35 protein-coding genes (2 of these 35 only partly in view) are annotated in these 47,500 nt (G+C 66.1%); 19 read left to right on the top strand and 16 right to left on the bottom strand.

Annotated elements, in window-relative coordinates:
- The 3 genes from VT03_RS07345 to VT03_RS07355 all read right to left on the bottom strand — a co-directional run.
- On the bottom strand, positions 1-895 hold the 5' portion of the coding sequence (locus VT03_RS07345) for a DUF1501 domain-containing protein (RefSeq protein WP_315850209.1). The gene continues 344 nt to the left of window position 1, outside the view; the window shows 895 of its 1,239 coding nt (coding positions 1-895); its start codon is at positions 893-895; its stop codon lies off the left edge, out of view.
- Between the two features lie 321 nt (positions 896-1,216).
- Positions 1,217-4,540, bottom strand: coding sequence for a UvrD-helicase domain-containing protein (locus VT03_RS07350; protein ID WP_075092396.1), 3,324 nt, complete (start codon positions 4,538-4,540; stop codon positions 1,217-1,219).
- 183 nt (positions 4,541-4,723) lie between these two features.
- On the bottom strand, positions 4,724-5,599 hold the full coding sequence (locus VT03_RS07355; RefSeq protein WP_075092397.1) for an alpha/beta hydrolase: 876 nt from the start codon (positions 5,597-5,599) through the stop codon (positions 4,724-4,726).
- 257 nt (positions 5,600-5,856) lie between these two features.
- Here VT03_RS07355 and VT03_RS07360 point away from each other — a divergent pair, with 257 nt between their 5' ends.
- Positions 5,857-7,407, top strand: a complete 1,551-nt coding sequence (locus VT03_RS07360) for a PQQ-binding-like beta-propeller repeat protein (RefSeq protein ID WP_231870618.1) — start codon at positions 5,857-5,859, stop codon at positions 7,405-7,407.
- Positions 7,408-7,825: 418 nt separating this feature from the next.
- Positions 7,826-9,355 (top strand): methyltransferase, encoded by a 1,530-nt coding sequence (locus tag VT03_RS07365; RefSeq protein WP_197489235.1) that lies wholly within the window; start codon positions 7,826-7,828, stop codon positions 9,353-9,355.
- An 88-nt stretch (positions 9,356-9,443) separates the two neighbouring features.
- Here VT03_RS07365 and VT03_RS07370 read toward each other — a convergent pair whose 3' ends face one another.
- On the bottom strand, positions 9,444-9,884 hold the full coding sequence (locus VT03_RS07370; protein WP_156514342.1) for a hypothetical protein: 441 nt from the start codon (positions 9,882-9,884) through the stop codon (positions 9,444-9,446).
- Positions 9,885-10,191: 307 nt separating this feature from the next.
- Here VT03_RS07370 and VT03_RS07375 point away from each other — a divergent pair, with 307 nt between their 5' ends.
- The 7 genes from VT03_RS07375 to VT03_RS07405 all read left to right on the top strand — a co-directional run bounded on the left by VT03_RS07375 (position 10,192) and on the right by VT03_RS07405 (position 19,780).
- Entirely contained in the window at positions 10,192-11,094 is a 903-nt protein-coding gene (locus VT03_RS07375) for a hypothetical protein (RefSeq protein ID WP_075092399.1), read from the top strand.
- A gap of 608 nt (positions 11,095-11,702) precedes the next feature.
- Complete coding sequence (locus VT03_RS07380) at positions 11,703-12,716, top strand: YgfZ/GcvT domain-containing protein (protein WP_075092400.1); 1,014 nt, start codon at positions 11,703-11,705, stop codon at positions 12,714-12,716.
- Between the two features lie 161 nt (positions 12,717-12,877).
- Positions 12,878-13,309: a 3-hydroxyacyl-ACP dehydratase FabZ family protein gene (locus tag VT03_RS07385; RefSeq protein ID WP_082846746.1), complete on the top strand. Its 432-nt coding sequence runs from the start codon at positions 12,878-12,880 to the stop codon at positions 13,307-13,309.
- A gap of 13 nt (positions 13,310-13,322) precedes the next feature.
- The gene (locus VT03_RS35195; protein WP_075092401.1) at positions 13,323-13,610 is read left to right on the top strand and encodes an Mpo1-like protein; all 288 of its coding nucleotides are present in this window, start codon (positions 13,323-13,325) and stop codon (positions 13,608-13,610) included.
- Positions 13,611-13,727: 117 nt separating this feature from the next.
- Positions 13,728-15,767, top strand: a complete 2,040-nt coding sequence (locus VT03_RS07395) for a TolC family protein (RefSeq protein WP_197489236.1) — start codon at positions 13,728-13,730, stop codon at positions 15,765-15,767.
- A 565-nt stretch (positions 15,768-16,332) separates the two neighbouring features.
- Positions 16,333-17,316, top strand: coding sequence for an SDR family oxidoreductase (locus VT03_RS07400; protein ID WP_075092402.1), 984 nt, complete (start codon positions 16,333-16,335; stop codon positions 17,314-17,316).
- A gap of 73 nt (positions 17,317-17,389) precedes the next feature.
- Positions 17,390-19,780, top strand: coding sequence for a polysaccharide biosynthesis tyrosine autokinase (locus tag VT03_RS07405; protein WP_075092403.1), 2,391 nt, complete (start codon positions 17,390-17,392; stop codon positions 19,778-19,780).
- Between the two features lie 466 nt (positions 19,781-20,246).
- Here VT03_RS07405 and VT03_RS07410 read toward each other — a convergent pair whose 3' ends face one another.
- The gene (locus tag VT03_RS07410) at positions 20,247-21,908 is read right to left on the bottom strand and encodes an SH3 domain-containing protein (protein WP_075092404.1); all 1,662 of its coding nucleotides are present in this window, start codon (positions 21,906-21,908) and stop codon (positions 20,247-20,249) included.
- A 448-nt stretch (positions 21,909-22,356) separates the two neighbouring features.
- On the opposite strand from VT03_RS07410, the gene VT03_RS07415 reads away from it, so the two are divergent.
- The 5 genes from VT03_RS07415 (at position 22,357) to hemA (ending at position 30,709) form a co-directional block, all read left to right on the top strand.
- Positions 22,357-24,258, top strand: coding sequence for a redoxin domain-containing protein (locus VT03_RS07415; protein ID WP_075092405.1), 1,902 nt, complete (start codon positions 22,357-22,359; stop codon positions 24,256-24,258).
- 410 nt (positions 24,259-24,668) lie between these two features.
- On the top strand, positions 24,669-27,431 hold the full coding sequence (locus tag VT03_RS07420; RefSeq protein WP_075092406.1) for a PD-(D/E)XK nuclease family protein: 2,763 nt from the start codon (positions 24,669-24,671) through the stop codon (positions 27,429-27,431).
- A gap of 61 nt (positions 27,432-27,492) precedes the next feature.
- Entirely contained in the window at positions 27,493-28,302 is an 810-nt protein-coding gene (locus VT03_RS07425; protein ID WP_075092407.1) for an SDR family NAD(P)-dependent oxidoreductase, read from the top strand.
- Positions 28,303-28,497: 195 nt separating this feature from the next.
- Entirely contained in the window at positions 28,498-29,328 is an 831-nt protein-coding gene (locus VT03_RS07430; protein WP_075092408.1) for a hypothetical protein, read from the top strand.
- Positions 29,329-29,341: 13 nt separating this feature from the next.
- Positions 29,342-30,709, top strand: a complete 1,368-nt coding sequence (hemA, locus tag VT03_RS07435) for a glutamyl-tRNA reductase (protein WP_231870619.1) — start codon at positions 29,342-29,344, stop codon at positions 30,707-30,709.
- 348 nt (positions 30,710-31,057) lie between these two features.
- Here hemA and VT03_RS07440 read toward each other — a convergent pair whose 3' ends face one another.
- Positions 31,058-31,975, bottom strand: a complete 918-nt coding sequence (locus VT03_RS07440; protein ID WP_075092410.1) for a DUF1080 domain-containing protein — start codon at positions 31,973-31,975, stop codon at positions 31,058-31,060.
- Between the two features lie 409 nt (positions 31,976-32,384).
- Between VT03_RS07440 and VT03_RS07445 the strand changes: the two genes are divergently transcribed.
- On the top strand, positions 32,385-32,678 hold the full coding sequence (locus VT03_RS07445) for a hypothetical protein (RefSeq protein ID WP_156514343.1): 294 nt from the start codon (positions 32,385-32,387) through the stop codon (positions 32,676-32,678).
- Between the two features lie 207 nt (positions 32,679-32,885).
- On the opposite strand, the gene hemC is transcribed toward VT03_RS07445, so the two are convergent.
- From hemC to VT03_RS07460, 3 genes are all read right to left on the bottom strand, one after another.
- A complete protein-coding gene (hemC, locus tag VT03_RS07450) occupies positions 32,886-33,857 on the bottom strand; it encodes a hydroxymethylbilane synthase (RefSeq protein WP_075096980.1) in 972 nt (323 codons plus the stop codon).
- Between the two features lie 110 nt (positions 33,858-33,967).
- On the bottom strand, positions 33,968-34,978 hold the full coding sequence (gene nadA / locus VT03_RS07455; protein ID WP_082846747.1) for a quinolinate synthase NadA: 1,011 nt from the start codon (positions 34,976-34,978) through the stop codon (positions 33,968-33,970).
- 148 nt (positions 34,979-35,126) lie between these two features.
- Positions 35,127-35,315: a hypothetical protein gene (locus tag VT03_RS07460; protein ID WP_075092412.1), complete on the bottom strand. Its 189-nt coding sequence runs from the start codon at positions 35,313-35,315 to the stop codon at positions 35,127-35,129.
- 736 nt (positions 35,316-36,051) lie between these two features.
- Between VT03_RS07460 and VT03_RS07465 the strand changes: the two genes are divergently transcribed.
- A complete protein-coding gene (locus tag VT03_RS07465; RefSeq protein ID WP_075092413.1) occupies positions 36,052-37,533 on the top strand; it encodes an aldehyde dehydrogenase family protein in 1,482 nt (493 codons plus the stop codon).
- A 91-nt stretch (positions 37,534-37,624) separates the two neighbouring features.
- Here the strand turns inward: VT03_RS07465 and dapB are convergent, their stop codons facing one another.
- The 7 genes from dapB to VT03_RS07500 form a co-directional block, all read right to left on the bottom strand.
- Positions 37,625-38,428: a 4-hydroxy-tetrahydrodipicolinate reductase gene (gene dapB / locus VT03_RS07470; RefSeq protein ID WP_075092414.1), complete on the bottom strand. Its 804-nt coding sequence runs from the start codon at positions 38,426-38,428 to the stop codon at positions 37,625-37,627.
- A gap of 428 nt (positions 38,429-38,856) precedes the next feature.
- Positions 38,857-40,353 carry a glycerol kinase GlpK gene (gene glpK / locus VT03_RS07475; RefSeq protein WP_075092415.1) on the bottom strand — a complete coding sequence of 499 codons (1,497 nt, stop codon included), beginning with the start codon at positions 40,351-40,353 and terminating at the stop codon, positions 38,857-38,859.
- 95 nt (positions 40,354-40,448) lie between these two features.
- Complete coding sequence (locus VT03_RS07480; protein WP_075092416.1) at positions 40,449-41,279, bottom strand: phytanoyl-CoA dioxygenase family protein; 831 nt, start codon at positions 41,277-41,279, stop codon at positions 40,449-40,451.
- Between the two features lie 450 nt (positions 41,280-41,729).
- Positions 41,730-41,939: a hypothetical protein gene (locus VT03_RS07485; RefSeq protein ID WP_075092417.1), complete on the bottom strand. Its 210-nt coding sequence runs from the start codon at positions 41,937-41,939 to the stop codon at positions 41,730-41,732.
- Between the two features lie 22 nt (positions 41,940-41,961).
- A complete protein-coding gene (locus VT03_RS07490) occupies positions 41,962-42,675 on the bottom strand; it encodes a DUF1080 domain-containing protein (protein WP_410000417.1) in 714 nt (237 codons plus the stop codon).
- Between the two features lie 116 nt (positions 42,676-42,791).
- Entirely contained in the window at positions 42,792-43,952 is a 1,161-nt protein-coding gene (locus VT03_RS07495; RefSeq protein WP_156514344.1) for a PmoA family protein, read from the bottom strand.
- A 103-nt stretch (positions 43,953-44,055) separates the two neighbouring features.
- On the bottom strand, positions 44,056-44,613 hold the full coding sequence (locus tag VT03_RS07500; protein WP_075092420.1) for a thioredoxin family protein: 558 nt from the start codon (positions 44,611-44,613) through the stop codon (positions 44,056-44,058).
- 474 nt (positions 44,614-45,087) lie between these two features.
- Here VT03_RS07500 and VT03_RS34105 point away from each other — a divergent pair, with 474 nt between their 5' ends.
- The 3 genes from VT03_RS34105 to eno all read left to right on the top strand — a co-directional run.
- Positions 45,088-45,369 carry a hypothetical protein gene (locus VT03_RS34105; RefSeq protein ID WP_075096982.1) on the top strand — a complete coding sequence of 94 codons (282 nt, stop codon included), beginning with the start codon at positions 45,088-45,090 and terminating at the stop codon, positions 45,367-45,369.
- Positions 45,370-45,431: 62 nt separating this feature from the next.
- Positions 45,432-46,655 (top strand): FAD-binding oxidoreductase, encoded by a 1,224-nt coding sequence (locus VT03_RS07510; RefSeq protein WP_197489237.1) that lies wholly within the window; start codon positions 45,432-45,434, stop codon positions 46,653-46,655.
- A 271-nt stretch (positions 46,656-46,926) separates the two neighbouring features.
- Positions 46,927-47,500 carry the beginning of a phosphopyruvate hydratase gene (gene eno, locus VT03_RS07515; RefSeq protein WP_075092421.1) on the top strand. The gene runs 698 nt beyond the window's last position, so the window shows 574 of its 1,272 coding nt (coding positions 1-574); the start codon lies at positions 46,927-46,929; its stop codon lies off the right edge, out of view.

A 47,500-nucleotide genomic window follows, 5' to 3' on the forward strand; every position in this document is an offset into this window, starting at 1 on the left:
GGGCGGCCAGTCCCTGGTCGAACGTCGGGAGGTTCTTCCGCATGTGAGTGAAATTGTGGCCGTGCGTGTCCCAGAAGCCGTAAGCCACGGTGACGACGCGGACCCCGGCCTCGACGAGCCGCCGGGCAACCAGCAGCTGCTCATTCCAGAGCGGCGCCCCGTCTCCCTGGTGCTTGGAGGAGCCGACGCCGTACCGGTCGCGCGTCCCCGAGTCTTCCTTCGCCACATCCATCGCGTCGACCAGCCGGGACGACGTCAGGACGCCGAACGCCTTGCGGTAGCTCTCGGACAGCGTCGAGACGCGGTCGGTTTCCCGCCGGAGCTGGTCCAGTTCGCTGAGCAGCGACTGCCGCTTCTGGAACTGCGGCGACTCGATGAACCGCAGCTTCATGCTCGCCAGGTCTTCGCCGTCGGCCCGGACCTGGTCGAACGCGGCCCCCAGGTAACCGGCCCCGTAGCTGTTGTAGGGCTTGTGCTGCATCCGCGGGAACAGGTCGACGAACGGCGGAATGACCGGATCGGTCGGGCCGAGCGCCTTCGAGACGCACGAGCCGAAGTTCGGCCGCCGCTCCCGCTGCGTCTGGTCCATCGTGTAGCCGGTCAGGCTCTGGAAGCTCGAGTGCTCGTCCCGCTGGCCGACGACGGAGCGGATCACGCTGCAGCGGTCCATGACTTCCGCCAGCCGCGGCATCAGCTCGCAGACCTGCATCCCCGGAACGGAGGTCGCGATCGGACTGAACTCGCCGCGAATCTCAGCGGGCGCGTCGGGCTTGAGGTCAAAGCTGTCCTGATGGGCCAGCCCGCCCGACAGGTACACCATGATAACCGCTTTGTGGCTCCGCTTGCCCGAGGCCGTCTCAGCCCGAACCAGGTTCTCCAGCGTCAGTCCGCCCACGGCCAGCGTCCCCGCCTGCAGGAACGATCGCCGGGAAACCCCGTCACAGAAGCGTGACGACGAACGAGCGCGGGAACCGAGGAGATTGAGCATAGGAAGGCGGGGGCGAGCGCAGGCGGGCCAACAAATCAACGTTCACTGAATCATAGAGAGGATCGGAATCCGACTGCAAATCGCTGGAGGCGATCCCGGTGCAACGGGGCGGGTGTCGCCGAGAGGGAGCGGAAGGGAGGGCTGTCGAGGTTGAACGTCCTCGGCTCCTCCTCTCTGCCGCCTCCGTCTCTCCGGCGTTCAAGTTCTTCCGGCGTCCTGGCCCCGGCTCTACAGCCCGACCACCGTTCCCGGCCCCAAGAACAACAGCCGCGCCGCAATCCGCTCGGCCCCCAGCCCGTAGATCCGCCCGACCGCCCGGCGGTACAGCGCCATCTGCCCCCGATACGCCTCCACCTTATCGCGAATCGCGGCCTGACCCGCTTCAACAACATCGGTCTTGAAGTCCAGGATTTCCGCCGCAACCACGCGGCCTCCCCGGCGGAACAGCACCAGCCGGTCGATCGTCCCCGCGATCAACTCCCCCTCATCGATCACTGCCAGCCGCCGCTCCGTCGCGACCTCCAGCTCAAAGGGGCCGCCCCGCAGCTCCTCCAGAACGTCCGCTGCAAAAGAGGTCCCCTCCAGTCGTGAATAGGCCCCCTTCGTCAACGCATCGGCAATCGGACGCGGCCCGACCGCCTCGGCCCGGAGCGTCGCCCGGAAGTCGGCCGGACTCCGTTCCACGAGCGCCGGCACCGCCCCCCGAGCCCGCGAAATCTCGCGGATCTGTTCGTCACCGGGGACCGTCTCGTCGAGCCACGTCACCTTCTCGAACCACGCGTGGTACAGCGTCCCGCGATCGAGCGCCTCGCTGGTCCCGAGCCGCAGTACCCCGCTAAGCCGAACCCGTTCGGTGCGTTCCTCCTTCGCCCGCGAGGGGGTAACGCGATGCAGCCCGCGGCGGCGTCCCCCCTCGGCCGGAGCAAAGCGGACGACGTCGTCTTCCGGAGGAGACACTGGCGACGGCACCTGGGCTGTCTCGACCTTCGGAGCGTGGGCAGCCGCCCACTCGGGATCCCCCGCCTCGTAGATCACCTGCCCCGGCAGTGGCGGCGTGCACTCGGAGAGGGCCGCCCGGACCAGACCGGCAAAGGTCTTGGGAGTCGATTTCTCGTTCGGGTTCGGGCGGACGATCATGTGCAGCGCATGGACCGCCCGCGTCAGCATGACGTACAGGATGCAGAGCGCCTCGGTCACCTCTCGCGCCTCCGCTTCCCGGAAGACCCCTTGCAGCGCCGGCGGCAGCAGGGAGACGTGCAGCTTGTCGCGGTACAGCAGCACGCAGTCGGGGGGTTGTGTGGCGGATGGGACCCGGTAGACGTGAGACGGCGTGACCGGCCGCAGGTCCTTGTCCAGCTCCGGCAGGACCACGATGTCGAATTCCAACCCCTTCGACTGGTGAATGTTCATGACCCGGATTCGGGCCTCGGTCGGATCCTGAACCTTCTGGGTCTCGACGTACTCGACAAAGTCCGTCGGACGGAGCGTCGCCTGGAGCTCGAACGCCGCCGCCTGATCGACCAGCTGCCGCAGCCGCCGCCCGTCCCGCGGCCCGCACGTCGGCATCAGCTCCAGGGCAATCCGGTAGAGCGTGCGGGAGTACCCCTCATCCACGAGCTGCGTCCTGAGCTGCGTCGCCAGCCGCTCCGCCCCCTCGTCATCGTCATGGTCCGTGAACCCGTACAGCGGACCGAGCGGCGAGTGGGCGACATGGAACCGGGCGACCGCATGCCCGGGGTGGTCGGCCAGCCGGAAGAGCGACAGGACGAGCTGCACCGCCGCGGAGTCGGTGAGCGGGCTCCCCCCTTCCTCGCTCGCCTCGACATGCCGCCGCTGGAGCTTGTGGACGATCCGCCCCACCGTGCCGTTCGTCCGGACCAGGACACCAATCGTCGCCTCGGGGGACTTCGCCGCCAGTTCCGCCACGCGGTCCGCCGTGAATTCGAGCAGATCGTCCTCGGACACCTCCGGCTCGTCGCCCGCCTCCTCCCCTTCACCGGTTGGAGCCGGCGGCAACGGCGGACACTCCAGCCGGACGTAACCCGGAAGATGGCCTCGGGCAGTCCGGTGTTCGGGAAAAGCCTTGCTGAACAGCTCGACCGCCCGCGCGAAGGTGTCGAGGTTCGAGTGCCGCGGGATTCCTGCGAAGACCTTATTGACGGTTTCGATCACCAGCGGCGCGGAGCGATAGCTCTCGTCGAGCGGCCGCCGGGCCACCCCCGCCAGCTCCTCCTCAATGGCATCAAAGATCGCCGCCAGTCCCCCCCGCCAGCCGTAGATCGCCTGCTTGGTGTCGCCGACGCAGAAGAACGACGTCCCCTCGCCGCTCACGACCGTCTGGGCGAAGGGGCGAAGGACGTCCCACTGCGCCGGCGAAGTGTCCTGAAACTCATCGAGGAGTAGATGGTCGATCCCGGCGTCGAGGCGATAGGCGAGCGAATCCGCCGAGCGGCCGGAGAGATGCCGGGCGAGCCGGCGGGTGACGTCCTCGAAGCGGTACCCCCGCTGCTCCCGCTTGAGCTCTTCGTAAGCGGCATGGAACCGGTCGAGCAGCTCGCGGGTCGCCTGATTCTGATGGGCCCAGGGGACGATCAGCGCCGCCCGGGCGTGCTCCATCAGCGGCCCGTAGACCTCGACGAGCGGATCGGGAATCGCCTTCCGCATGTAGACGAGGTCATCCTGAACGATCTTCCCGGCGATCCCCTTCTGCAGGAACGATTCCCAGTCCCCGGTCCGGGCCCGCTCCAGGTCTTCGTTGCGGGCCTTGAGATGCGCCGCCCCTTCGACCGGATACGACTGCAGCGCCGCGAGGGCCGCCGCCAGTTCCTCCTCGGGAAGGAACGCCAGGAGCGGGAACGGCGACCAGGCCGCCGCCTCGGTCATGAGGTAGGTCTGGTAGTGGTTCGCGATCGCGTCGGAGATCAGCCCCTGCACGCTGCGGACGACGCGCCCCTTCGCGAGCCGGTTCATGAGCAGGACCACAGAGTCGGTCGTCTCGTCACGGAGCATCGCCTCGGCGGCCTGCATCCGGAACCGGCGGTCTTCGACGTCGTCGATCATCCGCCAGCCGGGCGGAAGCCCCAGCTCCAGCGTGAAGCTGGTGGCGAGCTTCGAGAAGAAGCTGTCGAGCGTGCTGACCCGCATCCGGTGCAGGTGCCGCGTCATCTCCTTCAGCAGCCGGAGGGAGTCCGGCTGCCGGAGCGGAGGATCGCCGACAAAGGCCGCCAGTTCCTTGAGGTCTTTCTCCCGCAGCCCGGCGCGGGCCAGCCGCAGGAGGATCCGCTCCAGGATCTCCCCCGCCGCCTTGCGGGTGAAGGTCGTCGCCAGAATCCGATCCGGCGGAGACTCCCGGAGCCGCGCGATGTACTGGTTCGAGAGCTGGAACGTCTTCCCTGAACCGGCCGAGGCCCGGATGATCCAGTGCCGCGGGGCGGACTGGACCTCGACGGCCTGCTTCGGGACGACGGCGGGCTCGCCGGAAACGGGCCCCTCCGCGCTGGCCGACGCCGTTCCCTGGGATGCCTTGGAGCGAGAGGACGAACGGGGAGTCATCGGATCGGCCGCCTCCTGATCTCACGGACGAATCCGGCCCGTGTCGCACCTGCCCCTCGGCAGTCGCCCTCCTCGGCCGCTGATCTGCGTCCATCTGCGTTCATCTGTGGCGACTCCCTCATGTAGAGACGAAACCGGCCACAGATGGACACGGACAAACACAGATCCAGAAACAGCCGCCGTCTACTTCGTCTCGCGCCACAGCCAGCGCATCGAGTCCGGCAGGATCGCCGCGCCGTGCGTGTCGTTGTGGCCGCCGGTGCCGTACACGAAGTCATAGTCGTACTTGGCGAACTTCAGCGCCGCCGCCATCTCCTGGTTGGCGAGGGGCCAATTGCCGTGCGCGTTGTCGAGGTCCCCCGAGCCATCCTGGAGGAAGACCCGGATTGGCTTCTTGGGGGTCTTGCGGATCAGGGCGTGGTAGACATGTCCGCCGCGGATGTTCGTGAAGCTCCCGACGTGCGAGAGGACCTTGCGGAACTGATCGGGCCGCTCCCAGGCGACCGTCCAGGCACAGATCCCGCCGGAGCTGATCCCGCAGATCGCCCGGCGGTCCGGGTCGTCGGTCAGCTTGCAGGTCTTGCCGACCTCGGGCAGGATCTCCTCCAGGAGAAACCGGGCGTACTGATCGGAGAGGGTGTCGTATTCGAAGCTGCGGTTCTCCGGGGCCGGGTCCCAGCCCCGCTTCTCCGGCAGCGTTTCCTTCTTGTGGCCGGGGTCGATGAAGATCCCGATCGTGACCGGCATCTCCTTCTTGTGGATCAGGTTGTCCATGACGATCGGGGCCCGGAACTTCCCCTTCTCGTTGACGTAGGAGTGGCCGTCCTGGAAGACCATGACGGCGGCGGGCTCCTTGCCCGTGTACTGCGCCGGGACGTAGACCGAATAGCGGCGGACCGTCCCCGGGAAGATCTGGCTCTTCCACTCGTGGTCGGTCACCTTGCCGACCGGGACTCCCTCGTGCCGCTCGGAATCGGGACCGAGCTTGTACTCTTCATCTCCGCCCCAGACGTGGGCGGGTAGGATCAGAAGGAGAGTCCACAGGAGCAGGTGTCGCATCGGAGCGCTTCCGGAGTCAGACAGAAACGGGATCGGGACGAACAGGAACGCTACCGTCTCGTCCGGTCCCCGAAAAGCGGACGAACTCTTCGAACGTTCCTTCGCGTCCTACGGACTGGATCCTCCCTCCGAGCGGTTCGATTCGGTCTTCCGAACTGGCGGCCTGTTGGCGATCTGCACAGAATGGCCCGATGACCGCCGTTCATCGCCTCGCGTCCTCTCCTGCATCCTTTTTCCCATCTCCTGCGTCCCGTCTGATGAAATCGGTTCTCACTCGCCGGGTTGCGTTCCCGGTGCTCGCGCTGCTCGTGGCGGGGATCGTCTGGTCCACGGGCCAGCGGGCGGCTCCTCCCGATGGCCCCGTCCCTGCCGAGGGAACGATCCAAATGGCCGCGGTCGATAAGCCGACCGCGGACTCCGATCCGGCCGTCCCCGCTCCCGACCGTCCGGGAGAGGACTGGCCCTGTTTTCTGGGCCCGCAGCAGACCGGTCATTCCTCCGAGACCGGACTCCTCGAGTCCTGGCCCGCGGACGGCCCGCCCGTGGTCTGGAAGCGGGAGGTCGGAACCGGTTACAGCGCGCCGTCAATCGCCGGCAACCGGCTGGTGATGCATCACCGCCGCGGGAACGAAGAGATCATCGAATGCCTGAGGGCCGATACGGGCGAGCCGCTGTGGACGCACAAGTATCCCAGCCGGTTCCGCGATCCGTACGGCTACAACAACGGTCCCCGCTGCTCGCCGGTCCTCACGGACTCCAGCTGCTACACCCTCGGCGCGGAGGGAGCTCTCGTCTGCACGTCGCTCCGCGACGGCAGCGTCTGCTGGCAGCGTCCGCTGCAGAAGGATTTCGAGATTCCCGAAGGGTTCTTCGGGATGGGGTGCTCGCCGATCATCGACGAAGGCCGGCTGATCGTCCTCGTCGGAGGACAACCCGATTCGGGGGTGGTCGCGTTCGATCTCCACTCGGGGAAGACCGTGTGGCAGGCGGTCGGGAAAGCGACCTGGGACGGCGTCCCGACGAACGGTGGCGATCCCGATCCGTATGCGTGGACCGGCGATGAGATGCTGATCAGCTACTCGTCGCCGCTGGTCGCCACGATCCATGGGCAGAAGCACCTCCTCTGCCTGATGCGGCAGGGGCTGGTGTCGCTCGATCCCGCGTCGGGGCAGGAGCGGTTCCACTACTGGTTCCGGCCGCGGGTCCATGAGTCGGTCAACGCGGCGCGGCCGGTGGTGATGGAGGACCGGGTCTTCCTTTCCGCGGCGTATCGGCTTGGTTCCGCCATGCTGAAAGTCCAGCCGGGGGGCGCGACCTACGAAGTGCTGTGGAAGAATCCCCGCAACATGCTGGCCCACTGGTCGACTCCGCTGGCGGTCGGCGAGGACCTGTACGGGTTCAGCGGGCGGCATGAGGAAGAGGGGGAGCTGCGGTGTATCGATGCGGCGACCGGGGATGTCCGGTGGCAGACATCGGGCTGGGACCGACCGCTCAACGACCTCTCGCAGAATCCGCAGACCGGAGAGATTCAGGATGCGAAGACGAAGCAGGCGATTCCGTATCCATTCGTAGGCCGCGGTTCCAAGATCTTTGCCGATGGCAAGTTCATCATCCTGGCGGAGCGGGGGGGGACGCTGATCCTGGCGAAGCCGTCGGCGGAGAAGTACGTCGAGGTCTCGCGATGCGCGATTGCGGGGATGCATTATCCGAGCTGGACGGGGCCGGTGCTGTCGCGCGGGCGGCTGTATCTCCGTTGTGAAGACGCCTTGGTTTGCCTGGACCTGAGGAAGGTCGACGCGCCCCGCTGAGTTGACGACTCGAACCGCGTCCCCGCCGGCGCGACTCGGATAGCTCAAACCCAACGTGCGACGGCTGCTGGGGTCAAGGGGGCCTCGCCCCCTTGCCGCCGGAGGCGCTTCCATGAGGAACCGCGGTACGCAACGGACGTCCGCTTTGTGGTACCGGCGTTGAGGACTCACCGCTCGCTCTGGAATCCCCGCGTGTTCGTGAGGGGGGCATACGACACGCTGTCCGCGCTTGGACACGCACTCCTTCCGATGGTTCCCGACGAGACAGGCCTCCGGCGGGCAAGAGGGCGTTGCCCCCTTGCATCCCCCACCAGGGTCGCCCCTGGACCCGGCAGGGGTTTCACCTTGAGCTGCACCCTGGGTTGACCGGACCAGCCTGTTTGCGACCATCACCACTGGTCCACAGGAGTTCGGCAACATGCTGCGTTTAACGTTCGACGACAATGGCACCTCGCATGGCGACCTGCGACTCCAGTTCGGCAAGTTCGCCCGGACCGGAGACAGCTACTACCTCGGACTCGACACCGGCATCGAACCCGCCGACGACAGCCGGCCGGCCAAGATCCAGGCCGTCCTCCGACACCTCCTGGAACAGTGGTCCGAACGACTTCGCCACCTCGCGGACGAAGAAACAACCTACCTGCCATTCGAGTTCAGCGACGAATACACCGGCTGGCTGCGCTGCCGCCGCCAGGGCGAGAACGTCCAGGTCGACATCGGATGGTCCATGCTCCCCGGCTACGAGGTCCGCCCCAGCGAGTTCCACGCACACCCGTTCCGCGTCCCCGACTTCGACCCCATCCCCGACGCCGGCGAGCAGGAAGTCCCCCTCGCCGAACTCCTGGCCGACATCGCCGCCAACCGCACCGACGTCGTCGACCTCCATCCCCCAGTCACCGATCCCACATCGATCTTCGAACACTACCGCGGCAGCTACGGCTCGGAACTCCTGACCGCCGCCGTCTGCCACTTCAACGTCCTCGGACTCCTGTCGCGGGAAGCGATGGACTTCGAGACCCTCCGCGGAGCAATCGGACTCCAGAAGCGGTCCGCCGTCGTGCTCATCACGGCGCTGCGTGCGATGGGGCTGATCCGAACAGATGCCGAGGGGAAACTCGCCCTGACGACGCTCGCCCGCCAGCACCTCGTTCCAGGCCACACCTACGACATCGGCGACTACATCGGCCTCTCCGCGACCGCCCCCGGTGTCCTCGAAATGGTCGAGCGACTCCGCTCCGGCAGGCCGCGGCAGAACGACGGCGCGGGGGTCGCCTTCATCTATCGCGACGGCACCGCCTGCGCCATGGAGTCGACCGAGCAGGCCCGGCATTTCACGCTGGCCCTCGCCGGCCGGGCCCGCAACGTGGCCCCGGTCCTGGCGGAGAAGGTCCCGCTCGGGTCGGCGCGGACGCTCCTCGACCTGGGCGGGGGAACCGGGATCTATTCCATCGCGTTCCTGAAGCGGAATCCGCACCTGGCCGCGACGGTCCTCGACCGCCCGGAAGTCCTGCGGATCGCCGAAGAGTTCCGGACGCGCTATCAGGTCGAAAACCGACTCGATCTCGTCGCGGGGGACATGCTCACCGACGATCTCCCCAAGAGCGACGTGATCCTGCTCTCGAACGTCCTCCACGACTGGGACGAGGAGCAGTGCGCGGATCTCGTGGCCCGCTGTGCCGCGGCGCTTAAGCCGGGAGGCCGCATCCTCGTCCACGACGTCTTTCTGAGCGACGCCCTCGACGGCCCTCTCCCGGTGGCGCTGTACTCGGCCGCCCTCTTCACCCTCACGGAAGGCCGGGCCTACAGCGTGGCCGAATACCGAACGTGGCTGGAAGCGGCCGGTCTGACGGTGACCGGGCCGACTCCCACGCTCGTCCACTGCGGCGTGCTCGAAGCCTTTGGCCAACGTACGGATACATGGGGCCGCGGAGGGCTATCGCTCGCCTAGAGCCGCCGTTGCCCGCGCGCAGAACAAAGCACGGAGAGACGAACGCAATCGTTCGCCTCCCCGCGCTCGTGACCTCGACGTTCCACCTCTACCGGTGCATCTCCCACCACCGCGGCGGCTGGGGACGCTCGAACAGCAGAAGTCCGCAGCAGAGCCCAATGGCGAGCCCCGCGCCGAATGCTCCTCCCAGGGAGGCCATCGGCCGTTCGGCCACGGTGTCGCGAGCCTGACGCCATGCCTCGCGGGCCGGTTCAGCCACGCGGCGCGACGCGTCCGCCGCGAAGTCCGAAGCCGAGCTCATGACGCGGCTGAGCAGACCGCCGCTCTGTTGCGCGATCTCATCAATCGCCGCTTCGATTTCGTGGAGCGGCATCTCCGTTTTCTGATTGACCAAGGCAACCAGCTTCCGCGAATCGCCATCGATCGCCCGCAGATCGTCCTCCGTAATCTCAGACCAGCGTTTCCGGATCGCCTGCCGGATCGAGTTCCACCGGTCGGCGACCTGTTCCTGCATTCGGTTCTCAGGCATGACATTGTCTCTCGGGGTTAGGGGCCGCTCTTGCGGATAGGAGTATGCGATTGGTTGCTGGCTCGCCCGACGGCGTGATTGCCGACCGGACAAACTCGAGGGTCATGTTCTCGCGGCACTGGGAACTTGCTTACCAGAACGTCCATAACAACGTGCTGGTACGACTTGCCTCTGGCCGGCGACAGCAACGGCTGATGCAATCGACGTGCCCCAGCGAATCGAGCCGCGTCGCGATTCGGCTGACAAGATTGCCAACCGCATCCGAGGTCGGAACAATCCGGGCAGGGCACCGTACGAGGAGAGAGTCATGCCTTCTTCTGAGACTGCGGATCGCTACTACCGTCCGTCGGGCCGCGTGCCGTTCACCGGGACGCTCCTCATGCTCGTCCTCGGGATCGCTGGGGTCTTTCTGCTGGCCCCGGTGTATGCCGCCGCCGATTACCACGCGCAGTACGACAAGCTTCGCATGCTGGCGATCATGGCTTACGCGGGGCTGACCGGGGGGTGGGTCTACCTCTGTGCCCGGATCGGGAAGATCCGCAGCCGGTTCTTCGCCGGGCTGGTGGGGTTCGTTATCGGCGTGGCGGCCCTGCACTTTGCCTGGGTCTGGTTCTTGTGTGTGCTGTTTGGCTGGGACCTCCAGGTGCTGTGGATGGCCCCGTTCTCGCTGTGGGAGGCGGTGAAGGAACTGGGGAATGCCGGGATCTGGACCCGCGACGGCCGGGTGATCGGCCCGACCGAGCAGTTCCTGTGGTGGGGGGGTGAGGCGCTGGCGATCATTCTGGCTTCGACGATCATTGCCGCGCAGCAGACCCGCCCGTTCTGCGAAGGGTGCAACTCCTGGACGTCCAAAGGTGTCGAGCACTCGTTTACGCCGGTGCTGGCCCCCGAGCTCAAGGCCGAGCTGGAGCAGGAGGAGTATTCCCGGTTGCGGGACCTGATCCGCAAGCCGGGGAGTCCCGCGGCTTCGGCGGTCGCCACGGTCTATTCGTGTCCGCACTGCGATGAGGCGCACTATCTCGACATTGCGGTGGTCTTGAAGGAGGGGGAGAACCAGTCCCGCACGGTCGTGATTGACCAGTTGTGGATCGGTCCGGAGGTCGTTGACTGGCTGAAGAATCCGGGGCAGTTCGATGAATCGGAAGCGGCGACGCAGCCCGTTGCTGTTCCGCCGGTGGAGGTTCCGGGGAACGCCGAATCCCAGGCGTAGGGCCAACCGGGGTCCAGGGGGAACCCCTGGTGGGGGCTGCAGGGGGGCGAAGCCCTCATGCCCGCCGGAGGCCTGGCCGTCGGGAGATGTCTGAAAGAGTACGTGCCCAAACGCGGACACGGTGTCGTATGCCCCCTCGCTAACCCGCGACGTTTCCAGAGCGAGCAGTGAGTCCTCAACGCCGGAACCACAAAGGGGACATCCGTTGTGTACCGCGGTTCCTCACAGGAAGTGCCTCCGGCGGCAAGGGGGCGTGGCCCCCTTGACCTACCCCTTTAAAGGTGATCTTAACTGGCGACCGCAGGGGTGGTTACGACGTTTTGCCTCCATTGACTCCGCAGTTGACAATTCGAGAGGTTCTTGGTCTCGAAGAGACAGGCAGTCGACATCCGCGTTAAGTCCTGGGGAAACTGGCCTGGAAATTACGAAGCTTGTTGATCTAACGCATTGTATCTGCCAGGCACCTTTAAAGGGGTACCCCCTTGACCCCAACCTGCCGTCGCACGTTGGGTTTGAGCTATCAAGCCGCGCCGGCAAGAACGCGGTTCAAGCCGCCGATCGCTCAGCACACCATTGGCGTGACAGACGGAGCGTCCCATAATGCGTAGATGAACGTCCCACTGGAACTCCACGATCGCCTCCAGGCTGAATACAAAGCCCTCAACCGAGGCGCCCTCCTCTTCCCGCCCGCCGACCCGTTCTGGATCGAACTCACGGGCCGCGACCGGGCCTCGTTCCTCCACAACTTCTGCACGAACGACATCAAGAAGCTCGCAGCCGGATCGGGCTGCGAAGCATTCCTGACCAACATCAAGGGCCGGATCCTCGAACACCTGTTTGTCTTCGCCGGCGACTCCGCCCTCTGGATCTCCGGGACACCCGGCCGCGAAGCGACCGTCGCCGAACACCTCAAGCGATACCTCATCACCGAAGACGTCGAGATCCACCGCCGCTCCCACGACTGGACCACTCTCCGTCTCGCCGGAGCCAAAGCGGGCTCGATCGTGGAGCGCCACGCCGGCCAGGGAAGCTCGGAGTGGAAGAACCTCCAGCACGCGCGAGGCGTCGTCGAAGGAGCCGACGTCCTGATCGCCCGGCAGGACATCGGCGCCGTCCCAAGCTGGATCGTCGTCGCTCCCAAAGATCACGCCGAGCAACTCCACGAGGTCTTCCTCCGCGACGGCGCCCAAGCCGGCGATCCCGGGATCTGGGACGCCCTGCGGATCCAGGCCGGTTGGCCCCTCTGCGGTGTCGACATCACCGAGGACAACCTCGCCCAGGAGGCCCGCCGGACCCCCGTCGCCATCAGTTTCACCAAGGGGTGCTATCTCGGCCAGGAGCCGATCGCCCGGCTCGACGCCCTGGGACACGTCAACCGGGAGCTATGCGTCGTGGAGACCCGCGACTCCGGCGCCCCGCACCCCGGCAGCCTGGACGTAACCGATGAAAGCGGCGTCCCGATGGGGCTGATCACATCAACCGCCTGGCATCCCGGCACGCAGTCCTCGTGGGGCCTCGCCGTCCTGAAGACCGCGGTCAGCCGGGAAGGGACCGCGGTCCGGATCGGGAAGGACGGGGTCCCCGGCCTGGTCCACGCCCCGGTGCTGCCCCCCGCTCCGTAAGCCACTTCCCCTGAGCCCCGTCCCCGATTGCCGGGATACGGAAAAGAGGCCTCGGTCGGCCGCGGCTCTTGCCTCGCTCTTCGTTTTCCAGTTCGATCCCCTGCGGTTTTCCCCCGGACTCCCCCTCCGTCCTCCTCAAACTGTTCCGCCTCAGCCCTCCCGTGAATCTCGAAGAAATCCAGCGTCGCATTCCCCATCGCCCCCCCTTCCTGTGGGTCGACGAAGTCCTTTCGCACGACGAAACCAGGCTCCACGCGAAAACGTTCCTCTCGCCGGACCTCGACGTCTTCCGCGGCCACTATCCGCATTTCCCGGTCTTTCCAGGGGTCCTGCTCTGTGAGTCAGCCCTCCAGGCGGCCGCCATCCTGGTCTCGACGCTGCTCCCGCCCGGGGGCGACCAGGTCCCGGTCGCCACGCGGATGAACGAGGTCCAGTTCCGGCAACTCGTCCGCCCGGGGGACACACTCGACATCGAAGTCGAGATCACCGAGCGCCTCGGAAACACCTTCTTCTTCAAGGGGAAGGTCTCAACCAACGGGAAAGTTAGCGTACGACTGATTTTTGCCGTTACGCTTGCGGCTCCTCAGTCTTGAGGGAATCGGGCCGATGCTCTGGAGATTCCTGAGAAACTACGCCGAGCGGCATCAACATCCCGCCAATCGGTTCTTTCACGTCATCGGTCTGCCGGTGACCTTCGTCCTACCGGTGGTTCTCCTCACCCAAAATCGACCCGGGTGGGCATTTGCCAGCTTTGTCGGCGGGTACTGTCTGCAATTTGTCGGTCACGCATGTGAGGGAAACGACGCAGGGGAGGTAATCCTGGTCAAGCGCGCGCTGGGCCTCCCCTACACTGATGTTGTCGACCCGGCGAAACGATCATCGAATCCGAAATAGGCCGTCGATACTTCCCCTGACGGACCTTCCGTGAGTGCCGATTCATCCATGAATCCGGCGCGGAGGGACCGTGGCGACCAGGAGGGTCGTCCTGGAGTCATTCAGGGAGAAGCTGCCATGGTGAGACGGCGTCGTTTCTTCGCCGGAGCAATCTCGTCCGCGGCATTGGGCACGCTGCTGTTCGCCGGCTGCAATCGCAATCCCGCCGCCGTGCGGTTCCTGGGAGAGCCGGACCAGGACTACTACCGCCGTCACGCGACGGAGGTCGATTTCCCCAACGTCTCCAACGTGAATCCGGAGACGGTCACCGGGACCGAGCCGCCGCACACGATCGACGCCAAGGAGAAGTGGGAGCCGCGTGAAATCACTCTCATGGAGGTGATGCACATCGGGCTCCAGAACAACGACATCATCCGCAGCGCCGGGCAGTTCCTCGTCCAGGGGAGTCCGCTCTATACCGCCGGCGAGCGGGTCCCGTCGGTGTACGACCCGGCGATCCAGGAGACGGGGGTCCTGTTCGGCGGACGCGGCGTGGAAGCGGCCCTGGCCGACTTCGACGCCAACTTCACGACGAACATCCTGTTCGGCCAGAACGACGTCTTCCCGAACTCGACCGGTCTTCCCCGGCAGTACCGGCAGGACACCGGGGCCCTCAACGCCTCGCTCTCCAAGAACTTCGCCCACGGGGGCGTGATCGGGGTCACGCACAACGCCAACTACCTGGCGCAGCCGATCCCCGGGCAGACCTACAACTCCTCCTACGCCGGCAACCTGGGGGTCAACTACCAGTTGCCCTTGATGGCCGGAGCGGGCACCGAGTTCACCCGTATCGCCGGTCCGATCGCCCGATCGTTCGGGGGGATCTCCGGGGTGTCGCAAGGGGTCGTGATCGCCCGAATCAATCAGGACATCGCGGTCGCGGACTTCGAGAACAACGTCCGGTTCCTGATCCAGGACATTGAGAACTGCTACTGGGACCTGTACCTCGCCTACCGCGCCTTTGACGCGGGGGTCGTCGCCTACGAGTCGGCTCTCGAAACGTGGCGATACACCCAGAAGCGGGCGGCCGGTGGGGAAGGTCTGCCGGCCGACGCCGCGCAGGCTCTCGACCAGCTCTACCTGACGAAGACCGCTTCGGAGAACGCCCGGTCGGCGATCTACAGCCGCGAGACCGCCCTCCGGCGGCTCATCGGTCTGCCGGTCAACGACGGCTGCATCCTCCGTCCCGCGGACGCCCCGGTCTCGGTGCAGCTCGTTCCGGACTGGTATACCAGCATGAACGAGGCGCTCACCTACCGGGTCGAGCTCCGCCGTCAGAAGTGGAACGTCAAGAGCCTCGAGCTCCAGCTCCGGGCCGCCCGCAGCCTGACCCGGCCGCGGCTTGACGCTCTCGCCGGGTACCAGATCAACGGCTTCGGCGACGATCTGCTGGCGTACAACGGCCAGAACAACATGTACAGCTCGATCCTGACCGGGGAAGGGCAGGCCTGGAGCCTGGGCGCGCAGTTCAACATGCCGCTCGGCTTCCGCTCCGCCCACGCCCAGGTCCGGAACTATGAGATCCGGCTGGCCAAGGCCCAGCAGCTCCTCAAGGTCGAAGAGGAGGAAGTCTCGCACGAGCTGGCGGCCGCCTTCCAGGAGCTGACCCGCTCCTACGCCGCGGCGAAGTCGAACCTGAACCGCTACCTGGCCGCGGAGGACAACCTCCGCCTCACGCTGCCTCTGTACGAGGAAGGTGCGGCGGCGGTCGACATCGTGGTCCGGTCTCAGACCCGCCGGGCCGAGGCGATCGTGGCGTACTACAGCAGCCTTGTGGACTACAACAAGTCTCTTGTGAACCTCCAGTTCCGCAAGGGGACGATCCTGGAATACAACAGTGTCCGGATCACGGAAGGTCCCTGGGCGGCTGACGCGTACATCGATGCGGAACGCCGGCATCTGGAGCGGAGCTACGGGATCGACGTGAGCGATCGGGTTCATGTCGAGCCGGAAGAGTTTGCGACTCCGGCGCCGACGGGGAATGTGCACTTCACGACGCCTTCGGCGACGATGTTGTCCGAGCCGGGTCCGAGTCCGGCGGAGGAGATTGGACCGGTTCCGGCGGCTCCGCCGGTCGATCCGGTTCCGCCGAAGCCGGCACCTCCGGCTGTGCCGTAAACTGCGAGCACTCTGCAGATTCGCGATCAAACGAACCCCGAATGACCTTCGGGGTTCGTTTCGTTTGTGGCGAGCGTCCACCTGAGCCGGGTCCAGGGGCACCCTGGTGGGGGATGCAAGGGGGCAACGCCCTCTTGCCCGCCGGAGGCCCTCTCGTCGAGAGATGTCTGAAACGCGCCGTGTCCAAACGCGGGCAACGTGCCGTATGCCCCCACCTCAAACCCGTGGGGATTCCAAAACGAACGTCCGTTGCTTACCACGGTTCCTCATGGAAGTGCCTCCGGCGGCAAGGGGGCCTGTGTTGTTTCTTGGCCCCTTGACCCCAACCTGCCGTGGCACGTTGGGTTTGAGCTATCGCGTCGTGCCGGCAAGGACATGGTTCGCATATACCGGTTGAACTGTCCGCAACACCTGCCGTTCCCTTTCCGCATCCTCCGGCGTTGACGATTTCGGACTTCTCGACGTTTCTTCCCCGCATCATGGACGCCCCAAGCTAGGGTTGAATGGGGACCGGTCCGCACCGGGCCGCTCCCCGTTCGAATACGCACCGCTGACGGGACACGACATGCGCTATCTGGTGACGGGAGGGGCCGGCTTCATCGGCTCGCACATCGCAACACGACTGGTCGAACAGGGCCACGAAGTCCGAGTCCTCGACAACCTCTGCGCCGGCACACTCGACAACCTGGCCCACCTCGACGGCCGCTACGAGTTCCACCACGGCGACGTCGCCGACCCGGTTGCCGTCGACCGCGCCGTCTCCGGCGTCGACATCGTCTTCCACCAGGCGGCCCTCGCCTCCGTCCCCCTCAGCATCGAGCGGCCCCTCGATACCCACCGGGCCTGCGTCACGGGAACCGTCCACGTCCTCGACGCCGCCCGCCGCCTCGGCGTGAAGCGGGTCGTCTACGCCGGCTCCAGCAGCGCCTACGGCGACGCCCCCGAAATGCCCAAGCGGGAGTCGCACGTCCCCGAAGTCCTCTCCCCCTACGCCGCCGCCAAGCTGGCGGGCGAATACTACTGCCAGTCGTTCGCCGCCGCCTACGACCTGGAAGTCGTCCGCCTGCGGTACTTCAACGTCTTCGGCCCCCGCCAGGATCCCAAGAGCCCCTACTCGGCCGTCATCCCCCTCTTCGCCTCGGCCCTCCTCGAAGGCCGCACGCCGCGAATCTACGGCACCGGCGAACAGTCGCGGGACTTCGTCTTCGTCGAGAACGTCGTCGACGCCAACATCCTCGCCTCCCAGGTCCCCGGGGTCTCGGGGAAGGTCTTCAACGTCGCCAGCGGCACCACCATCAGCGTGGTCGAACTCCTCAAGAAGATCTGCGACCGCCTCGGCTATCCGTTCAATCCCGACTTCCTTCCCCCGCGAGCCGGCGACGTCCTGCACTCGTGGGCCGACATCTCCGCCACCCGCCGCGATCTGGGCTACCAGGTCCGGTTCAGCCTCGATGACGGCCTCGCCCGGACCCTGGAGTTCTATGTCGCGGCGGCCCGGAAGACTGCCGCTCCCGTCGCCTCCGCACCCGCTGCAGTCGTCCTGGCCTGACCAGGACCGGACGCCGCGGCCTTCCGCGGGCGTTCCGTGATCGAACGTTCTCCCCTTCGCCTCCGACCGCGCCATGACTCAGCCGAACCCCGCCTCCGCGAACGGAAACGAACTCGCTTTCGCGCCTCCCGGCCTGCAGGCCAGCAGCCTGCCGGGACGGTCGATCGACCTCGTCCGGTTCGTCCTGTCGATCTGGAAATGGCTCGCCCTGGGTCTGTTCGCCGGACTCACCCTGGGGGTCGTCTCCTATCTCATCATGGGGCCGGTCTACCGCGCCTCGACTCGCGTCCAGGTCTCGAAGAAGGCCTCGCTCCCGATCAACTCGCAGGAAGCCCGCCGCTATTCAGACCGCAGCCAGCACGTCCACTTCCTGACCAGCGACGCCATCGCGGCGATCGCCATCGAGAAGTACGGCCTCAAGGACATCCCCGGCATCGCCAACGCCCGCGACCCGCTGAAAGCGGTCTGGGAAGACGCGACCGCCAAGCTCGTCTCCGGCCAGGACCAGTCGTTCGACGCCATCATCGAAGTCGCCTACGAAAGCGCCGACAAGGCGGTCGCCAAGACCGTCGTCGAGGCGATCGTCAAAGCCTACGAAGACTGGCTCGGCCAGACGAAGGACAAGAACTCCGCCGACCTGTACGCCGCCCTCCAGGGCTCGCGAACCGCGCTGATCGACGACATCTCCAAGATGGAAGCGGCCTGGAAGGCGTGGCGCGACGCGTCCCCCTACTTCTACCCCACGCCGCCGGTCGTCACGGTCAACGGCGTCGCCACGCCGCAGATGAGTCCGCAGGCCCAGGCGCTCGACCGCGTCATCCGCGAACAGGAGTCGATCCAGACCCAGCGGGCCAACGTTCAGGGGAAGATCGCCACCCTCAAGAAGATGATCGCCGCCAACGAATCCCCGGATGAGATCCAGTTCTGGGTCATGCACGCCCTGTCGGCCGGCACCGGCGGCGGAGCGGAAGGGGGTGGAGGGGGCGGAGGCGGAGGTGGCGGCGTCCTCCAGGGACCGAGCGGCAAGGCGGAGCTCGACGGCCGGCTGCTGGCGGCGCGGCTCGTGGAAAGCCGGCTCTCTCAGCTCGTCGGCGACAACCACGCCGACCTCAAGAACGTCCGTTCCGAAATCACCACGATCCTCTCGGCCTACCGTTCGCAGGGGATCGTCGCGCCGACGATCGAGAAAGAAGATCTGGCGGCGGTCGCCCAGGGAGCCGCCGCGAAGTCCGGCAACAAGAAGGCGGGGGTCGACCTCCCGCACGTCTACCTCTACATCCTCGAAAGCCAGCTCGAAGAGTTCAAAATCCGCGAAGACCTCCTCGCCGCGCGGCGGACCGAGGCGGAGGGGACCGCCAAGGAATCGTCGCTGTTCGACGCCGCCGACCAGAAGCGGAAGGACGAGATCGCCGCCAAGCAGAAGGAGCTCGAGTCGGTCCGGATGCAGATCGCCGACTACAACCAGTCGCGGTCCCAGGAAGGGTACAAGGTCAGCCAGTTGTCGCAGGTCCGCATCGAGCGGTCGCTGAAGCAGGTCCTCAAGGTCTTCGGTGCCTGCGGCCTGCTCGGACTCATCTCGGTCTTCGCGCTGGCCTACGTCCGCGAGTGGTACGACACGTCGGTCCGGTCGGTGGATGAGGTCCGTCAGCTGACCGGGGCGCACGTCCTGGGGATCGTCCCGCACTTCCAGAAGCGGAACCAGAACAGCGCGATGGCCCACACGGGGATCAGTCCCCAGGTGGTCTATCTCCACCATCCGGGATCACGCGAGTCCGAGGCGTATCGCTCGCTCCGCACGACCCTGTTCTTCTCGACCCGGGAGACCGGCGAGAAGGTGATCCAGGTCTGCAGCGCCGAGCCGGGCGACGGCAAGTCGACGACGACGGCGAACCTGGCGGTGGCCCTGGCCCAGTCCGGCAAGAGCGTTGTCCTGATCGACGCCGACCTGCGGCGGCCGACGGTCCACGACCTGTTCGCCCTGCCGCGTCAGCTTGGTCTGGCGGAAGTCCTGACGGGGGCGATTCCGCTGGAGAGCGGACTGAAGGCGACCCCGGTCGCCAACCTCTCGGTCCTGACCGCCGGGATTCCGCCGGAGAACCCGGCTGAACTGCTCTCGACCTCGAACCTTGAGGGACTCGTTCAGGAGCTCCGCGGCCGATACGACTTCGTCCTCTTCGACTCGCCGCCGGTCCTGGCCGTGAGCGATCCGTGCATCATCGCTCCGCAGGCGGACGCGATGCTCCTGGTGGTCCGGCTGGAGAAGAACAACCGAACGGTCCTCCGCAGGGCGTGCGAACAGCTCGATGCCCATGGCATCCGGCTGCTGGGCGTGATCGCCAACGACGCGGCGGCCAGTACGCAGACGGAGGGTTCGTACGGGAACTACGAGGAGTATTACTCGACCGCACCCGCGACGTCCGGGGGGGCAGCCCGGTCGAAGGCGGCTGCCGGCAAGCTCTGGTAGTCTGACGTCATCTCAAAATGCAGGAAGCGGGTCGGCATCCGACCCGCTTCTTTTTTTGTAGCTATCTCGTTCCATTGCAGGGCCGGGCCGACGGGTAGCTGACGCTGACCACAACGTCGTCGCCCCACCGGGTCCAGGGGCACCCTGGTGGGGGGTGCAGGGGGGCGAAGCCCTCATGCCCGCCGGAGGCCTGGCCGTCGCGGGATATCTGAAGGAGCACGTGTCCGAGCGCGGACACCGTGTCGTGTGCCCCCCTACCAACCCGCGGGGATGGCAAAGCGAGCGGCGAGTCCTCAACGCGGGTTCCACAAAACGCACGCCCGTTGTGTACCACGGTTCCTCATGGAAGCGCCTCCGGCGGCAAGGGGTTGCCCCCTTGACCCCGGCTGCCGTCGCACGTTGGGTTTGAGCTATCGAGCCGTGCCGGCAAGGACGCGGTTCGGGCCAACGAGAGAATCGACTTCTCTTACTGAAGCTGCACAGGCATCATCTGGCGGACCACGATCATCTCCGCTCGGACCGACGGCTCGAAGTAGCGACGTCCAACAACCCCCATCGGCTGGCCGACCGCGGCGTCCAGATTCACGCCGGGACCGGCGTTCAGGAACGTCAGGAACCGGCCGTCCGGAGCGGTCAGCATGTACGGCGGACTTCCGGGCCGGGCCGGAGCCCGCTGAACGATTCCCGCGCCATTGAGCTGCGGTGAAACTCCGCCAGTCGGACCGGGAGCTGACGGGCTCATCCCGGCTGCCGGCCCCATCCCCGCCGCGGGGCTCATTCCCGCCGCCGGACCGCCGAACGACATCGAAGTCGGTCCCGGAGTGCCAACGCCAGGAGCGGGCGGAACCAGCGACGCAGGGGTCGGGACAAGCTGGCCCGGGGCCCCCCGCGGAGTGACGGGCATCACTTCGGGGGAACTCGTCACAATATTCGGACCGTTCATCGTCGAGGCGGGCGAGACAACACCGGGGACTGGCAAGGCAGGGCCGTTCGCTCCGTCGGTGAACGAGGGCTGCCCATTCGGTGCATTGCCGAGCAGTTCGGGAGAGAACAGAGGATTCCCGGCCGGATCCGTCGCCATGCCGGCGCCCGGGTTGGTCGGAATCGCCCCCGCCTGGGTGGCGATCGGAGACGCTTGGCGGGCCGCCAGTTCGGCGTCCCGCTGCGACGTGGCGCTCGTCAGCTTCACGAACTCCTGGAACTCTTCCTGGATCTTGCGGCGCTCGGCCAGGGCGCCGATCCGGTTCTCAAGCGACTCGACCAGCGGATCCCCGGAGGGAAGGCTGCGGATGACCGCCCGGTAGCCGTCTTCAATCCCGATGATGTCCCATTCCGCCGGAGGCTTGGCGACCATGTCGACATACCGGCCGTCGATCTCCCGCATCCGCAGCCGGGCGGAGGCGACCGACGAACCGTCGGAGGCGCCGGAGGCATCGGAGGACTTCACTTCGCGGCTGGGGGCCGAGAGTGGCTCGGGCGTCGCTTCCGCGACAGCGGGAAGGGCGGGCGGAGCGAGGGGAACCGCCGGCAGTTCGGGCGGAGGGGGAAGCCGCACGCCGGTCTCGACTAGCGGATCGGCGTAAGGATCGGACGCCTTCTGCTCCCGGATCGAGGGATCGGCGGCGATCACGAAGTCCCCTTTGACCCAGCGGTATTCCCGCGAGGGAGGAGCGATCATGAGCATCGTCACCGCGCCCCGGTCGGTCGTCAGCGTTCGCTCGCCGAGAACCTGGACCTGGTCGCCGTTGGTGAGCTGCCGGCCGTAGAACTTGTGGTCGTCGCCAAGCTGGCTGCCGATGCGGACGATCGCCCGGGGGAGCGAGCCGTCCTCATTCGGAACGACCTGCACGACGCCGCGGTCTCCCTGCCTCTGGATGAGACGGGCGTCGATGTAGCTGAAGCTCCCCGCGGGAGGGGAGACCATGAACCATCCCCCCGGATCGTGCCGGTGGACGGTCACGGCGTCGCTCTTCTTGAGGACGCCGGTCGGGTAGTAGTGCGTGCCCGGCCCACTCCGTACCTCGACGTCGTCCGCCTGGACCACGGCGTCGTAGGGGAATTTCGGAGCGGAGGCACGCGTCTCGGACGCATACGCGATGAGCAAGAGGCCAAGAGCGAACGCTCGCATGGACAGGACTCCAACTTCGCGATCCGGACCTGGCCGGCGGAGAACCCGCGGTTCAGGTCGTCAGGGAGGGGAGGGTGGTTCGTTCCCGGTGCCGGCAGGGGGAAGGGAGGGTCAGGCGGGGCGGGGAACCGAACCGAAGGGAAGCGGACGAAGAGGGGGCCGAACGTCCGGGACCAGAGGCAAAGCCGACGAATCGCCGTCGCTCCTGGTCCCCGACTTCCGGCACCCGCACGGGTCAAGCCCGTTCTTCGTGCCGCCGTCTGAAGGGAGCGGAGAGATATCCCCGACCGGCGGAAACCGCCAAGAGGGTTTTGTTCGATTTCGGCAGTCGCTGCCGAGGGATTGTAGGAATGGCAAAAAGTGCCGGTGACGCGTCCGGAGGGACTCTTTAGGATTGGGCCTCCAATGAGTGGAAATCTTCTCCCGCCAAATACAACGGAGTGATGCAATGACGTTCCGGACACGACTGGGGGCCGCCTTGGCGGTGTCCGCCCTGCTGGCTTCCGGCAAAGTCCAGGCCCAGCAGGTTTCCGCCGAACAGCTGATGGACTACACCCCGCGTCAGAAGGACGTGGAGATCGACATGCCGACAAAGGCCGACCTCGCCCAGTGCAAGGTCGAGGTCAAGCAGGCGGGGAAGACGTCGGGCTACATCCTCACCGGACCGCAGGGGCAGATGCTCCGCTGGTTCAAGGATGGCGAGGACGCCGACCGGGCGGTCGACGAGTTCCGTTATTACAAAGATGGTTTCGAGGTCTATCGCGAGATCGATTCCGACGGCGACGCCAAGATCGACCAGTACCGGTGGATGAACACCGCCGGCACCCGCTGGGGGATCGACAGCAACCAGGACGGCGTGATCGACCAGTGGAAGATCCTCTCGGCCGAGGAGCTCTCGCGGGAAGTCGTCCGGGCGCTCGCCAACCGGAATGAGGCGGCCCTGCAGGCGGTCCTGGTGACCGCCGAGGATCTCAAGCGGCTCGGCTTCGATGCCGACCTGTCGAAGGAAATCCTGGGGAACGTCTCCGCTCCCGGCCAGAAGATGCAGCAGATCCTGTCGCAGAGCAAGGTGATCCAGCCGACCACCAAGTGGCTCCGCTTCGATGGCCAGAACCCGAGTCTCGTCCCCTCCGACGCCGGCAAGGCAACGCAGGACCTGACGATCTACGGGAACGTCATGGCGATCGTCGAGACCGGGAGCCAGACCGGCTTCATCCAGGTCGGCGAGATCCTGAAGGTGGGAGATGTCTGGAAGCTGACCCAGATGCCCCGCGCGATCGACGAAAGCGTCAAGGAGCTTGTCGCCGGCTCGATCCTGCGGCCCGGCACCGGATCGAGCGAGACGGTCTCGGCCGACATCACCCCGGAGATGAAGCTGCTGATCGATCAGCTCACGCAGCTCCACGAGAACGCTCCCAAGCCCGGCGACAAGCCGGAAGCGATCGGCCGGTACAACGTCGAGCACGCCCGTCTTCTGGGAGCGCTCGCCGCGACCGGCGGGTCCGAGAGCGACCGGCTCCAGTGGAAGCGGCAGCAGATCGACATCATCGCCGAGGCGACCCAGGTCGACACCTTCCCGAACGGCCTCGACGAGCTGACCAAGCTCGAAACGGCGATCCGCCGCGACAAGGCGTCTCCGCTTCTCTCCCACGTCACGTTCCGCCGGATCCTGGCGCAGTACTTCGTCGACCTCAGCAAGGCGGAGGCGGCCGACCGGCAGAAAGTCCAGGACGGGTTCCTCGCCTCCCTCGAGAAGTTTGTCACCGACTTCCCGACGGCGGAGCAGGTTCCGGACGCGATGTACCAGCTCGCGACCGCCCTCGACCTCAACGGCAAGCCGACCGAAGCGTCCCGATGGTACGGCCAGCTGATGAAGGATTTCCCCAAGACCGAAGTCGGCGAGCGGGCGACCGGCTCGCTGCGGCGGCTCCAGCTGAAGGGGCGTCCGCTCGTCATGGCCGGAACCGGCCTGACCGGCGGCTCGATCGACGTCGCTCAGTACCGGGGGAAGACCGTGATCGTGGTCTACTGGGCCACGTGGTGCAAACCGTGTACGGAAGACCTGCCGGCGCTGAAGGAGCTCTATGCGGCCAACCGCGCGAGTGGTCTGGAGGTGCTGGGGATCAACGTCGACAACGCCGACGGTCCGATCAAGGAGTACATCGCCGAGTACAAGGTCCCCTGGGCTCATATTGCGGAGAAGAAGGGGATGGATTGTCCGCAGGCGATCAACTACGGGATTTTGTCGGTGCCGACGATGTTCGTGGTCGATTCGACCGGGACGGTGCAGCTCGTGACCGCTTCGCTGGACGACATCAAGAAGGTTCTCCCGGACCTTCTGAAGAAGTGAGCCTGTCGGAGCGATCAAACCGCGTCCTTGCCGGCGCGGCTCGATAGCTCAAACCCAACATGCCACGGCAGCCCGGGGTCAAGGGGGTCTCACCCCCTTGCCGCCGGAGGCCTCTTCCCCGCTGAACTGTGGGACGCAACGGGTGCCCCCTTTGTGGCACCAGCGTTGAGGACTCCCTCCCCCACAACGCTGGCTTCGCAATCCTCGGGTCTTAGGTGAGGGGGCATACGGCACGTTGTCCGCGCTTGGACACGTGCTCCTTCAGACATCTCTCGACGGCCAGGCCTCCGGCGGGCAAAGGGGCCTTGCCCCTCTGCACTCCCCACCAGGGTACCCCTGGACCCGGTGAAACAGGCGACTGGCTCCCCGCCTTCCATTACGATCTCCCACCACCAGGGAGATCGTGATCGATGCCGATTCGCCGCGAATTCGTGGACTGGGCCAAGCCCGCCCTTCCAGCCGTCATCGACCGCCTGAAAGCCGATTACTCCATCGCCGGCTTCTGCGACCTCTCCAACGTCATCGCCGTCTTCCCCGGCAGCCGCGCCGGCCGACGATTCCTCGAACTCCTCGCAGAGAAGACGGGCGGGCGCAACATCCCCCCGGAAGTCGTCACCGTCGGTGCACTCCCGGAACGCCTCTACCAGCCCAAACGCCCATTCGCCAACACCCTCACCCAGGAGTTCGCCTGGGTCGAGGCCCTCCAGCAAATCCCCCGCGACCGACTGAGCCTCGTCCTCAGCCAGATCCCCCCCGACGAAGACGTCGACGCCTGGATCGCTCTCGGCCGGATGATCTCCGCCCAGCACACCGAGCTGACCGCCGACCGCATCGACTTCAGCGACGTCGCCAAACGGGGCGCCGAACTGCCCGAGTTCGACGAGTCCGCCCGCTGGGAAGCCCTCCACGACGTCCAGAAGGCCTATCTCGCCCTCCTCGACAGCCTGGATCTCTGGGACATCCACACGGCGCGGCTCGTGGCCATTGACCAGCAGGAATGCCGCACCGACCGCGACATCGTGATCGTCGGCGCGGCCGACCTGAACCAGACTCTGCGGGCCATGCTCGATCAGGTCGCCGACCGGGTCACGGCCTACGTCCACGCGGCGCCGGCGCTCGCGGACCTCTTCGACAGCCACGGCTGCCTGGTCCCCGACGCGTGGGAAGACCGCGACGTCGAGATCGCGGCGGGCCAGATCCTTGTCGTCGACCGCCCCGTCGACCAGGCGGACGCCGTCGTCCGCACGCTCGGCTCCCTCGGCGGCCAGCGCCGCGTCGAGGACATCACGGTCGGCCTCGGAGACGAACGACTCGCCCTGCCGATCCAGCGCCGCCTCGAAGAGAACGAGATCCCCTCCGCCTGGGTCGTCGCCCGCACGCTGCCGGAGACCGGGCCCTATCGACTGCTCGCGGCCATCGCCGACAACCTCGAAAGCGGGAACCTCGCGACGACGTTCGCCGCCCTGATCCGCCATCCCGACATGACGAACTGGCTCGGGCAGCAGGAGCTCGAACCCGGCTGGCTGACGGCGGTCGACGGCTACTTCGCCTCGCACTTCCAGCGCCGCCTCGGGGAATGGCTCGGCGAGTCCGCGGAGACCGAAACCGCGCAACAGGTGACCGAGCAGGTCGACTCCCTTCTGGGACCGCTCAGCTCCGGAATGCGCCCGCTCGCGGACTGGACGCGGCCCCTGATCCAGCTCCTGCTGACGATCTACGGCCACCGCGAGTTCGACCGCAACCTCGACGCCGACCGGATCCTGATCGAGTCCGTCCAGACCATCCAGCAGGCCCTCGAAGAGCACGCCGAGCTCCCCCCGCAACTCGTCCCATCCGTCTCGGCCGCCCAGGCGATCCGGCTGACGCTTGAAGAGGTGCTGCAGAAGACGCTCCCGCAGACGCCTGCGGATGACGCCCTCTCGCTCCTCGGATGGCTCGAACTCCCCCTCGACGACGCCCCGGTCCTGATCCTGACCGGCTGCAACGAGGGGATGATTCCGTCCTCGATCAACTCCCACCTGTTTCTCCCCAACGCCCTCCGGCGGCACCTCGGCGTGACCGACAACGCCCGCCGCTACGCCCGCGATGCCTACGCCCTCTCGGCCTTGCTCCATTCGCGGGAGGAGATCACGGTCATCGCCGGCCGCCGCGACATGGAGAACGAGCCGCTCACCCCCAGCCGCCTACTCTTCGCCGCGGCCCCCGAGGAGATCGCCCGCCGGGTCGAACAGTTCTATGGCCAGCCCGCCCCCTCCCGTCCCACGCGGAGCCCCTTCCGGGCCACGCAACCGCAGTCGGGCTTCACGATTCCCCGGCCCATCCCCCTGAAGACGCCGGTCGCGGAGATTCGCGTCACGGCCTTTCGCGACTACCTCCGGTCCCCGTACCGCTTCTATCTGCGACACGTCCTCGGCCTCAGCGACAGCCAGCAGGCGGCGGGGGAACTCGACGCTTCCGCCTTCGGCAACCTGATTCACGACGTCCTGAGCGAGTTCGGCCAGGGACCGCTCCGGGAGTCGGTCGACGACCGAGAGATCCGGGCCTTCCTCCAAGAGCAGCTCGACAAGCTGGTTCTCGAAACGTTCGGCCGGGAGATCGCGGTCCCGATCCGCGTCCAGATCGAACAGGCCCGTGCCCGGCTGCACGTCTTCGCCGGATGGCAGGCCGAGTGGGCCCGGCAGGGATGGCGGATTGTCTTCGCCGAAGTCCCGCAGAAGTCGACGCCGGTCCCGTTCGAAGTCGACCGCGGCCGGTCGATCCAGCTCAAGGGACGGATCGACCGCATCGACCGGAACATCCGCGACGGCGCCTGGATGATCTTCGACTACAAGACCGGCGACGCCGCCAAGTCCCCCGAGAAGGTCCACCTCGAAAAGAAGGAGTGGGTCGACCTTCAGCTCCCCCTCTACCGCCACCTCGCCCGCCCCCTGGGAGTCGAGGGGAACATCGGCCTGGGCTACATCACGCTCCCCCGCGACATGAGCGCCATCAAGGAACAGATCGCCGGCTGGACCGAAGAGGACCTCGACGCGGCGGACGAAGTCGCCCGCCGCGTCGTCCGTTCCATCTGGGCGGAAGAGTTCTGGAAGGAGCTCCCGGCGGAACCGGGCTGGCTCACCGAGTTCGGCCCGATCTGTCAGGACGGCGTCTTCGACCGGGAAGCGATCGTGTAGGCTGTGGCCCGCTTCCCCCGATGGACTGGATGAACGAACTCGGAATCTCGACGAGGGCAACATGGATCTGGGCCTGAAAGACACGGTCGCCGTCATCACCGGCGGGGCGAGCGGGATCGGTCTCGCGACCGCGCGGCTGTTCCTCCAGGAGGGAGCCCGGGCGATCCTCCTCGACCGCTCCGAGCAGGTCTCCGCCGTCGCCGCGGGTCTTCAGGAGGAAACCGGAAGGGCCGCCGCCGGAGTGGCCTGCGACGTCGCCGACGAAGAAAGCGTCCTCCACGCCGCCGAGCGCGCCCAGGACCGGTTCGGCCAGCTCGACCATGTCGTCCACTGCGCGGCGGTCGGGTCGGGCAAGTTCGGGTTCCCGTTTACGAACCTCAAGCCACGGGACTGGCGAAGCTCACTGGAGATCAACATCCTCGGCATGGTCCACGTAGCCCACGCCTTCGCCCCCCGGCTCACCGAGCGGAAAGAGGGGACGATGACGTTCCTGGCCTCGGTCGCCGGGCAGATCGGCTCGCAAACCGATCCCCCCTACAGCGCATCGAAGGCAGCCAACATCAACTTCGCCCAGTGCCTGGCGAAGGACCTTGCCCCGCACGGCATCCGGATCAACACCGTCTGTCCGGGGATGGTTCGGACGCCCCTCAACGAGTCGGTCTGGCGGGCCTGGAACGACCAGCAGCCGCCCGAGGGTCGGAAATCCTACGAGGAGTGGGCCGGAGCCAAGGTCCGCAGCGTGGTCCCGCTCGGCCGCTGGCAGACGCCGGAAGACATCGCCGCCATGATCGTCTTCCTCGCCTCCCGGCGGGCGGACAACGTCACCGGCCAGACGATCAACGTCGACGGCGGCTTCGTGATGCACTGGTAGCGGGGACACCGGTCCTGCCACCGCGGACGGGGCGAAACTTTCGCATTGCGGAACGAACCGGCCGCGATCTCGCGAGAGTCGGGCCGACTCCGATAGGATAGAATGTCCTCGACCCGGCTCGGCCGGCCCCCTCCCCCCACACTGCCTGCCTCCCACCCCCACACAACGTTCCGACTTTCGGCCTCCCAGGGCGATATGCCGTTTCCCCTCCAGAACGTCACGCTGTTCTGCTTCTTCGCGAGCTACCTCTGCGCACTCGCGGTGGAGATGACGCAGTTTTTCCGGCCCAGCCGGATCACGCGGTGGGTGTCGATCGGCTTCACGCTCGCCGGACTCGCGGCCCATTCGATCTACCTCGTCGTCCGCAGCCGGCAATCGGGGCTCGCCCCCCTCGTCGGCTCGATGCATGACTGGCTCCTCGTCCTCGCCTGGCTCGGCGTCGCCGGGTATCTGCTGATCCAGATCGCGAACAACCGCCTGGGCCTCGGGATCTTCATCCTGCCGATCGTCCTTGTGTTCGTCGGGAGCGCCTATTACGTCGGCTCGGAACATCGGCCCCGCGACCAGCTCTACGCGATGGGAATGTTCCACGCCTCGACCCTCGTGCTGGGGATCGCGGGAGTGTTCTCCAGCCTGATCCTGAGCATGATGTATCTGGTTCAGCACCGCCGGCTGCGGCACAAGGCCCCGGAGTTCGAGGGACAGCACCTGTTCAGCCTGGAGCGGCTCGCCCGGGCCAACTGGTGGTCCGTCGTCGTCGCCGCCCCGCTCCTGACGATCGGCCTCGCCAGCGGGGTCTGGCTGACGCTCCTGTCGCAGTCGACGGAGCGGCCGGTCAACCTCGCCTCCACCCCGTTCGTGATCTGCGGCCTCCTGTGGGCCGCGATGATGGTCCTGTTCGCCTGGCTCCTGTGGTCGCGACGGCCGCAGGGGCGGCACGTCGCGTGGCGCACCATGTGGGCCTGCGGGTTTCTATTGGCCACAATCGTCATGCTGGAGGTCTTCAGTGGCATACACCACCGGTGACCCGACATCACCCTTGCGTTCCGATTCCGCCTGTTCCGATTCCACCTGTTTTCCGCCGCAGCCGCTCTCGCCTCCGCCCGTTGACTCGTCCCCCCTCCCCATGAACCTCCAGGTCGTCTACTGCAATCATCAGACTGCCGACCTGTCGGTCCGGGAGCGGCTGGCGTTCTCCTCGCCGGAGAAGCTCGCGCGGGCGTATGAGCAGCTTCGCGGCCGGTTCCCGGCCTCGGAGTCGGTAATCCTCTCGACCTGCAACCGGGTCGAGGTCTACATGGCCCAGGAGGATGGTGACGGGGCCCCCACGCAGCATCAGCTGGCCCAGTTCTTCTCCGAGTTCCACCAGATCCCGCTCGACGAGTTTCTCGGCGACCTGCTGGAAGACACCGGTCCGCAGGCGGTGCGGCACCTCTTCGATGTCGCCTGCAGTCTCGACAGCATGGTCCTGGGGGAAACCCAGATCGTCAGCCAGGTCAAGGAGGCCTACGACGGCGCGATGCGGAACCAGGCCAACGGTCCGCTGACCAACACGCTGTTTCAGCGGGCGCTGACGGTCTCAGGCCGCGTGCGGACTGAGACGAAGCTCTCCGAGGGAAAGATCTCGATCGCCAGCGTCGCCGTCGGCGCGTTCGCTAAGGGGATCTTCGACCGATTCGACGACAAGACGGTCCTGATCCTCGGCGCCGGCGAGATGGCCACCGAGACGCTGCGATACCTGCAGGGAGAAGGGGTCCGACAGGTCCTGGTCTGCAATCGAAGCCTTGAGCGGGCTGAGCGGCTGGCGGCGGAGTTCGCGGGGATCGCGAGGCCGTGGAGCGAGCTGGACGATTGCCTCGCGCTGGCGGACGTCATCGTCAGCACGACCGGCGCGGATCGGCCGGTGGTCGACGTCCCGCGGTTCCGGGCCGTCCGCCGCCGGACCGGCAGCAAGCCGGTGTTCATCCTTGATCTCGGGGCGCCGCGCGACTTCGATCCGCAGGTCGAGAAGATCGATTCCGACATCTATCTCTTCGACATCGACAACCTGGAAAAGACCTGCGAGACGAATCGGAAGTCCCGGGCCGGAGAGATCGAGCGGGCCCGGCAGATCGTCGATGAGGAGACCGCCCGGTTCCTGCAGGACGTCTATCACAAGGCGACCGGCCCGATCATCAAGCGGTTGCGGGAGCACTGGCACGAGATCAGCCGCCAGGAGCTCGACCAGCTGTTCAAGAAACTCGGCCCGCTGGAGCCGGGGGCCCGGGACGCGATCGAGCGTTCGGTGGAGCGGATCGTCAACAAGCTGCTGCACCCGCCGCTGGAAACGCTGCGTCATGAGGCGAAGGAGGGGACGCCGCACGGTCTCCTGGACGCCATTCGCCGTCTGTTCCGTCTGAACGACTGAGCGACCTTGCCGGCGCAGCTCCGATAGCTCAAACCCAACGTGCCACGGCAGGCTGGGGTCAAGGGGGCCACGCCCCCTTGCCGCCGGAGGCACTCCTGTGAGGAACCGTGGTAAGCAACGGGCGTCCCCTTTGTGGGACCGGCGTTGAGGACTCACCGCTCGCTTGGAATCCCCGCGGGTTGGTGAGGGGGCATCCGGCACGGTGTCCGCGATTGGATACGCGCTCCTTCAGACATCTCTCGACGAGAGGGCCTCCGGCGGGCAAGAGGGCGTTGCCCCCTTGCATCCCCCACCAGGAGTGCCCCCTGGACCCCGGTGAGGGGATGGCGCTGGATCTTTCTGTTCCGATCAGCTCTTCGGAACGATCCAGATGTTGCGGTAACGCACCGGGTTTCCATGGTCCTGGAAGTAAACCGGCCCCGGCCCCGGAATCTCCCCATTGATCGGCCCGCCCGGCGTCCCCTTCGTCAGGTCCCGGTCATGAATCACCACGCCATTGTGCTTCACGACGACATGCGAGTTCTTCGTCTTCTTCCCCGAGTCATCGAACTGCGCAGCGGTGTAATCCACGTCGTAACTCTGCCAGCTCAGCGGCGGGAAACACATATTCACGTCCGGCTTCGAGATCGAATAGATCCCGCCGCACTCGTTATCCAGCCCCTCCAGACCAAACGAGTCGAGCATCTGACACTCGTACCGCCCCTGGATGTAGTACCCGCTGTTCCCGCGAGCCTGTCCACGAGCCTTCGGCATATACGGAAGCCGGAACTCGACATGGAAGGTGTAAGACTGGAACCCTTCCTTGCTCGTGCAGCCCTGCGTCAGCAGGCCATCGTCCGTCATCTTGGCGCCCGGCTTCCAGTTCTTGTCCAGCGACTCCTTCGTCCCGTCGAAAAGGACGATCGCCCCCTCGGGAGGCTTCGCGCCCAGCGACGGACTCCGGCGATCGACCCGATCCAGCCCCTTGACCGTCTCCTTGACCTTCGCCGTGTCCCCCTCGGTCACCTTCCGCGACGCCAGGTTCCCGCCCCCTCCCGGCAGCCCCCCTTCGAACTCGACGATGCTGAACTTCCCGTCCCCGAGAGCGACGATCTGGATGCCGCGGTTCTCACCCCGGTACTCCCCCTGGACGGCAAAGTCCGCATCCTTGGCCGCCTCCTCCGGGGTCGCGTAAGTGTCGGCCCCCGGACACCGGGCCGGCGCGGCGATCAGAAAGCCGCACAGGCAGGCGGCGGTCAGCAGTCGTGCAAAAGCATTTCGAGGCATACGGGCGACCCTCTTTCATTCCGAGCGGTGAAGTGAACGAAGCCGAGCTCACGGTGGAGCGGCAACGAATCAACGGTTGCGATTCTGCCGTATCCTCCACGACTTGCAAACTCTGCCGAAACCCGATGAGTGGGCTGCGCGAATCGAAGGCACGCGTGCTAAGCACCGACTCAGCTTCCTGCGGCCACTCTCGGGTTCTTCGTTTTTTCAGAATGCGCAAGCCACTGAAAAGAAACACGTTACAAGCCACACCCCCGCGACACCCGCTCGCCTTCTCGCGGTTTGGTCCGCAAGTTTCTTAGGCAGTCTTTCGGTGATTGCTCGCCGTCGAGGTGATGACCCCGGTCGTCGCCATCTTGCTGAGTTAGCCCGCCGCGGATTTCGGACGGGCTTGGGTAAACGTGTCCAAATGAGATTGCCTTTCTGGGAAATCGGTGTTGTTTGCGTCCTGGTGCTGGGAGCCAAGGCGGGCGGCGAGGGATTCGCCCAGTCGCTCCAGTGCTATGAAGCGGCCCTCCTGGGCGAACGGGCTTCCGATCGCCCGCTGCATTGCCCGTTCACGGAATCGCGAGACATGCGAGCCGTCGAAGACCTGATCAACTCGTGGGACGAGCAGCTCAAAGTCGAGCAGCGGTTCCTCTCGACCTACAAGCCGAAGCCCGCTCCAACGGTTCTGGCAACGCTGGCCTCCAAAGTTCTCTAGAGCTGCGTCACAGTCAGGCCCAGGCAGGCAACCAGCGGTTCATCTGAGGCCCGTGTCCTGGCGCTGATGAAACAGTGAAGCACCAAGGCACAAAGACCGTACCAGGTCACAAAGACTCTTCCCCGCGAAGGGGCAAACCTTTGTGCCCCCTTGGTGCCTTGGTGTTTCACACTCAGTCCGCGTTCCTGACCCCGCGGAGTCTTTGCATCAGGCTGGCTGCTCTGCCGCGGCGATGAGCTGCGCCGCTCCGGCCCCTTGAAGGCTGTGGGCGATCCGGACACCGAGTGCCGTCGCCTCCGTAGCGTTCCCTTCCAGCCGCGCGTGGATCCGCTTCTGCCCGTACGGGTCAAGCACCACGGCGTCGAGAACAAGGTGCCGCCGGGCCCCGGTGACGGTTGCCTCTTCGCAGGGCGGCGTCCGGACCCACATCCCGACCGGCGCGTGACACCCCGCCTTAAGCTCCGCCAGACAGGCTCGCTCGGCCGTCACTTCCGCAAGCGTCTGCGGACAGGTGATCGAAGCCAGAACGCTGCTGACGTCCGCATCCTCCGCCCGGCACTCAATCCCGATCGCCGCCTGTCCGACGGCGGGATAGAGAAGGGGCGGCTCAAGGATCAGGCTGATCCGTTCCCCCCAGCCCAGGCGTTCCAGCCCGGCCGCCGCCAGGAGGAGAGCGTCGAACTGCCCTTCATCGAGCTTCCGCAGCCGCGTATCGAGATTGCCGCGGGCCTCTTCAAATCGGAAGTCCGGCCGATGGAACAGAAGCTGCGCCCGGCGGCGGAGGCTTCCGGTCCCGATCCGGGCGTTCTTCGGCAGGACGTCCAGCGACTCCGCTTTCTTTGAACCGGGAAGAATCAGGACATCGAACCGGTTGGCCCGCGGCGGCACTCCGGCGAGCGCGAGTCCGGCGACCGTCGTCGACGGCAGGTCTTTGAGGCTGTGGACCGCGATGTCGGCCCGGCCGTCGAGAACAACCTGCTGGACCTCGCGGGTAAAAACCCCCTGGCCCCCCATCTGCGAGAGCGGCTGCTGCCGGTCTCGATCGCCGATGGTGCTGACCTCCACGATCTCAGTCGTGCGGCCTGGATGAGCCGACTGAATGAGGCTCGACACGTAGTGCGCCTGCCACAACGCGAGTTTGCTGGCCCGTGTGGCGATCCGGATGGAAGACGCGGTCATGTCGTCGAGGGGGGACCGAAGGACGTGTCGGAGGGTGGGGTTCGCGGCCGGAAGACGAGGCCCGACACCAGCCCGAAGCGCCAGCGAGGGAGCCGTCCGGCCGGGCATGGCTACTCCAGCAGGCTCTTTTCGAGAACCGCCTTCGCGGCATCGAAGTAGGGCTGCCAGAGGATCTCCGGCTGGCCGGCCTTGAGGCAATCGCGGACTTTCTGGAGCGTGTTGCGGGCCATGTGCGGGCAGCGATTGCAGGCACACGTCTGCCCCGAGTCCGCCATGATCCCCGGGACCGGGATGTACTCGTGCCAGGGGGCGGTCTTCTGAAGGGCGTGGATCATCCCGACTTCGGTCGCCACGAGGAACTTGGTCGGCTCCTTCACGGCGGCGACGTGCTTCCGCATCTTCTCCGTCCCGCCGATAACGTCGGAGACCTCGAGAATGTTCCGCGGGCATTCCGGGTGAGACATGATGACGCTGCCGGGCGTGTTCCGCTTGGCCCGCAGCAGGTCCTGGAGGCTGAAGATCTCGTGCACCATGCAGGCCCCCGGCCAGAGGATCATCGGCCGGCCGGTCACTTCCGACAGATACCGCCCGAGGTGCTGGTCCGGGACGAACAGGATCTCTTTGTCCGGCGGGATGCGGTCGATGATCTCGCGAGCGTTGCCGCTCGTCACGATCCAGTCGCAATGGGCCTTCGTGGCGGCCGTCGTGTTGATGTAGGCGACGGTGACGAAGTCCTTCCCTTCAGCCCGGAGCTGTTTCTGATAGGCGGCCAGTTTGTCGGCGGGGCAGCTGTCGGCCAGGGAGCAGCCGGCGAGCATGTCCGGGAGGAGAACCCGCTTTTCGGGGTTCATGATCTTGGCCGACTCGGCCATGAAGTGGACGCCGCAGAAGACGATCGTGGAGGTCGTCACCTTGGTGGCGTCGCGGGCGAGCTTGAGGCTGTCGCCGGTGAAGTCCGCGATGTCTTGGATCTCGCCGTCCACGTAGAAGTGGGCGAGGATCGTGGCATCCTTCTCGACCTTGAGGCGGTCGATCTCCTCCATCAGATCGAGCGGATCTTCGTAGGGGACCGAGGGATCGGAGGTGGGGAGGATCGGGAGCGGAAACGAAGCAGTGGACATTGTCGGAAGTTCGGCTCGGCTGAGCGTCTGGGCATCCCGGAACGACGGGAGGCCCAGACGTCTGGCTTCCAGCAATGTTACGGGATCACGCCCGGGATTTCATGAACAATCGCCCGGAAGCGAGCTCCCGGGCGTCCGGGCGAGGCATTCATCGGCTGGGGGCGGCCAGTTCTTCAATGGTCCAGCCGAGGGACGCTCCGACTTCCAGGATCTCGTCCAGTTCGGACTTCCGCGAGATCGCGAAGGCGACGCGGCTCTGGTCGGGGCGGAGGAGGCGGATGTAGTAGCGGGTGGCGACCCAATCGTGAGCGGGGTCGAGCCGGTGAAGACGTTCCATCAGGGCACCTCGGGAGAGCGGGAGGGGGACGGACGCAGTGGACGGACACTCCACCGTAGGCCCGGGGGGCTGTCGGGGCGGGGTGTTGCGATTCGGCATCACGATTCCTGGGGAAAATCGCCTGATGCGCGATCGAGACTGTCGACTTTGCCGGGGGTGCCGGTTGCGGGGGCGGTGCGGGGGGTTAAACACCAAGGCACAAAGGAGGGCACGAAGGGCACCAAGAGGAGGGAACGGCGTCCTGGCCGGCGCGGCTCTGATAGCTCAAACCCAACGTGCGACGGCAACCGGGGTCAAGGGGGTCTCACCCCCTTGACCCCGGAGGCACTTCCCTGAGGAACCATGGGACACAACGGGCGTCCGCTTTTGGGAACCAGCGTTGAGGACTCCCTCACCCCACACCGCTCGCTTTGCAATTCCCGCGGGTTGGTAAGCGGGCATACGGCACCTCGTCCGCGCTTGGACACTCGCTCCTTCAGACATCTCTCGACGGCCAGGCCTCCGGCGGGCAACGGGGCGTTGCCCCTCTGCACTCCCCACCAGGGGTACCCCCTGGACCCCGGTCGGGCTTCCAACCAGCGTTGCCCCCTCTCCACCACACCACCTGCTCCGTACCATTCTGTTACAGTGAAATAACCAGGGTTCTCCCCTCATTCCCGTTCGTCGGCGCGTCGTCGATCGCACAAACGGTGACGACGGCGCACGCCGAGACACTGAGCTCTCAGGAGGTCGCGCCATGTCCGTATCGACTGCTCCCAAAGCCGCCAAAATTGCCCGCCCCAAAGTCCGCCAGACCAAAATGCTCATCGGCGGCGAATGGGTCGATGCCCTCAACGGCGAAACCTTCACCACCTACCACCCCGCCACCGAAGAGAAAATCGCAGACGTCCCCCGCGCCACCGCCCAGGACGTCGACCGTGCCGTAAAAGCCGCCCGCAAAGCCTTCGAAGAAGGCCCCTGGCCGAAAATGGACGCCCGCGACCGCGGCCGCCTCCTGACCAAACTGGCCGACCTCGTCGAAGCCCACCTCCCGGAACTCGCCGCCCTCGAATCTCTCGACAACGGCAAACCGATCACCGACGCCACCAACGCCGACCTCCCCCTCGTCGTCGACTGCCTGCGTTACTACGGCGGCTGGGCCGACAAGGTCCACGGCCAGACCATCCCCATCCGCGGTGAATACTTCTGCTACACCTCCCGCGAACCGGTCGGCGTCTGCGGCCAGATCATCCCCTGGAATTTTCCACTGCTGATGGTCGCGTGGAAGTGGGGGCCGGCCCTGGCGACGGGCAACACGATCGTCATGAAGCCGGCCGAGCAGACGCCGCTTTCCTGCCTGCGGATGGCAGAACTGGCGCTCGAAGCCGGGTTCCCGCCTGGAGTCATCAACGTCATCACCGGCTTTGGCGAAGCGGGCGCAGCGCTCGTCAAGCACCCGGATGTCGACAAGATCGCCTTCACCGGCTCGACCGAGACCGCCCAGCACATCATGCGGGACGCCTCGCAGACGCTGAAGCGGCTCACCTTCGAACTCGGCGGCAAGAGCCCCAACATCGTCTTTGCCGACGCCGACCTCGACGCCGCGATCGCCGGGGCGGAGTTCGGCCTGTTCTTCAACCAGGGACAGTGCTGCTGCGCCGGAAGCCGGCTCTTCGTCGAGGAGAAGATCCACGAGAAGTTCGTCGGCCGCCTCGTCGAGCGGGCCAAGCAGCGGCGGCTCGGCGACCCATTCGATCCCGCCACGACCCAGGGACCGCAGGTCGACAAGGACCAGTTCGACAAGATCATGGACTACATCGGCCGCGGCAAGAAGGCCGGGGCGCAGTGCGTGACCGGCGGCGACCGCGAAGGGACGACCGGCTTCTTCATCCAGCCGACCGTCTTTGACAACGTGACCGACGACATGGACATCGCAACCGACGAAATCTTCGGCCCGGTCCTGAGCGTCCTGCCGTTCAAGGACATCGACGAAGTCGTCGAGCGGGCGAACAAGACGCTTTACGGTCTCGCCGCCGCCGTCTGGACCCGAGACGTCGCGAAGGCGCACCGCGTGGCGAAGTCGGTCCGGGCCGGAACGGTCTGGATCAACTGCTACGACGTTTTCGACGCCGCCGCCCCGTTCGGCGGCTTCAAGATGTCCGGGATCGGCCGCGAGCTCGGCGAGTACGCCCTCGCAAATTACACGGAAGTGAAGACCGTGACGATGAGCCTGAAGTAGGTCGAGGGACGAGGGTCTAGGGACAGGAGGATGTGAGCTCACTCCTCCTGTCTTTCCTTTCCCTAGTCTCTCGACCCTAGTCCCTAGTCGTTCACTTCAGCCCCAGCACGTCCGCCATGCCGTACAGCCCGGCCGGCTTGTCGGCGAGCCACTTGGCCGCGGTGAGGGCGCCGTAGGCGTAGCTGTCGCGGGTATGGCCGCGGACGTAGACCTCGAGCGTTTCGCCCATCATCCCGAAGATGATCGTGTGCTCGCCGACGTTGTCGCCGGTTCGGACCGCGTGGTAACCGATCTCGCCGCGGGGACGCTTGCCGGTCTGGCCTTCGCGGCCGTGAACGTGTTCCGTCTGGCCCATCTCGGTCTGGACGATCTGGCCGAACTTGAGGGCGGTGCCGCTCGGGGCGTCCTCCTTGAAGCGGTGGTGCCTTTCGACGATTTCGACGTCGACGCCGCTCGGGAGGGACTTCACCGCCCGGGCCGCTTCCTGGACGAGCTTCATGGCGATGTTGACCGCCGTGCTCATGCTGGGCGACTGGCAGACGGCGGCCTGGCGGGCGGTGGCCTGGATCTGAGACTTCTGGGCGTCGCTCAAGCCGGTCGTCGCCGCGACGAGTTTGACCTTTCGCTTCTCGCATTCCTTCGCCAGCTCGTCCGCCGCTTCAGGGACTGAGAAGTCGATGACGACGTCGACGTTCTCGGGGAGTTCGCTGGTGATCTTGACGCCGATCGGGCCGATTCCGGCGACTTCGCCCGCGTCGCGGCCCAGGAGGGCGGACTTGGGGGAGTCGACGGCGGCGACGATCTGGAGTCCGGGGTCCTGTTGACCAAGGGCGACCAGTCGCTGGCCCATCCGGCCGGCGGCTCCGTGAATGGCGAGTCGGACGGGCGTGGTCATGGGAATTCCTTCAGGCGCGGCGGGGACGTGACAGGCGGGGATGATGAGTCGTTGTTCTTCGCCGGTCAACGACGCCAGCTGTCAGTCTACCGGGGTCCAGGGGGTACCCCTGGTGGGGGATGCAAGGGGGCAACGCCCCTTTGCCCGCCGGAGGCCCTCTCGTCTCGATCGCTCTGAAGGAGCGAATGTCCAAACGCGGACAAGGTGCCGTATGCCCCCTCACCAAACCACGGGGATTACAAAGCGAGCGGTGATTCCTCAACGCCGGTACCACAAAGCGGTCGTCCGTTGTTTACCACGGTTCCTCACAGGAGTGCCTCCGGCGGCAAGGGGGTGAGCCCCCCTGACCCCGACTGCCGTCGCACGTTGGGTTTGAGCTATGGACGCCGTCTCCGGCAGGAACGTCTTTCACACGGGCCCCCGCCGACCTACAGGTCGCGCGACCAGCCCCGCGTCCGCTCAACAGCCCGGTCCCAACGCTGAAGCCGCCGCCGACGCTCAGCCGCGGCCAGATCCGGCTTGAACTCACAATCGAGAACCCAGTTCCGCCGGATCTCCTCCCGATCCGACCACACCCCCGTCGCCAGTCCCGCCAGATACGCAGCCCCCAGCGCCGTCGTCTCCTGAACAACCGGCCGCCGGACCGTGACATCGAGAAGGTCAGCCTGATACTGCATCAGCCCATCGTTGCGGCTCGCTCCCCCGTCGACCTTGAGCGACGCCAGCTTCACATGCGCATCCTGCTCCATCGCAGCCACAACATCGCAGGTCTGAAGAGCCATCGACTCGACCGCGGCCCGCGCAATGTGCCCCTGCTCAGTCCCGCGCGTCAGGCCAAAGATCGCGCCGCGGGCATCGGGATCCCAGTGCGGCGCCCCCAGTCCTACGAAGGCCGGCACGAACGTCACTCCGCCGGAATCGGGAACGGTCTGTGACAGCCGCTCCACGTCGGCCGACGTCGGAATCATCTTGAGCCCGTCCCGCAGCCACTGAACCACCGCACCGGCAATGAACACCGCCCCTTCCAGGCAGTAGGTCGTCTCCTGCCCGATCCGCCACCCGATCGTCGTCAGCAGCCCATGGCTCGACGCCGACGCCTTCTTGCCGATGTTCATCAGCAGGAAGCACCCGGTCCCGTACGTGTTCTTCACATCCCCAACGTCAAAGCACGCCTGCCCGAACGTCGCCGCCTGCTGATCCCCCGCCGCGCCGGCGATCGGAATCGCGCGGCCGAACAGCTTCGGATCGGTCTCCCCGTAGACCTCACTGCAGGAACGGACCTCCGGCAGCATCGCCCGCGGGACGTTGAGGATCTTCAGCAGTTCGTCATCCCACTGCTGCGTGTGAATGTCCAGCAGCAGCGTCCGGCTGGCGTTGCTGACATCGGTGACGTGGACCTTCCCCCCCGTCAGCCGCCAGATCAGGAACGAGTCGACCGTCCCGAACAGGATCTCCCCCCGCTCAGCCCGGCTCCGCAGCCCCGGGATCGTGTCGAGCAGATGGGCAATCTTGGTCCCGGAAAAGTAGGCATCGACAACCAGCCCGGTCTTGCGGGCAAACAGGTCCGAATAGCCCTCGGTCTTCAGCCGGTCGCACACCGGCGAGGTAATCCGGCTCTGCCAGACGATCGCGTTCGCGACCGGTTTGCCGGTATCCCGTTCCCACAGGACCGTCGTCTCCCGCTGGTTCGTGACGCCGATCCCCGCCACATCCTCGATCTTCACCTTCGCGTCGCCCAGCGCCCCCCTGGCAGTGGCAAGCTGCGATTGCCAGATCGCCTCCGGGTCGTGCTCCACGTGGCCCGGCGAGGGATAGATCTGCGGGAACTCTTCCTGGGCCGTCGAGACAGCCTTTCCGTCGTGCCCGAACACAATCGCCCGACTGGAAGTTGTCCCCTGATCGAGCGCAAGGATCTGGCGCGACATGACGGCTCCACGAAGAAGAATCGACCCGGGAATGGTCCGTGGCGGCGAGCGTCCCCGTCAGCGGGTTCACGCCCGCCGCTCGCCGGCAGGCGAAGTCAGTCGTCAGCGGGACGGGGGCGATTGGCCCACTTCCCGTCGCGGTCGGCGCCGCTGACAAGGACCCCCTTCTGGTTCCAGCCCATGTGGGCCGTCACGTCGGCGGCGGCGTAGCGGATCGTCAGGCCGCAGCGGCGGCGGCTCGACTCGTTCGCCTCAGAGCCGTGGAGCAGGAGGTCCGAGTGCAGGGAGCACTCACCCGCCTGGAGGCAGTCGTCGACCGCATGGCCGTACTGCTCGGGGTTGTCGATCGTCTGGTTGAGGACGTTGTGCTCGTCCGGGTTGCTGGGACGGAACGTCATGTGGCCGTGGTGGTGCGAGCCGGCGATGAATCGCATACAGGCGTTCTCGACGTCGGCGTCATCAATGGCCAGCCAGACCGTGACCGCCTTGCTCGGCGAAAGGGGCCAGTAGCTGGCATCCTGATGCCAGGCGACCGCCTTGCCGTCGCCTGGCATCTTGCAGAAGAAGTGCGAGCCCCAGCCGACGACGTCTTCACCAAGGATGTCCTTGACCGCGGCGACGATCTTCGGATGGGTGAGGATGTCCCAGACCTTGCCGTACTTGAGGTGGGCGCTGCTGATGGAGTAGCTGTCCCCCCCGGCGGCGACGACCTTGGCCAGGAGGTCATTGAAGTAGGTGCGGATCTCGGCGATCTCGTCCGCGGAGTAGATCCGGATCGGGCGGACAAAGCCGAACTGGTTGTAGTGTTCGACCTGTTCGCGGGTGAGCGTTTTAGCTGCCTCGGCCGGACTCGGGTGGAACCGCAGGTCGCGTGGAATGGAGTCGAGAGCGGACTGATCGGGGGTGATCTGGAAAGTCGTCTGCATTGAGCACCGTGCGAAACGAAGGAGATGCGGTTAGCTTGCGGCCCACGTGCATAAACGTCAACGGATGGCTGGCGCAAGCTGGTCCGCGTCGAGGCCCCCCTCCCACCAATCCGCTGGCTTCGCAATCCCGGCGGATCAGGTGAGGGGGCATACGACACGGTGTCCGCGTTCGGACACGTCCTTCTTCAGACAGTTCTCGACGGCCAGGCCTCCGGCGGGCAAGGGGGGCGTGGCCCCCTTGCATCCCCCACCAGGGTAACCCCTGGCCCCGGTTCTTGGGCCGGCAATTTCGAAGCCCCTGAAGACGGTGACGGCCTACCAAAGCCAGCTGCGCACCACGCCCCACACGGGCAACAACAGCGCGACAACCCCAACCACCATAGGAATCACGATCGTCGGGTGGATCGAAACCAATAACCCCGGACGAGAACGCCACATCGTGATCTCCCGTTACTCCGGACGAGGCACAAGCGGAACGCTCACGAACGGAGCATCCTCCAGCTCCGAATAGAACATCGCCCCAGGATTCACCCGCCCCGCCTGCATCTCTCGAATGTGCGCCGCCGCGGGCGCCGTCCGGGCCAGGAGCGGAAACACCCCCAGCCACAGAACGGCCAGAACCGCCACCGCGGCCAGCAGGCTTACCCAGCGTCGGACCACTCCGCTTCCCTTCCTCAACACACTACGGCAACTCACGGATCCGCAGGTTCCGGAACTCGACCGGCGACCCCTCGGACTCCAGACAGAGGAACCCGCTCTTGGGATCGCAGCCGGTCCCGCCGGAGACCTCTTCGCCGTTGACCCACAGACGAACTTCGCCATTGATGGCGCGAACGTAATAGTGGTTCCACTCCGGCGTCCCCTTGCTCAGCTTCTTGCGGGGGAAGCTCCGCTCGCCATTCGGAGAGAGCGGAGGAAACGGCGTCATCTTCACGCCCACGGGGAACACATCGCCGTTCGTCGAGAACCAGTCCGCCTTCTTGCCCGACGCCGTCTCGTACTTCTCCGTGTAACCGTGATCGAGAACCTGGACCTCGATCCCCTTCGGAAGCTTGTTCGGAACAAGGGCGTCGATCGACTCCTTCGTCGCCCACAGGAAGACCCCCGAGTTGCCCGCGGGCTTGAGATGCCGCCACTCGACGACGAGTTCGAGGTTCGCGTACTCCTTCTTCGACCGGATGACGCCCACCGGCGTCCCCGTGCTGTGGATCACGCCGTCCTTCGTCGACCAGGTGTCGGGATTGCAGTTGGCGTTCACGAAGTCATCGAGCGTCAGCTCGACGAACCCGGGCGCCGTGCCATCGATCCCCGCCGTCTTGAGCGGCTCCTGGGCCGCCAGCGGAGCAGAGCAGAGGACGGCCAGAACGGGACAGGCCAACAGGGGAAACCATCGCATCATGGGTGCAGCTTTCCGGTGAGGGGCGAGCGCTGGACTTCAATGAACGAACGGTGGCGTAGCGAAGTATCAAGTGGCAGGGATCAAGTCTCAGTCACTGAGCGGGGCAACCGGTCTCAGGGGAGTTCGGCGAACTGGTTGTAGACCGCCGGGACGCCTCCCTTTTCGGAGTCTCCGTCGTGGACGTACAGGCCGTAGCGGAGGCGGAGCGATTCATCCTTCTTGAGATGAACCGGCGGCGTCTCGACCTTGCCGCCGCTGTACGATTTGTCGCCGAACGGGCTCATGGAGAAGAGGCCGTAATCCCGCACGTGGTAACGGGACTTGTGGAAGTTCTTCGGGCCGTCCATCAGCGTGATCCCAAACGTGCGGGAGCCGATCGGCCCCACATAGTCGACCCAGCTCGAGGTCTTCCCCCAACACTCCTTGGTCCCCTTAAGGCCGTCCGCGTTGACGACCGGCCCGCCGGAAATGCTCTCCCGCATGCTGTTCGGAACCCGGATGGCAAACAGCCCTTCCTTCGTGTCTTCGAACTCCACTTCCGGAACGGCCGCGGTGAGAACAAAGTCGAAGGCCATCAGGCGATTCGGAAAGATCTGGACCGTCGTCGTCTCGGTCAGGACCGGCTTCTCGTCGGCGCCGAGCCAGTGGCTCGTGTATCGCAGAACCGCCGGGTTCCCTTCGGCCTTCACGATCTCGACGCCCGCCGTGCGGATCGTCCCCTGTTCCGCCCAGAACTTGATCTTGTTGACCTCGTCGATCGAGAACCAGATCCCCTTGTGGTGCGGGTGGTCGTAGTAGAGCGGGCTCTTGCTGTTCTTCTCCGCGGGCGGGTTCTCGTTGATGAGCCGGGATACGGTCGCCTTGAGCGGAACAACGTCGGACGCCTGAACCCAGCCCTTCTTGTCCGGAACGTGAAGCTCGTTCCCCTTCACCTCATCGACCGTCAGGACTTCCCAGTAGGCAAGCTTCCCGACCACCTTGCCCCCGTCGCGGACCTCCGCCCCTTCGCTGACCACCAGGACCTTGTTCCCCGGCGCTCCGGGCTCGTCCGCAGGCTGGCCGATCTCGTCCTTGAGGATCTGGAGTCCCCCTTCGGCGGTCACGGGGAGGAAGAACGGCTTCTTCCACTTCGGCTGGTAGTTGAGGACGGTGAAGACCTCATCGCCGATGGTCACCTTGACGGTCTCCTGGCCTTTCGTCAGCCGGACCGTCTTTTCCGCGGCCTGCGCGACCGGGGCCGCCGCGACAGCGAGACCGAAAACGACAAACGTCAATCGGGCGATGAGAGTCATAGGTGGGAGTGGGCTGGGGAAGGTGGGGCGTGCGAGCGGGTGGTCGACGGCCGGGTGCTGATCGCTGAGGGCGGACAGACTCGACTCAGTCCCCGTGCAGTTTGCGGAGGCGGGCGGAGGTTCGCAACATCCACTGGATCCGCTCGAACTCGTCGAGCCAGTCCTGAACGACGGCGCCGGTCAGGTCGTTGTCGACATTGAGTCCCGTCGAGCAGGCCGCGCCCGCGGTCGCTCCCACGACGGCGCGGTACTTCGAGATCGTCCGGTCGCCGTATCGGCCGCAGACGTAACCGTCTTCGCTGAGGAAGAGGACCGTCGGGACCCGCGCCCCGCCGCAGGTCTGGAGTTCGGAGGCCAGGTCCGGGTTGTCGTCCCGGTCGAAGTAGCGGATCTGGAGGGTGGGGGTCTGTTCGGCAAAGCGTTCGAAGATCGGGCACTGGTTCACGCAGTCGCCGCACCACGTCCCGGCGAGGACGAGGATCTTCGTTTCACGGACGAAGCTCTTGAGGAGTGCGACCTGGGGTGCGGTGAGTTCGACGCTGCGATGAAAGTCGGTCCAGCGGGCCCGTTGATCGGCGGTGGCGTAGCGGTCGAGGAAGCCGGCGTAGGTGTGGCCGGATGTGAATTTGGTGGCGTAGTCCACGACGAGCTCCAGTTGGGGTTTCGGGGGACCCGGACATCATGGTGACCTCGGAGCGGAAGGGCAAAGCCGCGCGGGTCAGGAACCGTCCTTGCCGGGGCGACTCGTTAGCTCAAACCCAACGTGCCACGGCAGCCGGGGTCAAGGGGGTCTCACCCCCTTGCCGCCGGAGGCACTTTCACGAGGAACCGTAGTAAGCAACGGACGTCCCCTTTGTGCAACCGGCGTCGAGCACTCACGACTCGCTCTGAAACCCCGCGGGTTGGTGAGGGGGCATACGGCACGGTGGCCGCGCTTGGACATTCGCTCCTTCAGTGAGACCGAAACAGGCCAGGCCTCCGGCGGGCAAAGGGGCCTTGCCCCCTTGCATCCCCCACCAGGGGTGACCCCCTGGACCCCGGTTGACCTGTCCATCACGCTGGCCTCGGTCCCCCCCGTGTGCCAGACTCCCGCCACCACCCTCCCGGGATCACCGCCATGAGCCTCGTCGAACTGCTCCTCTATCTCCTCGTAGCAGGCATCTGCGGCTCACTCGGCCAAGCCATCACCGGCTACTCCCGCGGCGGCTGCCTCGTCTCCATCGCCCTCGGCTTCATCGGCGCCCTCCTGGGCATGAAACTCGCCTCGATCGCCGGCCTCCCGGAAATGTTCACCGTGACCATCGGAAACAAATCGTTCCCGATCGTCTGGTCCATCATCGGAGCCGCACTCTTCGTCGCCATCCTCGGCTTCCTCACCCCCCGCCGCAGGATCGACTGACTACCGTCCCCGCCCGAAACCCCGCCCCGGATCCCGCCCTCCCTGAGTCGAAAGCCGCAGCCTTGGAGCGCACTGAACTGACACCGGCCACCCAGGCAGAACTGGTCCGTCTGGTCGACGAAAATGCCCAGGGCCCCAAGCGCCCGCTCTGGCCCGTCGGAGGCCGGACAGCCCTGCGCTACGGCGGCGGCGCGGAACCCCACCGCCCCGGCATCACGATCAGTACCGCCGAACTCACCCGCGTCCTCGACTACCCCGCGCGCGACATGACGATCACCGTCGAAGCGGGAATCACGGTCGCCGCCCTCCAGGAGACACTCGCCAAAGAAGGACAGCGGCTCCCGATCGATATCCCCCAGCCGCAGCGGGCCACGCTCGGCGGCGCCCTGGCCACCAACACCAGCGGCCCCGGCCGGTTCGGCTCCGGCACCTTCCGGGACTACGTCATCGGCATCTCGGCCGTCGACTCCACCGGCCGCCGGTTCTCCGCCGGCGGACGGGTCGTCAAGAACGTCGCCGGCTACGACTTGTGCAAGCTGCTCGTCGGGTCGCTCGGCACGCTCGGCATCATCACCCAGGTCACGCTGAAGGTCCGCCCCACTCCCGAAGCCCGCCGGATCGTCTGGGCAGTCTTCCCCGAACTCCGCTCGATCGCGCCGGTGCTCGACCGCCTCGTCACCAGCGAGACCCGCCCCGCGGCCATGGAAGTCTTCAACTCCAAAGCGGCCCGGCACATCGTCCGCGAAGCCCGCCTCTCCCTCCCGGCGGAGCAGCCGGTCCTGGCCGTCGCCTTCGAAGGGACGGTCCGCGAAGCCGAATGGCAGGCCGCCGCCCTCCAGGGAGAACTGCACCCGTTCCAGCCCGTGGCGGCGGAGACCCTGACCGACGAACCGGCGGCCGAGCTCTGGCTCGCCATGACCGAATACCAGTCCGCTTCGGATGACCCACTGACCTTCCAGGCCAGCCTGCTCCCCTCGCACACCATCGAGTTCTGCGACGCCGCCTCCGCCCAGGGAGTCGCCGTGCAGTCGCACGCCGGCAACGGCGTCGTCGTCGGACATCTCCCGGACCGCTGCGCCACCGTCGAATCCGCGGCCCTGGCGCTCCGGCCGCTCCGCGAACTCGCCGAACGGCACGGCGGCCACCTGACGATTCTGAACTGCGACGAAGCCTGGCTGGGCCGCCTCTCAACCTTCGGCCCCCGCCGCGGCGATCGGGACATGATGGACCGCGTCCGCCGGCAGCTCGACCCGCTGGGCCTCCTGAGCCCCGGCCGCTTCCAGTAACGCCACCGGGGAGGGCGAGGCTCCCGCCGAGCCGCGCCGGTGAATCCCGCTCCCGCTGCTTGCTCAGCGCCGCGCAGAAGATCGGACTTCAATCAGCGGACACAAGCCACCAGCCGCCATCGACTCAACGGCCGCGCCCCAGTCAATCGATCAACGTCAACCGATCAGTCCCCCGGCGGGCCGCGGCGGATGATGCACATTCGCCCTTTGTCTGCTAAAACTCGCGCCTGATTTGAACCCGGTCCCAGTTCGGTTTTGAGGAAGACGTCCGATGAGTATGGCGATCTCGTCCGTGCACGCACGGCAGATTCTTGACAGTCGCGGTAATCCTACGGTGGAAGTCGATATCGAACTGGAAGACGGCACGATCGGACGGGCCGCCGTTCCCAGCGGCGCCAGCACCGGCGCTCACGAAGCCTGCGAACTCCGCGACGGCGACAAGAAGAAGTACGTCGGCAAGGGTGTCGAAAAGGCGGTCCAGAACGTCAACGAAGAACTCGCCGACGTCCTGTTCGACATGGACGCCTTCGACCAGGGCGCGATCGACAAGGCGATGATCGAGTGCGACGGCACGCCGAACAAGTCCCGCCTCGGCGCCAACGCGATCCTGGCCTGCTCGATGGCTGCCGCCCACGCCGCCGCCCGCAGCTGCTACCTGCCGCTGTTCCGCTATGTCGGTGGCGTCGCCGCGACCCGCCTGCCGGCCCCGATGATGAACATCATCAACGGCGGTGCCCACGCGAACAATCCCATTGACTTGCAAGAGTTTATGGTGATGCCCCTGGGCTTCGACAAGTTCTCGGACGCCCTCCGCTGCGGCACGGAAATCTTCCACAACCTGAAGA

This window comes from Planctomyces sp. SH-PL14 (assembly GCF_001610835.1).
Taxonomy (GTDB): Bacteria; Planctomycetota; Planctomycetia; order Planctomycetales; family Planctomycetaceae; genus Planctomyces_A.

Bases quoted from the DNA above. Each gene is read 5' to 3' on its own strand.
- VT03_RS07425 (WP_075092407.1), top strand. From the start codon at position 27,493: ATGGATCTGGGCCTGAAAGACACGGTCGCCGTCATCACCGGCGGGGCG.
- VT03_RS07415 (WP_075092405.1), top strand. From the start codon at position 22,357: ATGACGTTCCGGACACGACTGGGGGCCGCCTTGGCGGTGTCCGCCCTG.
- VT03_RS07430 (WP_075092408.1), top strand. From the start codon at position 28,498: ATGCCGTTTCCCCTCCAGAACGTCACGCTGTTCTGCTTCTTCGCGAGC.
- VT03_RS07410 (WP_075092404.1), bottom strand. From the start codon at position 21,908: ATGCGAGCGTTCGCTCTTGGCCTCTTGCTCATCGCGTATGCGTCCGAG.
- VT03_RS34105 (WP_075096982.1), top strand. From the start codon at position 45,088: ATGAGCCTCGTCGAACTGCTCCTCTATCTCCTCGTAGCAGGCATCTGC.
- VT03_RS07400 (WP_075092402.1), top strand. From the start codon at position 16,333: ATGCGCTATCTGGTGACGGGAGGGGCCGGCTTCATCGGCTCGCACATC.
- VT03_RS07465 (WP_075092413.1), top strand. From the start codon at position 36,052: ATGTCCGTATCGACTGCTCCCAAAGCCGCCAAAATTGCCCGCCCCAAA.
- VT03_RS07480 (WP_075092416.1), bottom strand. From the start codon at position 41,279: ATGCAGACGACTTTCCAGATCACCCCCGATCAGTCCGCTCTCGACTCC.
- VT03_RS07375 (WP_075092399.1), top strand. From the start codon at position 10,192: ATGCCTTCTTCTGAGACTGCGGATCGCTACTACCGTCCGTCGGGCCGC.
- dapB (WP_075092414.1), bottom strand. From the start codon at position 38,428: ATGACCACGCCCGTCCGACTCGCCATTCACGGAGCCGCCGGCCGGATG.
- VT03_RS07370 (WP_156514342.1), bottom strand. From the start codon at position 9,884: ATGCCTGAGAACCGAATGCAGGAACAGGTCGCCGACCGGTGGAACTCG.
- VT03_RS07350 (WP_075092396.1), bottom strand. From the start codon at position 4,540: ATGACTCCCCGTTCGTCCTCTCGCTCCAAGGCATCCCAGGGAACGGCG.
- VT03_RS07395 (WP_197489236.1), top strand. From the start codon at position 13,728: ATGGTGAGACGGCGTCGTTTCTTCGCCGGAGCAATCTCGTCCGCGGCA.
- VT03_RS07490 (WP_410000417.1), bottom strand. From the start codon at position 42,675: ATGCGATGGTTTCCCCTGTTGGCCTGTCCCGTTCTGGCCGTCCTCTGC.
- VT03_RS07440 (WP_075092410.1), bottom strand. From the start codon at position 31,975: ATGCCTCGAAATGCTTTTGCACGACTGCTGACCGCCGCCTGCCTGTGC.
- VT03_RS07420 (WP_075092406.1), top strand. From the start codon at position 24,669: ATGCCGATTCGCCGCGAATTCGTGGACTGGGCCAAGCCCGCCCTTCCA.
- hemC (WP_075096980.1), bottom strand. From the start codon at position 33,857: ATGACCGCGTCTTCCATCCGGATCGCCACACGGGCCAGCAAACTCGCG.
- VT03_RS07355 (WP_075092397.1), bottom strand. From the start codon at position 5,599: ATGCGACACCTGCTCCTGTGGACTCTCCTTCTGATCCTACCCGCCCAC.
- nadA (WP_082846747.1), bottom strand. From the start codon at position 34,978: ATGTCCACTGCTTCGTTTCCGCTCCCGATCCTCCCCACCTCCGATCCC.
- glpK (WP_075092415.1), bottom strand. From the start codon at position 40,353: ATGTCGCGCCAGATCCTTGCGCTCGATCAGGGGACAACTTCCAGTCGG.
- VT03_RS35195 (WP_075092401.1), top strand. From the start codon at position 13,323: ATGCTCTGGAGATTCCTGAGAAACTACGCCGAGCGGCATCAACATCCC.
- VT03_RS07360 (WP_231870618.1), top strand. From the start codon at position 5,857: ATGAAATCGGTTCTCACTCGCCGGGTTGCGTTCCCGGTGCTCGCGCTG.
- VT03_RS07405 (WP_075092403.1), top strand. From the start codon at position 17,390: ATGACTCAGCCGAACCCCGCCTCCGCGAACGGAAACGAACTCGCTTTC.
- VT03_RS07365 (WP_197489235.1), top strand. From the start codon at position 7,826: ATGCTGCGTTTAACGTTCGACGACAATGGCACCTCGCATGGCGACCTG.
- VT03_RS07380 (WP_075092400.1), top strand. From the start codon at position 11,703: ATGAACGTCCCACTGGAACTCCACGATCGCCTCCAGGCTGAATACAAA.
- VT03_RS07445 (WP_156514343.1), top strand. From the start codon at position 32,385: ATGAGATTGCCTTTCTGGGAAATCGGTGTTGTTTGCGTCCTGGTGCTG.
- VT03_RS07460 (WP_075092412.1), bottom strand. From the start codon at position 35,315: ATGGAACGTCTTCACCGGCTCGACCCCGCTCACGATTGGGTCGCCACC.